General features: G+C 69.7%; 56 protein-coding genes (2 of these 56 cut by a window edge). 27 read left to right on the forward strand and 29 right to left on the reverse strand.

Translation table 11 applies throughout. The annotated features are described in order from the left end of the window. Together BLW81_RS02785 and BLW81_RS02790 are read left to right on the forward strand one after the other, a co-directional pair. Positions 1–519 carry the 3' portion of an N-acyl-D-amino-acid deacylase family protein gene (locus BLW81_RS02785; RefSeq protein ID WP_083405880.1) on the forward strand. Its footprint begins 1,206 nt before the window's first position, so only the last 519 of its 1,725 coding nucleotides appear in the window; the start codon falls outside the window, past its left edge; it ends in the stop codon at positions 517–519. Further along, positions 516–1,070 (forward strand): carboxymuconolactone decarboxylase family protein, encoded by a 555-nt coding sequence (locus BLW81_RS02790; RefSeq protein ID WP_083405881.1) that lies wholly within the window; start codon positions 516–518, stop codon positions 1,068–1,070. The genes BLW81_RS02785 and BLW81_RS02790 overlap by 4 nt, the downstream gene beginning before the upstream one ends. Here BLW81_RS02790 and BLW81_RS02795 read toward each other — a convergent pair. Further along, positions 1,059–1,883 (reverse strand): SDR family NAD(P)-dependent oxidoreductase, encoded by an 825-nt coding sequence (locus BLW81_RS02795; protein ID WP_083405882.1) that lies wholly within the window; start codon positions 1,881–1,883, stop codon positions 1,059–1,061. The genes BLW81_RS02790 and BLW81_RS02795 overlap by 12 nt on opposite strands. A gap of 97 nt (positions 1,884–1,980) precedes the next feature. After that, positions 1,981–3,264, reverse strand: a complete 1,284-nt coding sequence (locus BLW81_RS02800) for a hypothetical protein (RefSeq protein ID WP_083405883.1) — start codon at positions 3,262–3,264, stop codon at positions 1,981–1,983. 190 nt (positions 3,265–3,454) lie between these two features. Here BLW81_RS02800 and BLW81_RS02805 point away from each other — a divergent pair, with 190 nt between their 5' ends. Further along, positions 3,455–3,832, forward strand: a complete 378-nt coding sequence (locus BLW81_RS02805; RefSeq protein ID WP_083405884.1) for a hypothetical protein — start codon at positions 3,455–3,457, stop codon at positions 3,830–3,832. Here BLW81_RS02805 and BLW81_RS02810 read toward each other — a convergent pair whose 3' ends face one another. The 3 genes from BLW81_RS02810 to BLW81_RS02820 all read right to left on the reverse strand — a co-directional run bounded on the left by BLW81_RS02810 (position 3,833) and on the right by BLW81_RS02820 (position 6,792). Next, entirely contained in the window at positions 3,833–4,324 is a 492-nt protein-coding gene (locus BLW81_RS02810) for a DinB family protein (protein WP_157897554.1), read from the reverse strand. A gap of 109 nt (positions 4,325–4,433) precedes the next feature. Further along, positions 4,434–6,059, reverse strand: a complete 1,626-nt coding sequence (gene groL / locus BLW81_RS02815) for a chaperonin GroEL (RefSeq protein WP_083405885.1) — start codon at positions 6,057–6,059, stop codon at positions 4,434–4,436. A gap of 190 nt (positions 6,060–6,249) precedes the next feature. Continuing rightward, positions 6,250–6,792, reverse strand: coding sequence for a TetR/AcrR family transcriptional regulator (locus BLW81_RS02820; RefSeq protein WP_083405886.1), 543 nt, complete (start codon positions 6,790–6,792; stop codon positions 6,250–6,252). A 119-nt stretch (positions 6,793–6,911) separates the two neighbouring features. On the opposite strand from BLW81_RS02820, the gene BLW81_RS02825 reads away from it, so the two are divergent. Further along, the gene (locus BLW81_RS02825) at positions 6,912–7,844 is read left to right on the forward strand and encodes an SDR family NAD(P)-dependent oxidoreductase (protein ID WP_083405887.1); all 933 of its coding nucleotides are present in this window, start codon (positions 6,912–6,914) and stop codon (positions 7,842–7,844) included. Positions 7,845–7,864: 20 nt separating this feature from the next. Continuing rightward, complete coding sequence (locus BLW81_RS02830; protein ID WP_083405888.1) at positions 7,865–8,374, forward strand: cupin domain-containing protein; 510 nt, start codon at positions 7,865–7,867, stop codon at positions 8,372–8,374. On the opposite strand, the gene BLW81_RS02835 is transcribed toward BLW81_RS02830, so the two are convergent. Then, complete coding sequence (locus tag BLW81_RS02835; RefSeq protein WP_083405889.1) at positions 8,364–10,898, reverse strand: excinuclease ABC subunit UvrA; 2,535 nt, start codon at positions 10,896–10,898, stop codon at positions 8,364–8,366. The genes BLW81_RS02830 and BLW81_RS02835 overlap by 11 nt on opposite strands. 219 nt (positions 10,899–11,117) lie before the next feature. On the opposite strand from BLW81_RS02835, the gene BLW81_RS02840 reads away from it, so the two are divergent. Next, positions 11,118–12,845, forward strand: coding sequence for a DEAD/DEAH box helicase (locus BLW81_RS02840; protein WP_083405890.1), 1,728 nt, complete (start codon positions 11,118–11,120; stop codon positions 12,843–12,845). Between the two features lie 14 nt (positions 12,846–12,859). Here BLW81_RS02840 and BLW81_RS02845 read toward each other — a convergent pair whose 3' ends face one another. Genes BLW81_RS02845 through BLW81_RS02865 form a run of 5 tightly spaced genes read right to left on the reverse strand, consistent with a single transcriptional unit; the run spans position 12,860 to position 16,434 of the window. After that, entirely contained in the window at positions 12,860–13,357 is a 498-nt protein-coding gene (locus BLW81_RS02845) for an SRPBCC family protein (protein ID WP_083405891.1), read from the reverse strand. A gap of 36 nt (positions 13,358–13,393) precedes the next feature. Further along, positions 13,394–13,660 carry an addiction module protein gene (locus tag BLW81_RS02850; RefSeq protein WP_083405892.1) on the reverse strand — a complete coding sequence of 89 codons (267 nt, stop codon included), beginning with the start codon at positions 13,658–13,660 and terminating at the stop codon, positions 13,394–13,396. Between the two features lie 8 nt (positions 13,661–13,668). Beyond that, complete coding sequence (locus BLW81_RS02855; protein ID WP_083405893.1) at positions 13,669–14,484, reverse strand: HAD-IIA family hydrolase; 816 nt, start codon at positions 14,482–14,484, stop codon at positions 13,669–13,671. Between the two features lie 25 nt (positions 14,485–14,509). Next, positions 14,510–15,916 carry a PH domain-containing protein gene (locus BLW81_RS02860; RefSeq protein ID WP_083410283.1) on the reverse strand — a complete coding sequence of 469 codons (1,407 nt, stop codon included), beginning with the start codon at positions 15,914–15,916 and terminating at the stop codon, positions 14,510–14,512. 32 nt (positions 15,917–15,948) lie between these two features. After that, positions 15,949–16,434 carry a PH domain-containing protein gene (locus BLW81_RS02865; RefSeq protein WP_083405894.1) on the reverse strand — a complete coding sequence of 162 codons (486 nt, stop codon included), beginning with the start codon at positions 16,432–16,434 and terminating at the stop codon, positions 15,949–15,951. A gap of 56 nt (positions 16,435–16,490) precedes the next feature. On the opposite strand from BLW81_RS02865, the gene BLW81_RS02870 reads away from it, so the two are divergent. From BLW81_RS02870 to BLW81_RS02895, 6 genes are all read left to right on the forward strand, one after another. Then, positions 16,491–17,402 (forward strand): SDR family NAD(P)-dependent oxidoreductase, encoded by a 912-nt coding sequence (locus tag BLW81_RS02870; protein ID WP_083405895.1) that lies wholly within the window; start codon positions 16,491–16,493, stop codon positions 17,400–17,402. Continuing rightward, complete coding sequence (gene moeA / locus BLW81_RS02875) at positions 17,402–18,598, forward strand: molybdopterin molybdotransferase MoeA (RefSeq protein ID WP_083405896.1); 1,197 nt, start codon at positions 17,402–17,404, stop codon at positions 18,596–18,598. Before BLW81_RS02870 ends, moeA begins: the two co-directional genes overlap by 1 nt. A gap of 27 nt (positions 18,599–18,625) precedes the next feature. Beyond that, complete coding sequence (locus BLW81_RS02880; RefSeq protein ID WP_083405897.1) at positions 18,626–19,324, forward strand: phosphatidylserine decarboxylase; 699 nt, start codon at positions 18,626–18,628, stop codon at positions 19,322–19,324. After that, complete coding sequence (pssA, locus tag BLW81_RS02885; RefSeq protein ID WP_083405898.1) at positions 19,321–20,172, forward strand: CDP-diacylglycerol--serine O-phosphatidyltransferase; 852 nt, start codon at positions 19,321–19,323, stop codon at positions 20,170–20,172. The genes BLW81_RS02880 and pssA overlap by 4 nt, the downstream gene beginning before the upstream one ends. Before the next feature lies 1 nt (position 20,173). Then, entirely contained in the window at positions 20,174–22,393 is a 2,220-nt protein-coding gene (locus BLW81_RS02890; protein WP_083405899.1) for an AAA family ATPase, read from the forward strand. A 110-nt stretch (positions 22,394–22,503) separates the two neighbouring features. Next, positions 22,504–22,947 (forward strand): DUF1707 domain-containing protein, encoded by a 444-nt coding sequence (locus BLW81_RS02895; RefSeq protein ID WP_083405900.1) that lies wholly within the window; start codon positions 22,504–22,506, stop codon positions 22,945–22,947. Here the strand turns inward: BLW81_RS02895 and BLW81_RS02900 are convergent. Beyond that, positions 22,914–23,573 carry a response regulator gene (locus tag BLW81_RS02900; RefSeq protein ID WP_083410284.1) on the reverse strand — a complete coding sequence of 220 codons (660 nt, stop codon included), beginning with the start codon at positions 23,571–23,573 and terminating at the stop codon, positions 22,914–22,916. The two genes, BLW81_RS02895 and BLW81_RS02900, sit on opposite strands and share 34 nt — an antisense overlap. Further along, on the reverse strand, positions 23,570–24,541 hold the full coding sequence (locus BLW81_RS02905; RefSeq protein ID WP_083405901.1) for a sensor histidine kinase: 972 nt from the start codon (positions 24,539–24,541) through the stop codon (positions 23,570–23,572). The genes BLW81_RS02900 and BLW81_RS02905 overlap by 4 nt, the downstream gene beginning before the upstream one ends. Positions 24,542–24,654: 113 nt before the next feature. Here BLW81_RS02905 and BLW81_RS02910 point away from each other — a divergent pair, with 113 nt between their 5' ends. The 11 genes from BLW81_RS02910 (at position 24,655) to BLW81_RS02960 (ending at position 35,991) form a co-directional block, all read left to right on the forward strand. Further along, entirely contained in the window at positions 24,655–24,909 is a 255-nt protein-coding gene (locus BLW81_RS02910; protein ID WP_157897555.1) for a cation:proton antiporter regulatory subunit, read from the forward strand. Positions 24,910–24,953: 44 nt separating this feature from the next. Then, positions 24,954–25,412: a CBS domain-containing protein gene (locus tag BLW81_RS02915; RefSeq protein ID WP_083410285.1), complete on the forward strand. Its 459-nt coding sequence runs from the start codon at positions 24,954–24,956 to the stop codon at positions 25,410–25,412. A 12-nt stretch (positions 25,413–25,424) separates the two neighbouring features. Further along, entirely contained in the window at positions 25,425–26,711 is a 1,287-nt protein-coding gene (locus BLW81_RS02920) for an ArsB/NhaD family transporter (protein WP_083405903.1), read from the forward strand. Positions 26,712–26,740: 29 nt separating this feature from the next. After that, on the forward strand, positions 26,741–28,852 hold the full coding sequence (locus BLW81_RS02925) for an acyltransferase family protein (protein ID WP_083405904.1): 2,112 nt from the start codon (positions 26,741–26,743) through the stop codon (positions 28,850–28,852). A 144-nt stretch (positions 28,853–28,996) separates the two neighbouring features. Beyond that, the gene (locus BLW81_RS02930) at positions 28,997–31,885 is read left to right on the forward strand and encodes a Na+/H+ antiporter subunit A (protein WP_083405905.1); all 2,889 of its coding nucleotides are present in this window, start codon (positions 28,997–28,999) and stop codon (positions 31,883–31,885) included. After that, positions 31,882–32,352, forward strand: a complete 471-nt coding sequence (locus BLW81_RS02935; protein WP_083405906.1) for a Na(+)/H(+) antiporter subunit C — start codon at positions 31,882–31,884, stop codon at positions 32,350–32,352. Before BLW81_RS02930 ends, BLW81_RS02935 begins: the two co-directional genes overlap by 4 nt. Then, entirely contained in the window at positions 32,349–33,944 is a 1,596-nt protein-coding gene (locus BLW81_RS02940) for a Na+/H+ antiporter subunit D (protein WP_083405907.1), read from the forward strand. Before BLW81_RS02935 ends, BLW81_RS02940 begins: the two co-directional genes overlap by 4 nt. After that, complete coding sequence (locus BLW81_RS02945) at positions 33,941–34,471, forward strand: Na+/H+ antiporter subunit E (RefSeq protein WP_083405908.1); 531 nt, start codon at positions 33,941–33,943, stop codon at positions 34,469–34,471. The genes BLW81_RS02940 and BLW81_RS02945 overlap by 4 nt, the downstream gene beginning before the upstream one ends. Beyond that, complete coding sequence (locus BLW81_RS02950) at positions 34,468–34,746, forward strand: monovalent cation/H+ antiporter complex subunit F (protein WP_083405909.1); 279 nt, start codon at positions 34,468–34,470, stop codon at positions 34,744–34,746. The genes BLW81_RS02945 and BLW81_RS02950 overlap by 4 nt, the downstream gene beginning before the upstream one ends. Next, the gene (gene mnhG, locus BLW81_RS02955; RefSeq protein WP_083405910.1) at positions 34,743–35,105 is read left to right on the forward strand and encodes a monovalent cation/H(+) antiporter subunit G; all 363 of its coding nucleotides are present in this window, start codon (positions 34,743–34,745) and stop codon (positions 35,103–35,105) included. The genes BLW81_RS02950 and mnhG overlap by 4 nt, the downstream gene beginning before the upstream one ends. Then, positions 35,092–35,991, forward strand: a complete 900-nt coding sequence (locus tag BLW81_RS02960; RefSeq protein WP_083405911.1) for an SAM-dependent methyltransferase — start codon at positions 35,092–35,094, stop codon at positions 35,989–35,991. Before mnhG ends, BLW81_RS02960 begins: the two co-directional genes overlap by 14 nt. 1 nt (position 35,992) lies before the next feature. Here the strand turns inward: BLW81_RS02960 and BLW81_RS02965 are convergent, their stop codons facing one another. The 5 genes from BLW81_RS02965 to BLW81_RS02985 are packed head-to-tail and all read right to left on the reverse strand — an operon-like array spanning position 35,993 to position 39,294. Beyond that, positions 35,993–36,628: an LON peptidase substrate-binding domain-containing protein gene (locus tag BLW81_RS02965; protein WP_083405912.1), complete on the reverse strand. Its 636-nt coding sequence runs from the start codon at positions 36,626–36,628 to the stop codon at positions 35,993–35,995. A gap of 1 nt (position 36,629) precedes the next feature. Further along, on the reverse strand, positions 36,630–37,760 hold the full coding sequence (locus tag BLW81_RS02970) for a glutamate--cysteine ligase (RefSeq protein ID WP_157897556.1): 1,131 nt from the start codon (positions 37,758–37,760) through the stop codon (positions 36,630–36,632). Beyond that, entirely contained in the window at positions 37,741–38,466 is a 726-nt protein-coding gene (sodC, locus tag BLW81_RS02975) for a superoxide dismutase[Cu-Zn] (protein ID WP_083405914.1), read from the reverse strand. Before sodC ends, BLW81_RS02970 begins: the two co-directional genes overlap by 20 nt. A gap of 10 nt (positions 38,467–38,476) precedes the next feature. Further along, a complete protein-coding gene (locus tag BLW81_RS02980) occupies positions 38,477–38,941 on the reverse strand; it encodes a LytR C-terminal domain-containing protein (RefSeq protein ID WP_157897557.1) in 465 nt (154 codons plus the stop codon). A gap of 44 nt (positions 38,942–38,985) precedes the next feature. Then, positions 38,986–39,294 (reverse strand): nucleoid-associated protein NapA, encoded by a 309-nt coding sequence (locus BLW81_RS02985; protein ID WP_064351385.1) that lies wholly within the window; start codon positions 39,292–39,294, stop codon positions 38,986–38,988. A 136-nt stretch (positions 39,295–39,430) separates the two neighbouring features. Here BLW81_RS02985 and BLW81_RS02990 point away from each other — a divergent pair, with 136 nt between their 5' ends. Genes BLW81_RS02990 through BLW81_RS03005 form a run of 4 tightly spaced genes read left to right on the forward strand, consistent with a single transcriptional unit; the run spans position 39,431 to position 43,365 of the window. After that, positions 39,431–40,024, forward strand: coding sequence for a peptide deformylase (locus BLW81_RS02990; RefSeq protein ID WP_083405916.1), 594 nt, complete (start codon positions 39,431–39,433; stop codon positions 40,022–40,024). Further along, entirely contained in the window at positions 40,024–40,914 is an 891-nt protein-coding gene (locus tag BLW81_RS02995) for an N-acetylglutamate synthase, CG3035 family (protein ID WP_083405917.1), read from the forward strand. The genes BLW81_RS02990 and BLW81_RS02995 overlap by 1 nt, the downstream gene beginning before the upstream one ends. Before the next feature lie 3 nt (positions 40,915–40,917). Then, on the forward strand, positions 40,918–41,733 hold the full coding sequence (locus tag BLW81_RS03000; protein WP_083405918.1) for an exodeoxyribonuclease III: 816 nt from the start codon (positions 40,918–40,920) through the stop codon (positions 41,731–41,733). A gap of 36 nt (positions 41,734–41,769) precedes the next feature. Then, a complete protein-coding gene (locus tag BLW81_RS03005; protein ID WP_083405919.1) occupies positions 41,770–43,365 on the forward strand; it encodes an HNH endonuclease signature motif containing protein in 1,596 nt (531 codons plus the stop codon). Here the strand turns inward: BLW81_RS03005 and wecB are convergent. The 11 genes in view from wecB to BLW81_RS03060 are tightly spaced (at most 23 nt apart) and all read right to left on the reverse strand, a layout consistent with a single transcriptional unit that may run on beyond the window. Then, entirely contained in the window at positions 43,280–44,482 is a 1,203-nt protein-coding gene (gene wecB, locus BLW81_RS03010; RefSeq protein WP_083405920.1) for a non-hydrolyzing UDP-N-acetylglucosamine 2-epimerase, read from the reverse strand. The genes BLW81_RS03005 and wecB overlap by 86 nt on opposite strands. Before the next feature lie 10 nt (positions 44,483–44,492). Further along, positions 44,493–45,521, reverse strand: coding sequence for a glycoside hydrolase family 113 (locus BLW81_RS03015; protein WP_197680351.1), 1,029 nt, complete (start codon positions 45,519–45,521; stop codon positions 44,493–44,495). Beyond that, the gene (locus tag BLW81_RS03020) at positions 45,518–46,474 is read right to left on the reverse strand and encodes a glycosyltransferase family 2 protein (RefSeq protein ID WP_157897558.1); all 957 of its coding nucleotides are present in this window, start codon (positions 46,472–46,474) and stop codon (positions 45,518–45,520) included. Before BLW81_RS03020 ends, BLW81_RS03015 begins: the two co-directional genes overlap by 4 nt. After that, positions 46,471–47,865 (reverse strand): O-antigen ligase family protein, encoded by a 1,395-nt coding sequence (locus BLW81_RS03025; protein WP_083405922.1) that lies wholly within the window; start codon positions 47,863–47,865, stop codon positions 46,471–46,473. The genes BLW81_RS03020 and BLW81_RS03025 overlap by 4 nt, the downstream gene beginning before the upstream one ends. Continuing rightward, positions 47,862–49,295 carry an oligosaccharide flippase family protein gene (locus BLW81_RS03030; RefSeq protein ID WP_162277398.1) on the reverse strand — a complete coding sequence of 478 codons (1,434 nt, stop codon included), beginning with the start codon at positions 49,293–49,295 and terminating at the stop codon, positions 47,862–47,864. Before BLW81_RS03030 ends, BLW81_RS03025 begins: the two co-directional genes overlap by 4 nt. Continuing rightward, positions 49,292–50,023, reverse strand: a complete 732-nt coding sequence (locus BLW81_RS03035) for a WecB/TagA/CpsF family glycosyltransferase (protein ID WP_157897559.1) — start codon at positions 50,021–50,023, stop codon at positions 49,292–49,294. The genes BLW81_RS03030 and BLW81_RS03035 overlap by 4 nt, the downstream gene beginning before the upstream one ends. 23 nt (positions 50,024–50,046) lie before the next feature. Next, the gene (locus BLW81_RS03040) at positions 50,047–50,796 is read right to left on the reverse strand and encodes a YveK family protein (RefSeq protein WP_083405925.1); all 750 of its coding nucleotides are present in this window, start codon (positions 50,794–50,796) and stop codon (positions 50,047–50,049) included. Beyond that, on the reverse strand, positions 50,793–51,893 hold the full coding sequence (locus BLW81_RS03045) for a glycosyltransferase (RefSeq protein ID WP_083405926.1): 1,101 nt from the start codon (positions 51,891–51,893) through the stop codon (positions 50,793–50,795). The genes BLW81_RS03040 and BLW81_RS03045 overlap by 4 nt, the downstream gene beginning before the upstream one ends. Before the next feature lie 3 nt (positions 51,894–51,896). Continuing rightward, positions 51,897–53,012, reverse strand: a complete 1,116-nt coding sequence (locus BLW81_RS03050; protein ID WP_083405927.1) for a hypothetical protein — start codon at positions 53,010–53,012, stop codon at positions 51,897–51,899. Position 53,013: 1 nt separating this feature from the next. Then, on the reverse strand, positions 53,014–54,765 hold the full coding sequence (locus BLW81_RS03055; protein ID WP_083405928.1) for a hypothetical protein: 1,752 nt from the start codon (positions 54,763–54,765) through the stop codon (positions 53,014–53,016). Further along, positions 54,762–55,704, reverse strand: the 3' portion of a protein-coding gene (locus BLW81_RS03060) for an HTTM domain-containing protein (protein ID WP_157897560.1). 8 nt of this gene lie beyond the right edge of the window; 943 of the gene's 951 nt are visible here — the last part of the coding sequence; its start codon lies off the right edge, out of view — the gene reads right to left on this strand; it ends in the stop codon at positions 54,762–54,764. Before BLW81_RS03060 ends, BLW81_RS03055 begins: the two co-directional genes overlap by 4 nt.

Genomic DNA, 55,704 nt, shown 5'->3' on the forward strand with positions numbered 1-55,704 from the left:
GACCGGCTGCTCGACGACGACGGGCACGCCATCCTGCTCGTCACGTTGGCCAACTTCCGCGACGGCAGCCTCGACACCGTGGCCGAACTGATCCGTCGCGACGACGTGGTGCTCGGCCTCGGCGACGGCGGTGCGCACTACGGGATGATCTGTGACGCAAGCTTTCCGACCTACATGCTGGCGTATTGGGCCCGCGACCGCGCGGACGGGCGGCTGTCGGTGGCCGAGGCGGTGCGGGAGCTGACATCGGTACCCGCCCGGATCGCGGGCCTGGCCGACCGCGGCCGGATCGCGGTGGGCTACAAGGCCGATCTCAACGTGATCGACCACGACGCGGTTCATCTGCACCGGCCCGTCGTCACCCACGACCTGCCCGCGGGCGGCCGTCGACTCGACCAGGCCGCCGACGGCTACGTCGCGACGATCGTGGCCGGTGAGGTCATCGCCGAGAACGGGGTGCCGACCGAGGCGCGACCGGGCCGGTTGATCCGCGGCCGCCAACCGGCGCCCGCGGTATGACGCGCGTCGCGCCGCTGGCTCCGCCGTGGAGCGCAGAAGACGCCGCGGGCATCAACAGCTGGGGCCACCCGGACCGCACCTACGAGCCGCTGATGCTGGTGCGCTGCCTGCAGCGTCATCCGAATCTCGCTGCGCGGCTGCGTAAACTCGGTGAGTCGCTGTACGTCGACACCCGGCTGCCGCCCCGGTTGCGCACGATCGCGATCCTGCGGATCTGCGCGCTGCTCGGGTGCGAGTACGAGTGGGGTGGGCAGGCCGTGTTCTGGGGGCCGATCGCCGGGGTCGGCGATGACGAATGCGATGCGCTGGTCACCGGCGACCTGGATCGGTTCGACGCGTTCGAGCGGGTGTTGATCGCGGCGGTCGACGAGGTCGAGTCGGCGGGGACGTGGTCGGACCAAACGTGGAATGCGTTGGGCGACAAGCTTGATGACGAACAGCGCATGGAGTTGCTCGTCGCGGTCGGCTGGTACCGCACGATCTGCACGCTGTGCAACGGGTTGGCGCTGCCCGTCGAAGGGTGGATGCGGCGCTGGCCGTCAGGTGGTTGACCGGTCACGTCGCAGCCCCGGGTGCTGCGCGCGAAGCGTCTTGAGCAGCAGCGGCCGCGGAAGTGCCTGCACGAGCCGGGTGGCCACCCAGTTCCGCCTGCCGGCGATGACGTTACCGCGGTCGTGCTCGAGGGCGTCGATGCCGATCCTGGCGACCTCGCGGGCGGGCATCCAGAGGAATTTCGGGAACGCGGCGGCGAACTTCTTCTCGTCCATCCCGGCCGCCGCCAGGAACTCGGTGCGCACCGGACCGGGCGCCACCATCGCGACCGTCACTCCGCTGCCGGCCAGTTCGGCGCGCAGGCCTTCGGAGTAGGTGTGGACGAACGCCTTGGTCCCGGCGTAGCCGGCCTGCCCGGGAAACGGGTAGTAGCCGGCGGTGGATCCGACGTGAAGGATTGCGCCGCGCCCACGGGGCACCATCTGGTGCACCGCGCGGGTGGTCAGGTCGATCACCGCCTCGACGTTGACGCGGACCTGTGCAATCTCCTCGGCGACAGGGATTTTCGTCACCGCGCCGATGGTGCCGATCCCGGCGTTGTTGACCAGGACGTCGATCGTCAACCCCCGGTTGGCGAGCTCGTCGAACAAGGCGGCGCGGGCGGACGGGTCGGCGACGTCGCAGGCGATGGTCTCGGCGCGGACGGTCTCGCCGAGTTCGGCGGCCAACTCCCGCAGCCGATCCGACCGGCGGGCCACGAGCGTGACACCGTGCCCGCGCGCGGCCAGCTCGCGGGCGAACTCGGCGCCGATACCCGACGATGCGCCGGTGATGACGGCGGTGGAGCTCGGCGAAGGCGGTGGCAGCGACATGAGCCGAACCTACCGGTGGACGCCGGACCTTCACTGCGCGGACCTCACAGCGAGAAGGCCCGGCCCCTCGCGGGACCGGGCCTTCTTGGCGATCGGCTCAGGCGGCCTGTCCGGAGGCCTCGCCCGGATCGCTTGTACTGGTATCGGTTTCACCGGCGTCGGCGCCGGTCGGCGCTTCCTCCGCGGGTTCGGTCGGTTCGGCCACCGGGTCCGTCGCGGCCGGCGACTCGGTACCGTCCGGCGTGCTGAGCGTCTCGCCGGGCACGAACTTGTTGCCGGACTTGACCTTGCTGTTCGGCGTCAGGTCAGGGCCCGGGTCGGCGGCAGGCGCGCTGTCGTCGGCGGGCGGCGGCGAAGTCACCTCGTCGGCGCCGGGTTCGGGCGTCTCCTCGCCCTCGCTGTCGGCAGCGGCTTCCTCGGCGGCCATCGCACGCAAGCCGGGCTCGTCGCCGCTGATGGTCTCGTCGGCGGCGAATCCCTCGACATCCGCGGTGACTTGCGTCGGGAACGGCGTCGGCGCAACCGGCGGCGGCAACAGGCTCAACACCTCGGCGATCCCGTTGAAGAATGCGTTCACGACTTGCTGGCTGAAGTCCCCGATCGGCCCCGGAAGGGCGATGAACGGATGGGCGATCGGCTCGACAATGCCTCCGAGCAGACCGGTGTTGCTGAACAGCCCATACGCCAAATAGCTGAGCAGTCCCGGAATCTCGCTGGGATCTCGCAGCGCCGACTCGAACGTGGCCTCCAGGGTGGCCGGCAGATACCCGAGGAAGCTGACGACGTTGTAGGTCACGTACAGTGGCGCAACCGCCGCCAGGTTGGCGGCCCACACCGTACGGCCGACCGTCGTCTGCTCCCAGAAGAAGTCCGTCGCGGACACACCGGGCGCTGAATCGGGCAGGGTGTTGGCGAACGCGGCGCCGATGGCGTCGGCGAACTGGTTGAGCCCGGCGATGATCGCCCCGCCGATCGGCGGCGGGAACGTTCCGGCGATGAGCTCGATCGAGTCTTTGATGTCCCACGGATAGGTGTACGCGGGATAGGCGTCGGACGGATTCAGGTACCGCTGCACGAACCAGCTGAACAGGCTCGGCCCGAGCGACGGGTTCTCCAATGCGATCAAGGTGGCGGTGCTGATGTCGAACGGCAGCGAGGTCTGCGCGTCGGCGTAAGCCGTGTATGCGCCCATCGCTCCGGCCACGATGTCGCCGAAGTTGTAGAGCATGTCCGTGACGACGGATGCGTTGGCCACGTCGGCGGTGATCGCCGCGGGCGCGCGATGCTCCGGCACCTCGACGATCGCCGTCGAGGCGACGACGCCTGCCGTCAACACGGCGGCGGCGAGCTTGGTGGGCGACGGCCGAGCGAAAGCGTTCATCAGACTCCCCCTGTGAAGTGAACTCGCATCAGCATACGACAGTGATCTACGTCAACGTCAATATTTGAGCAAATTATTGCATGAGCAAGTGGGGCCGGATTGCGCACGGCAACGCGTGGACAAACAACTCGACTGCGACGACAGCAACCCCACTGGCGAGCGGTCCGGTCGTGGGGGCAGGATGACCGGTATGAGCGTGAAGGTGGACCTCGACCGGTTGGCCGATGTGCTCGGCGACTATGCGTTCGGATACCTCATCTCCGTCGGCGACGACTACCGCGCCCACACCGTCGCCGTCGACCCGGTCTTCGCCGACGGCCACCTCGACGTCGGCACGGTCGGTAGGCACACCCGCGAGAACACCGACCGGCACAGCGACGTCACGATCGTCTGGCCGCCGAGCGATCCCGGCGGCTACTCGCTGATCGTCGACGGGCGCGCGCAGATCTCGGACCGAGAGACGTTGACCGTCGCACCGACGCGGGCGGTGCTGCATCGCAAGGCCACCGCGCAGTCGCCGTCGACGAGCCCCGACTGCCTGCACGACTGTGTGCCGCTCAAGGAGTGATCACACTCCGGTGGCGCCGTCGACGCGTTCGCGGATCAGGTCCGCATGTCCGCAGTGCCGCGCGTATTCGCTGATCATGTGCAGGTAGATCCACCGCAGACTGACCTGCCCGCCCATGAACGGGCTGGTGTCGTCGAGGTCGCGGGCGGCGCAGGCGGCGCGCGCCGCGGCGATCTCGTTCTGCCAGATCGCTTGTGCCTCAGCGAATGTCGACTGTTCCGACAGCTCGAACCCGCCGTCGTGGCCGGTTTGATCGTCGCGAGGGCCGTAGATCGGCGACACCGCTTCGCCGGTCAGCACCCGGCGAAACCAGTTGCGCTCGACCTCGGCCAGGTGCTGCACGAGCCCGTGCAGGGTCAGCGGCGACGGGTCGATGCTGGCGGTGCTCAACTCGACGTCATCGAGTTCGGCGCATTTGATCGCCAGCGTGGCGCGGTAGAAGTCGAGCCACGCGTCGAGCAGCACGCGTTCGTCGCCGTCCAGTGGCGGCATGGGTCGTTCGATCCCTGACACAACCGCGAGGCTACCCACGAAAAAACCCGGGCCACGAAAAAACCCGGGGCGCCGAAGCGCACCCGGGCTCTTCCGTGGTTCGACGGACTTAGAAGTCCATACCGCCCATGCCACCGGTCGGGTCGGCCGGACCAGCGGCCGCCTTCTCCGGCTTGTCGGCGACGACGGCCTCGGTGGTCAGGAACAGCGCCGCGATGGACGCCGCGTTCTGCAGCGCCGAACGCGTCACCTTCACCGGGTCGGCGACGCCGGCCTTGAGCAGGTCCTCGTACTCACCGGTGGCGGCGTTGAGGCCGGTGCCGGCGGGCGAGTTGGTGACCTTCTCGGCGACAACGCCGGGCTCGAGCCCACCGTTGAAGGCGATCTGCTTCAGCGGAGCCGACAGCGCCACGCGGACGATGTTGGCACCGGTGGCCTCGTCGCCCTCGAGCTTGAGCTCCTCGAGCGCCGGGGAGGCCTGCAGCAGGGCGACGCCACCACCGGCGACGATGCCCTCCTCGACGGCCGCCTTGGCGTTGCGCACGGCGTCCTCGATGCGGTGCTTGCGCTCCTTGAGCTCGACCTCGGTGGCCGCGCCCGCCTTGATCACCGCAACACCGCCGGCCAGCTTGGCCAGGCGCTCCTGCAGCTTCTCGCGGTCGTAGTCGGAGTCGCTGTTCTCGATCTCGGCGCGGATCTGAGCCACCCGGCCGGCGATGGCGTCGGAGTCACCGGCGCCCTCGACGATGGTGGTCTCGTCCTTGGTCACGACGACCTTGCGGGCCTGGCCCAGCAGCGAGATGTCGGCGGTCTCGAGCGACAGGCCGACCTCTTCGCTGACGACCTGGCCACCGGTGAGGATCGCCATGTCCTGCAGCATCGCCTTGCGGCGGTCACCGAAGCCCGGGGCCTTGACGGCGACGGACTTGAAGGTGCCGCGGATCTTGTTGACCACCAGGGTCGACAGGGCCTCGCCCTCGACGTCCTCGGCGATGATCAGCAGCGGCTTGCCGGCCTGGATGACCTTCTCCAGCAGCGGCAGCAGATCCTTGACCGTCGACACCTTCGACGACACGAGCAGGATGTACGGATCCTCGAGGACCGCTTCCTGCCGCTCGGCGTCGGTGACGAAGTAGCCCGAAATGTAGCCCTTGTCGAAGCGCATGCCCTCGGTGAGCTCCAGCTGCAGACCGAAGGTGTTGGACTCCTCGACGGTGATGACACCCTCGTTGCCGACCTTGTCCATGGCCTCGGCGATCAGCTCGCCGATCTGGGTGTCGCCGGCCGAGATCGCGGCGGTGGCAGCGATCTGCTCCTTGGTCTCGACCTCCTTGGCCGACTTCAGCAGCGTCTCGGTGATCTTCTCGACGGCCTTCTCGATGCCGCGCTTGAGGCCGAGCGGGTTGGCGCCGGCGGCGACGTTGCGCAGACCCTCGCGCACGAGCGCCTGGGCGAGCACGGTGGCGGTGGTGGTGCCGTCACCCGCGACGTCGTCGGTCTTCTTGGCGACTTCCTTGACCAGCTCAGCGCCGATCTTCTCGTACGGGTCCTCCAGCTCGATCTCCTTGGCGATGGACACACCATCGTTGGTGATCGTGGGGGCGCCCCACTTCTTCTCCAGGACGACGTTGCGACCCTTCGGGCCCAACGTCACCTTTACCGCGTCGGCGAGGCTGTTGAGGCCCCGCTCGAGGCCGCGGCGGGCCTCTTCGTCATACGCAATTGTCTTGGCCATTGCGAAGTGTTCCTCCGGATTGGGGGTGGCACGTCTTTCGGTCGGGTTCAGTGCCCGCGACGGACGGCCCGGGTGTGCTCCGCGAGTGCGGCCCCTGCCTCACCGTCCCGACCTAGCACTCGCCGGTCGCGAGTGCCAACTGCATTCTTAGCACTCGACCAGGGAGAGTGCAAGGTTGGCGGGGGAGCAGTTAGCCCGTTCGCAGCCCGTCGAGCACCACCTCGGTCAGCCGCTCGGCGTCCTGCGGTTTGGCTTCCTGGATCGCGAAGCATCCGGCCAGAATCGCCTTCACGTCCGACACGTCGAGATCCCGGCGCGCGGTCCCCGCCTTCTGGGCCGCCTTCAACATGTCGCCGAGCAGTTGCAGGAAGGCCTCCTCGGTTTCGGGGATGAGCGACTCGACGTCGACGCCTTCCCCACCGAGCGCGCCCTTGAGCCCCCGGTCGGTCGCCCCCCACTGCAGGACCAGCGACCGCAGGAAGACGAACAGCGCTTCGCCCGCCGGCACCCCTTCGGTCAGCGCGCGGCCCTCCGCCACAAGGGACTGGATCCGGTTCTCCACGACCGCGCGGTACAGATCGGTCTTCGTCGGGAAGTGCCGGTACACCGTGCCGGCGCCGACACCCGCGCGGCGGGCGATCTCGTCGATCGGTACCGCCAGGCCGTCGGTGGCGAAGGCCTCGTAGGCGACCTCCAACACCCGCGCCCGGTTGCGCGCGGCATCAGCCCGCATCGGCCGGTCAGAAGTCACGTCATCACCTCGGGAATGAAATTAAGCGGGGCGCGCGTTCCGTATATTCGTCAGCAAACCGGGGCGCTCGCTCCGCTTAACATCGTACCGAGGAAGAAGCCATGTCAACATCACCCAGCTGGACCCCCTCTGACATTCCGGACCAGACCGGTCGCACCGCCGTCGTCACCGGCGCCAACACCGGGCTGGGTTACGAGACCGCGGCGGCCCTTGCCGCCAAGGGAGCACATGTCGTGCTCGCCGTGCGCAACCTCGACAAGGGCGCCGACGCCGCCCGGCGCATCGAGCAGTCCGCCCCGGGCGCCAGTGTCGCACTACAGAAACTCGACCTGAGCTCGCTGGCCTCCGTACGCGCCGCCGCCGACCAAATCCGCGCCCAGCACGACACCATCGACCTGCTCATCAACAACGCCGGGGTGATGTTCACCCCGAAGCAGACCACTGCCGACGGCTTCGAGTTGCAGTTCGGCACCAACCACCTCGGCCACTTCGCGTTCACCGGGCTGCTGCTCGACCGCGTGCTGGCCGCGCCCGGCTCGCGGGTCGTCACCGTCAGCAGCGTAGGACACCGCTTCGCCCGCAACGGCATTCGCTTCGACGACCTGCAGGGCGAGCGCGACTACAGCCGCGTCGGCGCCTACGGACAGTCCAAGCTGGCCAACCTCATGTTCACCTACGAGTTGCAGCGCCGGCTGCGTGGCACGGGCACGATCGCGGTCGCCGCCCATCCCGGCGGCTCCAACACCGAACTGGCGCGCAACTCCCCGCTGCTGCTGCGCGCACTGTTCGCGGTCGCCGTGCCGCTGCTGACCCAGGACGCCGCCGGCGGCGCACTGCCCAGCCTGCGCGCGGCGACAGACCCCGGCGTGCTCGGCGGCCAGTACTTCGGTCCCGACGGTTTCGCCGAACAGCGCGGCAATCCGGTGGTCGTGGCGTCGAGCCGGGCGTCGCACGACATCGACGCGCAGCGCCGGCTGTGGACGGTCTCCGAGGAGCTGACCGGAGTGCGCTATCCGGTGCCCGCGACGGTCTGATTGTGGAAGGGTGGGTAGGGATGTCGCTCGTCGACCCGCGGCAGGTGCCGCCCTACCCACCCGCTCGCTACACCGCGCCCGAGCCCGAGGCCAGCGCATGGCTGCGGCGGGCCGCCGAACCGGCGGACTTCGACTCGTTCGGCCTGGTGCAGTACCACTATCTGGCGAACCAGCAGGCCACCGGCGGCGACTACGGGCTATACCGCGTCGACATCGCCCCCAACGGCGGCGGGCCGGGGCCACACTTCCACCGCGCGATGTCGGAAGCGTTCTTCGTACTGTCCGGGACGCTGCGGCTCTATGACGGCACAGACTGGACCGACGGCCACACCGGCGACTTCCTCTATGTCCCGCCGGGCGGCATCCACGGTTTCCGCAACGAGGCCGACGAGCCGACGTCGATCCTGATGCTGTTCGCCCCGGGCGCCCCGCGCGAGCACTACTTCGAGGGCCTCGCCCAGCTCGGCGACCTGACCGACGAGGAACGCCGCGACTTCTTCATCGCCAACGACAACTTCTTCATCGAGTGAGCCGCGCCGCCAGATACGGTGCGGTACGGCTGTTCTCGGCCCGGCTCACGTCCCGCGGGGTGCCTGCCGCGACCACCCGGCCGCCGTTGTCGCCGGCGCCCGGGCCCAGGTCGATCACCCAGTCCGACCCGGCCACCATCCGCATGTCGTGTTCGGCCACCACCACCGTGTTGCCCGCGTCGACGAGCCGATGCAGCTGCGCGTCGAGCAGGTCGACGTCGGCGGGGTGCAGGCCGGTGGTGGGTTCGTCGAGCACGTAGAGCGTGTGGCCGCGGCGGGGTCGCTGCAACTCCGAGGCCAGCTTGATGCGTTGCGCCTCGCCGCCGGACAGTTCGGTCGCCGGCTGCCCCAGCCGCAGATAGCCCAGCCCGACCTCACGAAGCGTGGTCAGGCTGCGCGCGGTGCCCGCGATGTCGGCGAGGAACTCGGCGGCCTCGTCGACGGTCATGGCCAGCACGTCGGCGATGGTGCGGCCGCGGTAGCGCACCTTCAGCGTCGCTTCGTTGTAGCGCGCGCCGCCACACGTCGGGCAGGTCGCGTAAGTGCCGGGCAGAAACAGCAATTCGACCGCGACGAAGCCCTCACCCTGGCACGTTTCGCAGCGGCCCTCGGCGACGTTGAACGAGAACCGGCCTGCTGTCCATCCGCGCCGGCGCGCCGCGGGGGTGGCGGCGAACTCGCGTCGCACGGCGTCGAACAGCCCCGTATAGGTGGCCAGCGTCGAGCGCGGTGTCCGCCCGATCGGCCGCTGGTCGACGGCCACGAGCCGGTTGATCGCCTCGATCCCGTCGGCCGTCACCCCGATGCTGGCGTCGCGGTCGAGGTCCACGATCTCACCGTCAGAATCCTCTGCGTCGCTGTCGGTTTCGGCGACATTGACGGCGCGGCCCAGGTGGCGGTTGACGACGTCGGTGAGGACCTTGACCACGAGCGTCGACTTCCCCGAGCCGGAGACGCCGGTGACCGCGGTGTAGACGCCCAGCGGCAGGTCGACGTCCACGTCGCGCAGGTTGTGAAAACAGATGCCGCGCAGAGCAAGACGCGACGTCGGCGTCCGCGGGGTGCGGGGTGCGGCCGGTTCGGTGTCGAAGATGTAGCGGCGGGTGATCGAGTCGTCGACGTCGCGCAGGCCCGCGACCGGCCCGCTGTAGAGCACCCGCCCGCCGAGTTCACCCGCGCCCGGGCCCACGTCGACGATCCAGTCGGCGCGGCGCACCACGTCCATGTCGTGCTCGACGACGAACAACGAGTTACCGGCCCGGCGCAGCCGGTCGAGGACGTCGAGCAACGGTTCCGCGTCCGCCGGGTGCAGGCCCGCCGACGGCTCGTCGAGCACGTAGAGCACCCCGAACAGCCCGGCGCGCAGCTGCGTGGCCAGCCGCAGCCGCTGCAGTTCGCCGGGCGACACGGTCGGGGTGCGGCGATTCAGCGTGAGATAGCCCAACCCGAGGTCGATGAGCACCTCGATGCGCGCGACGAGGTCGGCGGCGATCATGGTCGCGACCTCGGTGTGCTCGCCGGACTCGGTCGACTCGTAGGCCGCCGCGGCGTCAATGCGCGCCGCCGTGGGGCGCAGCGCGTCGGCGAGTTCGGTCAGCGGCATCGCGACGTAGTCAGCGATGCTGCGCCCGGCGAAGGTCACCTTCAACGCCTCCGGCCGCAGCCCCGAGCCGTGGCACAGCCCGCAGTCGACGCTGTCGACGTACTGCAGGACCCGGCGGCGCATCATCGCGCTCTGCGAGTTGGCCAGCGTGTGCCGGACGTGGCGTTCGGCGCTGGAGAACGTCCCGTTGTAGTAGTAGTCGGCGGTCACCGGGTGCTGGGCCGGATCGATCTCCACGGTCGGCTGGTCGTCGGTGAACAGGATCCAATCCCGTTGCCGCTTGGGCAGTTTGCGCCACGGCTTGTCGATGTCGTAGCCGAGGGTGATGAGGATGTCGCGCAGGTTCTGGCCCTGCCAGGCGCCCGGCCACGCGGCGACGGCGCCCTCACGGATCGTCAGCGACGGGTCGGGCACCAGCGTCTGCTCGGTGACCTCGTGGATGCGGCCGAGTCCGTGGCATCGCGGGCAGGCGCCGACGGCGGTGTTCGGCGAGAACGCATCGGAGTCGAGGCGTTCGGCGCTCCCCCGCGGATAGGTGCCCGCCCGCGAGAACAACATCCGCAGCAGATTGGACAGCGTCGTGACGGTGCCCACCGTGGACCGGGAGGTGGCCGTGCCTCTGCGCTGCTGCAGCGCGACGGCCGGCGGCAGCCCGGTGATGTCGTCGACCTTGGGGGCGCCGACCGGCTGCAGCAGACGCCGGGCGTAGGGGGCGACGGACTCAAAGTACCGTCGCTGCGCCTCGGCGTAGATCGTGCCGAACGCCAGCGACGATTTGCCGGAACCGGAGATGCCGGTGAACGCCACCAGCGCGTCGCGCGGCGCCGCGACGTCGACACCCCGTAGGTTGTGTACGCGGGTACCGAAGACGCGCACGCACGGGTCGAACTCGTCGTCGCGCTGGGCAGGGGTGGGCGGCATGGTGGCCGGAGAGTACCCACACCGCGCCGGGACAAGCATCGTGTTTGCTGTGCGCATCTGCGGATGGGGCACGGCGCGTCGTCGTGTGCCTGGGTCGGCGGGCGACGAAGGCCGCGCCGGCCGCCCGCGACACACCGCCGGTCCGGCGACACGCCACGCAAGGATGCGCGGCCGTAATCCGTTGCGCTAGGCTGCTGTCCGATCAGTGAGGAGTCTTGGGTGCGGGCAGACACAGCGCCCGACACCCAGGCTTTGAGGGGCTGGCAGCGTCGGGCATTGGTGCGGTATCTTCGCGCCAAACCACGGGACTTTCTCGCCGTGGCCACCCCCGGCGCAGGTAAGACGACGTTTGCGCTCCGCGTCGCCGGTGAACTGATGGCCGACGGCACCGTCGAGCGGATCACCGTCGTCGTGCCGACCGAACACCTCAAGATCCAATGGGCGCTGGCCGCCGCCCGCCTCGGCATCTCCCTGGACCCGAAGTTCTCCAACAGCGCCTCGCACCACTCCTCGGAGTACCACGGCGTCGTCGTCACCTACGCGCAGGTTGCCAGCCATCCGGCCCGGCACCGGGTGCGCACCGAGAACTACCGCACGCTGGTCATCTTCGACGAGATCCACCACGGCGGGGACGCGAAGAGTTGGGGCGACGCGATGCGCGAGGCGTTCAGCGACGCCACCCGCCGGCTGTCGCTGACCGGTACCCCGTTCCGCAGCGACGACAGCCCGATCCCGTTCGTCACCTACGAACCGGACGGGGCCGGGGTGATGCGCTCACGGGCCGACCACGTCTACGGGTACTCCGATGCGCTGTCCGACGGCGTGGTGCGGCCGGTGGTGTTCATGGCCTACTCCGGGGAGGCCCGCTGGCGCACCAGCGCCGGCGAGGAGTACTCCGCGCGACTCGGCGAACCGCTCAACGCCGAGCAGACCGCGCGGGCCTGGCGCACGGTGCTCGACCCGAACGGCGAATGGATCCCGGCGGTGCTGCAGGCCGCCGACACCCGGCTGACCCAGCTGCGCAACGGCGGGGTGCCCGACGCCGGCGCGATGGTGATCGCCTCGGACCAGAAGGCCGCCCGCGCGTACGCCAAGGTGCTCACCCAGCTGACCGGTGAGGAGCCGACGGTCGTGCTGTCCGACGACCCCGGCTCCTCGGACCGCATCGCCCAGTACGCCGCGGGCACCGGCCGGTGGATGGTCGCGGTCCGGATGGTCTCCGAGGGTGTCGACGTGCCGCGCCTCGCGGTCGGTGTGTACGCGACCAGCGCGTCGACCCCGCTGTTCTTCGCCCAGGCGATCGGGCGCTACGTGCGGTCGCGCCGGCCCGGCGAGACCGCCAGCATCTTCCTGCCGTCGGTGCCCGCGCTGCTCAACCTGGCCGGCGAGATGGAGGCCCAGCGCGACCACGTGCTCGGCAAGCCGCACCGCGAGTCGCAGGACGAGTGGGACGACGCGGCGCTCGAGGACGCCAACAAGCAGAAGGACGAGGCCGACCAACTCGACAACGGCTTCGAGATGCTGGGCGCCGACGCCGAACTCGACCAGGTCATCTTCGACGGGTCGTCATTCGGCACCGCGACGCCCGCGGGCAGCGAGGAGGAGGCCGACTACCTCGGCATCCCCGGCCTGCTCGACGCCGACCAGATGCGAGACCTGTTGCGGCGCAGGCAGGAAGAACAACTCACCCGCCGCAGCCAGGTCAGCGGCGGCGTCGACGTCGGCCCCGCACCCGGCAGCGCGCAGCGGGCGTCCACGCACGGGCAGCTGCGGGAACTGCGCCGCGAACTCAACGCGCTCGTGTCGATCGCGCACCACCGCACCGGCAAGCCGCACGGCTGGATCCACAACGAGCTGCGCCGGATCTGCGGCGGCCCGCCGGTGCCCGCGGCGACGACGGATCAGCTGCGCGCCCGCATCGAAGCGGTGCGCACGCTGCAGGCCTGAGTCCTGCCCGGGCCTCAGCCGCGGGCTTCGGCGAGGGCCGCGAGGTTCTTCAGCGAGTTGTCCAGGTGCTGGGGTTCGAACGGCGGGAACTCGATGTCGACCAGGTCCGCCGGGACCGCCGACCAGTCGTAGGACAGTGTGACCGTGGTGCGGTTCGGCCCGTCGGAAGCCAGGTCGTAGCGCCAGATCCAGCCGCCGAACTCGAGTTCGGTGCTGTTCATCAGGTGGCCGCGCTGCTCGGGACCTTGACCCGGCTGCCACGCGATCGCGCGCGGCGGGTCCAGCACGTCGACCCGGTTGGCCATCTCGTAGTCCTTCTCCGGGTGGTTCTCGTGGTACATGGCCATCCGGAAGATCTGCCCGACGGCGGTGAGGGGTTCGGGGTCGAGGGGTGCGCGGACCCAACCGGTGCCGTCGATCGCCTCGTGCGACGACGGGTCGGCGAGCACGGCGAACACGGCCTCGATCGGGGCGTCGACGGTGGCGGTGGTGTGGATACGTTTCTCAGTCATGGAAGTACAGACCGCGGTGGCGGCGAAGACTCATCGCTAGAACAGACCGCAGCCGGACACCCCGCACACCAGCGCGCTGAGCAGCAGCAGCGGCCACAACGCGACGGTGAACACCAGCGCGGCGATGTTGGCGAAGATGGTGAAGTCACCGGACAGCGCGGCCTCCAACTGGCCGATCAGCTCGATGTGGAACAGCGCATAACCGACCCCGAACACCGTGTAGACCAACGCGATCCACAACGCGAGCTCGAGGTAGGTGTTGATCCCCCGGCGCAGCAACATCTGCTGCACGCGCTGCCACATGTCGTCTCCTACAGCCCCAGCAGCCCCGGCAGGTCCGCCACCGAGTCGATCACATGGTTGGGTTGCATCGCGAATTCGTCTGCGGCCCAACGGTCCAGCGTGTCCTGCCGGAACTTTCCGGTGCGTACCAGCACCCCGGTCATGCCAACCACCTGCGCCGCCAGCACGTCGTTGTTCAAGTCGTCGCCCACCATGTACATCTCGTCGGTCTCCACCCCGAGCCGGTTCGCCGCGGCCAGAAAGCCCTCCGGCGCCGGTTTTCCGACCGCGGTGGCCTTGCGGCCCGAGGTCTCCTCCATACCGATCAGGTACATGCCGGTGTCGATGCGCAGCCCGTCGGTCGTCGTCCACGCGGTGCTGCGGTGCATCGCCACCACCGGCACGCCCTGCGCCATCCAGTCGTACACCCACGACAACGTGAGGTGGCTGTACTCCGGGCCTGCGCCGCCGAGCAGCACCACGTCCGGGGGCTCCGGCGCGCGCGGGCCGGTGAAATCGGTGGACGACACGATGTCGATGCCGGTCATGTCCTCGGCGATCTGGCCGCTGTTGACCAGAAAACAGCGCGCGTCTGGGTAGGTGTCGCGCACGTACTGCGCGGTCAGCACCGCCGCGGTGATCACCTCGTCGGGACGCACCTGCATGCCCGCGTCGCTCAGCAATTCCGCGATCTGCACCCGCGTCTTGGTGGTCGTGTTCGTCAGATACGAGCAGGCAATCTGGTTGTCGATCAACGCCCGCACGGTTTCGGCGGCGCCCTCGATCGGCTTCCATGACGTCACCAACACGCCATCGATGTCGAACAACACTCCACCGATCGCCATGGCCCGACATTAAACGGCGCACCCGTCAGCGCAACTCGGACCCCGCCCACCGCGTGTCGGCCACCCATGGTGTCGTCTCGGCCGCGATGCGCCACGCCAACCCGGCAGGCACGTCGACCACGTGATAGCGCTTCAACCCGGCCGCGGTCGCCGCGACCAGCGTGGCCACTCCGGCGCGCCGCTGCATCCACGTCTGCCGCACGGTCCAGCCGATGATCCCCGACGCGGCGATGCAGTCGCGGCGCCGCTGCAGGGTGCCGGTGCGCGCGACCAGCCAGCCGTCGCCGACCCGGTGTCCCAGCGAGCGCGCGCGGTCGGCCGCCAGCAGCGCGCAGCACACGGTCACCACCGCCCACAACACCCATCCCCACGCCGGTGCGGGCACCACCGCCAACACAGCTGCCGCGGCGACCGGCACCACCAGCGCCCTGGTCCAGCGGCGCCGCGTGGCGACCGGCCCGTGTGGGCGCAGCGCGCCGCTCACCGCCTCGGGTCGTTCGATCAGATCCGTCAGCACCTCGCGCGCCGTCGGCGCCGGACACGGCGGCAGCAGCAGCGACGCCTGCCCCTCACCGCCGACGCCGGTCATCACCGCGTCGAGGTGTGCGCCGCCGAACATCCGCACCAGCAACGGCTCTCGCAGCGTGCCGCCCCGCAGCCGACGCATGTCGAAGGTGTGCTCACGCACCCGGACCAGACCGTGCTTGAGGTGCAGCACGTCAAAGTCCCTGCGCAGCTCCAGGTTTCCGTAGCTGAGCAGCGACTGCAGCACCGAGAGCACCACCGACGCGAGCAACACCACCAGCGCCAGCACCGCGACACTGGCCGCCACCCCGAACCGTTCGGCCGCATCGAGCCCCGACTGCGCGATGCGCGAATCGCGCACCATCCGACCCGCGCCCGCCTGATACACCAGACCGACCGCGGCGGCGATCATCGCGAGCCCGGTGAAACTCAGCGGGCTGTACCGCAACCAGGACGGTGTCCAGCGCGCCAGCACCCGCCCCGGTGCGGTCGGCTCGTCGGGGGTCAGCGAGTCGGCCAGCAGCAGCGCCCGCAGCGGAGCCACCTGCCCGGTCTGCACCGCATCGAGCGCGAACGCCGCGTCGCCGCGGGCCTCCTGACCGGTGCTGACCCGCAGCACCGTCAGGCCGAGCACGCGGTGCAGCAGCCGCGCGTCGGTGGACACCGAGCGAATCCTGTTGCGCGGCACCGACAACACCTTGCGCTGCAGCACACCGGTGCGCAGTTGCACCTCGGCGGCGCCGATCCGGTAGGTGGTGGTGAACCAGCGCGCCAGGCCGATCGCGATGGTCACCCCGAACACCACGATCGCCACCAGCGGGTTGCCGGTCGCGGTGCCCAGCACCAACGACCCGATGATGACCGGGATCTGGCGCAGCACCTCATGGACGGGATGCACCAGCAGCATCCGCGGGCTGAGGCGCTGCCAGTCGTCGGTGATCACGTCGCGTCCTGCTCCCCGATCGCGGCGATGTCGGTGAGCCGCGCGACGATCGCGTCGGCGACATCGGCGTCCAGCGCGACGATGCGCACCGCGCCCGCCGACGACGCCGTCGTGACCGTCACGTTGGACAGCCCGAACAGCCGGTCCAGCGGGCCGCGTTCGGTGTCGACGGTCTGCACCCGCGAGATCGGCGCAATGCGGCGCTCCTGGGTCAGCCAGCCGGTGCGGGTGTAGACCGCCTGCGCGTCGATGTCCCAGCGGTGCACCCGGTAGCGCCACCACGGCACGACGACGACCGACACCGCGATACCGATCGCCGTGACCGCGGCCGCCAAGGCGTGCACCCAGGGCATGCGCGGGTCGACGACCAACCACACCAGCTGCCCGAGCACCAGCGCGGCCCACGGAATCGCCGCGCCCAGCGCCCACACCAGCGGCGCCTTGCGGCTCGGTTTGTTGACGGGGTCGACGAGTGCGGTCATTTGGGGTCCAGCGTAGGGAACACCCCGGCGGCGGGCGCTGAGTATGTTTGAACGTCATGGGCAGCAAGTGGACCGCGGCCGATGTGCCGGACCAGTCCGGGCGGACGGCCATCGTCACCGGAGCCAACAGCGGCCTGGGCTATGACACCGCGGCCGTCCTCGCCGACAAGGGCGCCCACGTCGTGCTGGCGGTGCGCAACCTCGACAAGGGCGCCGAGGCCGTCGCACGGATCAAGAAGACGAGCCCTGACGCCGTCGTCACGCTCCAGCAGCTGGATCTGTCCTCGCTGGACAGCGTCCGCGCCGCCGCCGACGAGATCCGCGCCCAACACCCCCGCATCGACCTGCTCATCAACAACGCCGGCGTGATGTACGTGCCGAACCGCGAGACCACCGCCGAGGGTTTCGAGATGCAGTTCGGCACCAACCATCTCGGCCACTTCGCGTTGACCGGCCTGCTGCTCGACCGGCTGCTGCCGGTCGATGGGTCACGGATCGTGACGGTCAGCAGCGTGGGGCACCGCATCCTGGCCCGCATCCGCTTCGAGGATCCGCACTTCGAGAACGGCTACAACCGGGTGCGCGCCTACGGGCAGTCCAAACTGGCGAATCTGTTGTTCACCTACGAGCTGCAGCGCCGGCTGGCGGCCAAGGGAGCGTCGCCGATCGCGGCAGCCGCGCATCCGGGATTCTCCGACACCGAGCTGATGCGCTACATCCCGGTGTTCGTGCCGGACATCGTGTGGAAGATCTTCACCCAGCCCGCGGACCGCGGCGCACTGCCGACACTGCGCGCGGCCACCGACCCGAGCGTGAAGGGCGGGCAATACTACGGCCCCGACGGCGCCGGCGAGGTGAAGGGGTATCCGAAAGTCGTTGCCTCCAGCGCACAGTCGCACGACGAGGACATCCAGCGCCGGTTGTGGGCGATGTCGGAGGAATCGACCGGCGTCAGTTATCCGCTGTGATGCGCACCGTCGAGGAACACCAGCGGGTGGTCGCCGGGCTGATCGGCGCGCGCGCACCGATGCGGGTGCCGATCGCCGAGGCGCTCGGTCTCGTGCTCGCCGAGGACGTCGTCGCGCCGCTGTCGTTGCCCGGTTTCGACAACTCCGCGATGGACGGCTACGCCGTCGTCGCCGAGGACGTCGCGTCCGCATCGGCCGAGCACCCGGTGCTGCTGCCGGTCGCCGAGGACATCCCGGCCGGCCGCACCGATGCGTTGACGCTGAAACCCGGTACGGCACACCGAATCATGACCGGTGCGATGTTGCCCACCGGGGCGACGGCCGTCGTGCCGGTGGAGGCGACCAACGGTGCGACCGACACCGTCGAGATCCGCGCGAGCGCGCGCCCGACGCAGCACATCCGGCGCGCCGGTGAGGATGTCAGCGCGGGCACGACGGTGTTGCGCGCGGGCCAGGCGCTCACCCCCGCGGCGCTGGGACTGGCGGCCGCGCTCGGACTGGGCGAGCTGACCGTCGTCCCCCGGCAGCGCGTGCTGGTGATGTCGACCGGCACCGAACTCGTCGCGCCGGGCACGCCGCTGGCGCCGGGACAGATCTACGAGTCCAACGCGGTGATGCTGGCCGCGGCGCTGCGCGATGCGGGCGCCGAGGTGGTGGCGGCACCGATGACCGGCGACGACGTCGACTCGTTCCGCGCGGCGCTGGCCGAACACACCGGAGACGCCGACCTGATCATCACGACCGGCGGGGTGAGCGCGGGTGCGTACGAGGTGGTCAAGGATTCGCTGGGCGGGTCGGTGGACTTCGTGAAGGTCGCGATGCAGCCGGGCATGCCGCAGGGGGCGGGCCGGATTCCCGGCGGCCCGCCGATCATCACGCTGCCCGGCAACCCGGTGAGCGCGCTGGTGTCGTTCGAGGTGTTCATCCGCGCGCCGTTGCGGGCCGCGATGGGGCTGCCGCATCCGGACCGGCCGCGGCGCACCGCGGTGTTGACCGAGGACCTCACCTCGCCGCGCGGCAAGCGCCAGTTCCGCCGCGGCGTGCTCGACGCCGACGCGGGCACAGTCACCAGCTACGGGCCACCGGCCTCTCACCACCTGCGCTGGCTGGCTTCGGCGAACTGTCTGCTCGAAATCGACGAGGACGTCGACGCGCTGCCCGCGGGCTCGCAAGTGCGGGTGTGGGACCTGGGCTAACCCCCTCGCCCGTAGAATCGCGACACGATGGCCAGACGCCCCGACCTGAAATCCGGCCCCGCGCGGCTCATGGCGCTGGCCCGGACCACGATCCCCCCGATGCACCCGGCAGGCCTGCCGTTCGTCGGCGCCAGCCTCGCCGTCGCCGCGCTCGGCCATCGGAACCGGTGGCTGCGCGGCACCGCGCTGGCCGCAGCGGCCGCCAACGCCGCGTTCTTCCGGCATCCGCCGCGGGTGCCGCCGACGCGCCCCGGGCTGATCGTCGCCCCGGCCGACGGGCTGATCTGCCTGATCGAGGAGGCGACACCGCCGGCCGAACTCGGGCTGCCGGCAACCCCGTTGCCGCGCATCAGCATCTTCCTGTCGGTGTTCGACGCGCATGTGCAGCGCGCGCCGATCGGCGGTGAGGTGATCTCCGTCGAGCACCGTCCCGGCCTGTTCGGGTCCGCGGAACTGGAGGCGGCCAGCGAGGACAACGAGCGCAACAGCATGCTGATCCGCACCGAGGACGGCGTCGAGGTGATCGCGGTGCAAATCGCGGGTCTGGTGGCGCGGCGCATAGTGTGCGAGGCCAAGGTCGGCGACAAGCTCGAGATCGGCCAGACCTACGGCCTCATCCGCTACGGCTCGCGGCTGGACACCTACCTGCCCGCGGGCGCCAACATCCTGGTGACCGTCGGCCAGCGCGCCCTGGGCGGCGAGACGGTATTGGCAGAGTTGGCATGATCCGGCCGCGCATCAAGAAGAGCGTCGTCAGCCTGCGCATCCTGCCCAGCGCGATGACCGTCGCGGCGATCTGCCTCGGGCTGAGCGCGGTGAAGATGGCGCTGGACAACCGGCCCACCGAGGCGATGGCATTTTTGGCGATCGCCGCGATCCTCGACGCACTCGACGGCCGCATCGCCCGCGCGCTCGGCGCCACGTCGCGGATGGGAGAGGAGATCGACTCGCTGGCCGACGCGGTGAACTTCGGTGTCGCACCGGCTTTCATCGTTTACGGCACACTGCTGTCCCAGTCGCAGGTCGGCTGGATCGTGGTGCTGGTGTACGCGGTGTGCATCGTGCTGCGGCTGGCCCGGTTCAACGCGATGCTCGACGTCGACAAACCCGACTACGAGAAGAAGTACTTCGTCGGCATGCCCGCACCGGCGGGCGCGATCGGCGCGATCGGCCCGCTGGCCGCGAAAATGCAGTTCGGAGAAGGCTGGTGGACCTCCGAGATCGCGGTGGTGATCTGGATGGTCGGCGTCTCGCTGCTGGTCGTCAGCACCATCCCGATGCGCAAGATCCACACGTTCTCGGTGCCGCCGAACATGGTCGCCCCGCTGTTGGCACTGGTGGCGATCGGTGTCGCGGCGGCGATTCTCTACGGCTACATCGTGATCCTGGTCATCATCGCGGCGTACGTCGTGCACATCCCGTTCGCGATCCGCACCCGCCGCTTCCTGGCCGCGCATCCGGAGGTCTGGGACGACAAGCCGCGTCAGCAGCGGGCCGCGCGGCGCGCCATCCGCCGAGCCCAGCCGCACCGGCGGTCGATGATGCGACTCGGACTGCGCAGGCCCGGGTCCTGACGTGACCGAACTGCAGACCTCCGACGAGGTCCCCCGCCGGCACCTCACCCTCACCGCCCGGCTCAACACCTCGGCGCTGGACTCGCGGCGCGGAGTGGTCAGGCTGCACCCCGAGGCGATCGCCGCGCTGGGCATCCGCGAGTGGGATGCGGTGTCGCTGACCGGTTCCCGCACCACTGCGGCCGTCGCCGCCGAGGCGCCCGCGGGGATTCCGGCGGGCACCACGCTGCTCGACGACGTCACGCTGTCCAACGCCGGGTTGCGCGAGGACGCCACGGTGCTGGTGGCGCCGGTGATGGTGTACGGCGCGCGGACGGTGACGCTGTCGGGGTCGAGGCTGGCCAGCCAGTCGATCTCACCGGCCACGCTGCGGCAGGCGCTGTTGGGCAAGGTGATGACGGTCGGCGACACGGTGTCCCTGCTGCCCCGCGAGCTGGGTCCGGACATCCCGACCTCGCGGGCGACGGCCGCGCTGGCGTCGTCGGTGGGGATCACCTGGACCTCGGAACTGCTGACCGTGACCGGCACCGACCCCACGGGACCCGTGAGCGTGCAACCGAATTCGTCAGTCACCTGGGGCACCGGGTCGCCCGGCGCTGTCGCACCCGCCTCGCCGGGAGCGACCGGACAGGCGGTCGTCACCACCCAAACGTCGCCGCCGCTGAGTGTGGCCGACCTCAAGGGCGCCCAGGCGCAGGCCGAGCGGCTCACCGAATGGCTCAAGCTCGCCCTCGACCAGCCGGAGCTGCTGGAAACCCTCGGCGCCACAGCCAATCTCGGCGTGCTCGTGTCCGGGCCGGCGGGTGTCGGCAAGGCAGCGCTGGTGCGCGCGGTGTGCGCGGGGCGCAGGCTGGTCGAACTCGACGGACCCGAAGTCGGTTCGCTGCGGGCCGAGGACCGGCTCACCAGCGTGGCGTCGGCGGTGTCGACCGTGCGCGGCGGCGGTGGGGTGCTGCTGATCACCGATGTCGACGCGCTGCTGCCCGACACGGCGGACCGGCCCGCCGAACCGGTGGCCACGCTGATCCTGGCCGAGCTGCGCAATGCGGTCGCCACCCGCGGCGTCGCGTTCGTCGCGACCTCGCAGCAGCCCGACGGCATCGACCCGCGGCTGCGGGCGCCCGACCTGTGCGACCGCGAGCTCGGGCTCAGCCTGCCCGACGGCACGATCCGCGAGCAGCTGCTGGGTGTGCTGCTGCGCGACGTTCCGGCCGACGACCTCAACCTTGACGAAGTCGCCCAGCGCACACCGGGTTTCGTCGTCGCCGACCTGGCGGCGCTCGTGCGCGAAGCGGCATTGCGGGCGGCCGCGCGGGCCAGCGCCGACGGCGAGCCACCGCGACTGACCCAGGACGACCTGATGGGGGCGACGTCGGTGATCCGGCCGCTGTCGCGGTCGGCAACCGAGGAGGTGTCCGTCGGCTCGGTCACGCTCGAGGACGTCGGCGACATGGTCGCCACCAAACAGGCGCTCACCGAGGCGGTGCTGTGGCCGCTGCAGCACCCCGACACGTTCCAGCGACTCGGCGTCGCCCCGCCGCGCGGCGTGCTGCTGTATGGCCCGCCCGGGTGCGGCAAGACATTTGTGGTGCGGGCGCTGGCGAGTTCGGGGCGGCTGTCGGTGCACGCGGTCAAGGGCGCCGAGCTGATGGACAAGTGGGTCGGTTCGTCGGAAAAGGCTGTGCGCGAACTGTTTCGGCGAGCCCGCGACTCGGCGCCGTCACTGGTGTTCCTCGACGAGATCGACGCGCTGGCACCGCGGCGCGGTCAGAGCTTCGACTCCGGGGTGACCGACCGCGTGGTGGCCGCGCTGCTGACCGAACTCGACGGCATCGACCCGCTGCGCGACGTCGTCGTCCTCGGCGCGACCAACCGTCCTGACCTGATCGACCCCGCGCTGCTGCGGCCCGGCCGACTGGAGAAGCTGGTGTTCGTCGAGCCGCCCGACGCCGAGGCCCGCCGCGACATCCTGCGCACCGCGGGCAAGTCGATCCCGCTGGCCGACGACGTGGACCTCGACGCGCTGGCCGGCGAACTCGACGGGTACAGCGCCGCCGACTGCGTGGCGCTGCTGCGGGAGGCCGCGCTGACCGCGATGCGGCGCTCGATCGACGCCGCCGACGTGACTGCTGCCGACCTCGCGACCGCCCGCGAGAACGTGCGGCCGTCGCTGGACGCCGCGCAGGTGGAGTCGCTGCGGGCCTTCTCCGCCGCGCGCTAACCCCCTCCCTCGCCACGTTCGTGGCGGACCGGGGAGCGCATCTTGACAGTGGCTAGTTGGCGCGGCATAGTCGGTGAATAACTTGTCAGTGTCAAGATCGAGGAGGCCGCATGACCAGCGCACCCATCGCCCCTCCGTCGCGCGCCGGCGACGCCGACCGCGGACGCACCGCACACCTGCTGGGCCTGGCCCTCGCCCAGGGCTACCTCGAGATGCCCGAGTACGAGACGCGGCTGCAGACCGCATTCAGCGCGGGCACCCGCGCCGAACTGCGCGGGCTCACCGCCGACCTGCCCGTCGACCGGTTGCGCCGCGACGACCCCGCACGCCGCGAGGCCGTGCACCGCGCCGTCCGCCGCAGCGTGCGCTTCCACGTCGCGGGCTACCTCGCGGGCTCACTGCTGATGCTCGGCATCTGGCTGGTGGTCGGACTGACCGCCGGTTTGTGGTACTTCTGGCCCGTCTGGCCGATCATGGGCTGGGGTATCGGCGTTGTCAGCCATGCCATTCCGGCGCTGGCTCACGGCTCGATGAGCCCGGCCCGAATCGCGTAGCGCGTCAACGCAACCCGGTCCTGCAGACCGAGCTTGGCCAGCAGGTTGGTGCGGTGCCGGTCGACGGTCTTGGCGCTGATGCCCAACGTGTTGGCGATCTCGCGCGACGAGTAGCCCTCGGCGACCAGCTTGAGCACCTCCTCCTCGCGCGGGGTGAGGATCGTCTCGGGCAGCCCGTCGCCCTGCCGCGCCCGGTGCAGGTAGTCGCGGATCAGCGCCGTCACCGCCCCCGCGTACAGGAACGGCTCGCCGCGCAGCGTGGCCCGGCACGCCTCGAGCAGGTCGCGGTCGGCGACCGACTTGAGCACGTACCCCGACGCGCCCGCCTTGAGCGCCTCGAAGAAGTACTGCTCGTTGTCGTACATCGACAGGATCAGGATCCGCACGTGCGGGTGGAGCCGGTTCATCTCCCTGGCCGCCTGCAGGCCCGTCATCCGCGGCATCGCGATGTCGAGGATCGCCAGGTCCACCGGCGTCGTCGCCAACGCGGCCAGCGCCTCGTGCCCGTCGGCCGCCTCGGCCACCACCTGCAGGTCGGGTTCGGCGTCCAGGATCATCCGCAGCCCGCTGCGCACCAGCGCGTGATCGTCGGCGAGCAGGATCCGCGCCGCCTGCCCGGCGGTCACCGGCACCGTCCGGCGGGGATCGCCAGCCGCACCTCGGTCCCCTCACCGGCCGGCGAGACGATCGTCAGGTCGGCCCCCACCAGCAGCGCGCGTTCCCGCATCCCGTTGATCCCCGCGCCTTCCTCGACCACGCCACCGACCCCGTCGTCGGCGATCCGCATCGTCAGCCAGGCGTCGGTGACGTGCAGATCGAGCCACGCCTTGGTGGCGCCCGCGTGACGCGCGATGTTCGTCAGGCTCTCCTGGGCCACCCGGTAGCACACGAGTTCGACGTCCGGTTGCAACCGATCCGTCTGCAGCACAATGTGTTTGACGACGGGCAGGCCCGTGGCGTTGGTGAACTCGGTGCACAGCGCGTTCAGGGCGCTGTGCAGGCCCAGGTCCTCGAGCGCCTCCGGCCGCAACCGGCGCGCGATGCTGCGCACCTCGTCGAGGCTGGCGCGCACCGCGTCCTGGGTGTTGGCCAGTTCACCGCGGATCTCGGCAGGCGCCCGGTCCACCGCCCGTTTGAGGATCAGCAGCGCCACGGTCAGCGTCTGGCCGATCTCGTCGTGCAGTTCGCGGGCGATGCGCTGGCGTTCGTTCTCCTGGGCGGCCAGCGCCGACGCGCTCGCGGTGGTCCGCTCGGTCTCGAGCCGGTCCAGCATCGCGTTGAACGACGAGATCAGGTGCTGCAGGTCGCCGGTGCCGCGGTCGTCCACCCGGTCGCTGCGCCGGGGCGGATCGACTCGCCGCATCGACGCGGCGAGCCGATCCAGCGGGGCAAGACTCGATCGCAGCAGCAGCGCGTTGGCGGTCAGGATCACCGCGAGCCCGATCAGCAGCACCGGGATCTCGGTCACCTTGATCCGCGACGACACGGACGCGGGCGAGAGCGCCAGGACCAGCGTGCCCAACGTGAAGATCAGGCCGTTGATCAGGAACACCCGCCGAAACAGCGCGGTCGCCGGCGTGCGCGCCCGTTTCATGTCCCCAGCGTGAACCGTGACATCGGGATTTGTCCATACACGGCACCTCCCCCGGCCTATGGGGGTCACACCCGATGGTGCCGGCGCGGCCGGGCGCAGAAACTGACCTCACCATGCGCATCTCTCGACCCGCAGCGGGCACCGCCGTCACCACACAGGACGGCGAACGGGTGAGCGTGACCGTCGACGACGACGGCACCTGCCGCCTCTACACCGAGGACAGCTGCGGCTTCGACGCTCCGGCCTGGGAAGTGGTCCTCAACCCCGACGAGGCCGCCCGGCTGGCCGAGATGCTCCTCAGCGCCCGAGACCGCGCGCCGACACGGGGTCGAAGGCTCGACGCAACGATCGGAGAGCGAGCACTATGACACTCACCGCCGACACCGCCGGGACCGCCCGAGAAGGCACAGTCATGCAAGCACACGAAATCGCCGTGAACCCGCCCACGGTCCGGATGACCGATCCGGTGTCCAAGGCGGTGCAGTTGATGGTGGTCAACCGGTTGCCCGGCCTCGTCGTGGTCGACGACGACGGCCGCCCGGTCGCGGTGCTACCGGGCACCCAGGTGCTGCGGCTGACCATCCCGGAGTCCTACCGCGACGACCCCGCGCTGGTCCGCACCGTCGACGAGATCCACGCCGACCTGTTCTGGCATGGCCCCGGCCGGCTGACCGTCGGCGACTGCCTGCCCACCCCGGTGGCCAAGCCCGTGACGGTGGCCCCTGACGCCACGCTGCTCGAGATCGCCACCGTGATGGCCACCAAGCGCAGCCCGCTGATCGCCGTCGTCGGCGACGGCGGCAAACTCGTCGGCGCGGTGACCCTGGAGCGGCTGCTGACCAGCCTGGCCGTGGCCGGCCCCAACGACTGACCCTCCGGTTCCGTGCTGGCTCCACTTCTGGCGCTGGCGATTTTCGTTGTCGCCTTCTGGTTCCTGGCGACCGAGCGCGCGAACAAGGTCACCACCGTCCTGGTCGCCGCAGGGCTGATGACGCTGCTGGGGCTCGCCCCCGGCGAGAAGGTGTTCTACTCCGAGCACGAGGGCATCGACTGGAACGTCATCTTCCTGTTGCTCGGCATGATGGTCATCGTCGGCGTCGTGAAACAGACCGGCATCTTCGACTTCCTGGCGATCTGGGCCGCAAAACGCGCCCGCGGCAACCCTTTTCGGCTCATGGTCATGCTCATGGTGATCACCGCCGTCGCCTCGCCGGTGCTGGACAACGTCACGATCATCATGCTCGTGGCGCCGGTGACACTGGTCATCTGCGACCGCCTGGAGATCGCCGCGCAGCCGTTCCTCATCGCCGAGGTGCTGGCCTCCAACATCGGCGGCGCCGCCACCCTGATTGGTGACCCGCCCAACATCATCATCGGTAGCCGGGCGGGGTTGACGTTCAACGACTTCCTGGTCCACATGGCGCCGGTGGTGATCGTCATCTTCGCGCTGTTCGTGGTGTTCACCCGGGTGCTGTTCCGAAAAGATCTGCGCGCCAGCGAGATGCGCGTCGACAAGGTGATGGCGCTGCAGGAGCGTCGCGCGATCAAGGACACCCGCCTGCTGGTGCGCTCGATGGCCGTGCTCGCGCTCGTCATCATCGGGTTCGGCCTGCACTCGGTGCTGCACGTCGCGCCGTCGATCGTCGCGCTGCTGGGCGCGGGCACGATGCTGTTGGTCACCCAAGTCGACGTCGCCGAGGTGTTGCCCGAGGTCGAATGGCCGACGCTGGTGTTCTTCATGGGGCTGTTCGTCATGGTCGCGGGCCTCGTGCACACCGGCGTGATCGGCTGGCTCGGCGACGCGGCGGTCAACGTGTTCGGCGACAACTTCTTCCTCGCCGCAACCGGGTTGCTGTTCGGCTCGGCGGTGCTCGGCGCGTTCGTCGACAACATCCCCTACACCGCGACGATGGCGCCGGTGGTCGAGGACATGGCCGCCCAGGCGCCCAACGTGGACACCGGCCGGGCGCTGTGGTGGGCGTTCGCGCTGGGCGCCTGCTTCTCGGGCAACGGCACCGCGATCGCGGCGAGCGCGAACGTGGTGGCCATCGGCATCGCCCAGCGCGCCGGGCAGCGGATCAGCTTCTGGCAGTTCACCCGCTACGGCATCGTGGTCACCCTGCTCAGCACCCTGTTGGCCTGGGTGTACGTTTGGCTCCGCTATTTCTGACGGTTACGAGCGGCAGGATTTCGATCGCGATGAGCAGTCCCGTGTCCGTCGCGCCTGTCCGCCCGGTGACCCGCGTCGCGCAGATCCGCGGCGATCTGGACGGCCTGCGCGGTCTCGCGATCGCCCTGGTGGTCGTCTACCACGTGTGGTTCGGCCGGGTCTCCGGCGGCGTCGACGTGTTCCTGGTGCTGTCGGGCTTCTTCCTCGGCGGGCGCCTGCTGCGGCAGGCGGCAGGCGATCAACCCGACGAGTCGTGGCCGCGCGCGATCGTCCGCATCGTGCGCCGCCTGGTGCCCGCACTCGTGATCGTCCTCGCCGCCTCCGCGGTGCTGACCGTGCTGGTGCAACCGCAGACCCGCTGGGAGGAGTTCGCCGACCAGGGCTTGGCGAGCCTGTTCTACTGGCAGAACTGGTACCTGGCCGACACCGCCAACGACTATCTGCGCGCAGGCGAGGCCGTCAGCCCGCTGCAGCACATCTGGTCGATGTCGGTGCAGGGCCAGTTCTTCGTCGGGGTGCTGACCGTCGCGGCGGTGCTCGCCCTGGTGGTCCGCGTCGTCGGCGCAACCCGGCACCGCCGCACGGTGCTGATCGGCACGCTCGCCCTGGCCACCGTCCTGTCGTTCTGGTACGCAAACGTCGCGCACCAACTCGACCAGTCGCACGCCTACTACGACACGTTCGCGCGGGCGTGGGAACTGCTCGCGGGCATGCTCGCGGCCGCGGCGATCTCGGCGGTGCGGTGGCCCGGGTGGCTGCGCGCCACGGCGGCGATCACCGGACTGGTGGCGATCCTGGCCTGCGGCGTACTGCTCGACGGCGCCGACGAGTTCCCCGGCCCGTGGGCGCTGGTGCCGGTCGCCGCGACCGTCCTGCTGATCTTCAGCGGCGCCGGGCAGACCGACCGCATGCCCGCGCCGAACCGCCTGTTGGCCGCGGCACCGCTGGTCACCCTGGGGACGATCGCCTATTCGCTGTATCTGTGGCACTGGCCGCTGCTGATCTTCTGGCTGGCGCACACCGATCAGGATCGGGTCGGTCTGCGCGACGGCGTCGTCATCATCGCGCTGTCACTGGCGCTGGCCTACCTGACGGCGCGTCTGGTCGAGGATCCGCTGCGCGTGGGCGCCTCATCCAAAACGCGTGCCGCACACCGGCTTCCGACCCCGCCCGGATACGGCGTCCTCGCGCTCGGCGGGCTGGTCACCGTGCTGGCCGTCGCGCTCGTGGTGTCCTCGCTGGCCTGGCGCGGTCACGTCGAGGCGGTGCGCGCCAACGGAGTGGAGCTGCAAACCCTGTCGACCCGGGACTACCCAGGCGCGCAGGCGCTGCTGGAGAACACCCGGGTGGCCAAGCTGCCGATGCGGCCGACGGTGCTCGAAGCCGGCGACGACCTGCCTGCCACCACGCTGGACCAGTGCATCACCGACTTCGCCAGCGTCGAGGTGCTCCGCTGCGTCTACGGCGACACCACCGCATCGCGGACCATCGCGCTGGCCGGCGGTTCGCACTCCGAACACTGGATCACCGCGCTGGACCTGCTCGGCCGCACCCACGGCTTCCGCGTGGTGACGTACCTGAAGATGGGTTGTCCGCTGAGCACCGACGACGATCCGCGCATCGCCGGTTCCGAGGACCCGTACCCGTTGTGCAAGGTGTGGGTGCGCGCGGCGATGGACGCGCTGAAAGCCGACCGTCCCGACTACGTCTTCACCACCACCACGCGGCCACACCCGAACGGGCCGGGTGATCGGGTGCCCGACAGCTACGTCGGGATCTGGGACGAACTGAGCGCCAACGAGCTCGCGATCCTCGGCCTGCGGGACACCCCGTGGATGTTCCGCGACGGGATCCTGTTCTCCCCCGTCGACTGCCTGTCCGAGGGCGGGGACCCGGAGAGCTGCGGCCTGCCCCGCAGCGAGGCGCTGGCCGATCGCAACCCGACGCTCGAGCACGCCGACCGCTATCCGCTGATGTCGGTGCTCGACGTCAGCGACGCGGTGTGCCGCCCCGACGTGTGCCGCGCCGTCGAGGGCAACGTGCTGGTCTACCACGACGCGCACCACCTCTCGGCGACCTACGTGCGCACGCTCGCCGACGAACTGGGCCGCCAACTCTCCGACGCCACGGGCTGGTGGTGAGCCGGCTCTCCTCAACGACGCCGGACAGTAGCGCCGATCGCCCCACGTAGAATGGCCTCACCGAAGCCAAAACTCGGCTGACACCCCGACCATCTGTTCCCCGGTTGGCGGCCGCGCGCCGTCAGCCCAACCGATCGGAGTGCCCTGCTCGCCATCCTGGTTGCTCACGCGGTCGCCACCGCGCTGGCGCCCCTGCTTGTCTACAGGTGGGGACGGATGGCGTTCTATCCGCTGGCGCTGGTGCCGCTGGGCTCGCTGATCTGGGTCGTGCTGAACTGGCCCGGGGCGGGCCGCTCGACGCGGGTCGACATCGCGTGGGTGCCCGAACTGTCGATGGACATCAACCTGCGCTTCGATTCGCTCGCCGCGATCATGAGCGTGCTGGTGCTGGCGATCGGCGCGCTGGTGCTGTTCTACTGCGCCGACTACTTCCACCACCACGACGGCCGCAAGGAGAACCGGCTGCCCAGCTTCGCCGCCGAGCTGGTCGCGTTCTCCGGCGCCATGTTCGGCCTGGTGACCAGTGACAACACGTTGCTTCTCTACGTGTTCTGGGAGATCACCACGGTGCTGTCGTTCCTGCTCGTCGGCCATTACGCCGAACGCATCACCAGCCGGCGCGCGGCCACGCAGGCGCTGCTGGTCACGACGTTCGGCGGGCTGGCGATGCTGGTGGGCATCATCATCCTCGGCGAGACCGCCGACACCTACCTGCTCTCGGAGCTGGTCGCGTCGCCGCCGAGTGGCGTCGCGGTGTCGGTGGCCGTGGTGCTGGTGCTGATCGGGGCGCTGTCCAAATCGGCAATCGTGCCGCTGCACTTCTGGCTTCCAGGTGCGATGGCCGCGCCGACACCGGTCAGCGCCTATCTGCACGCCGCGGCGATGGTGAAGGCCGGCGTGTACCTGATCGCCCGGATGACGCCCGGCTTCGCCGACGTGGCGCCGTGGCGGCCGATGGTCGTCTCGCTCGGCCTGCTGACCATGCTGCTGGCGGGCTGGCGCGCGGTCCGCGAATACGACCTCAAGCTGATCCTGGCGTTCGGCACCGTCAGCCAGCTCGGGCTGATCACCGTGATGGTCGGCACCGGCGGCAGCGACATGATGCTCGCCGGGCTGGCCATGCTGGTCGCGCACGCCATGTTCAAGGCGGCGCTGTTCATGGTCGTCGGGATCATCGACCACATCACCGGCACCCGCGACATCCGCCGACTGGCCTGGCTCGGCGACCGGGCCCGCCCCCTGCTGGTGATCGCGATCGGCGCGACCGCGAGCATGGCCGCGCTGCCGCCGTTCTTCGGTTTCGTCGCCAAGGAGGCCGACCTCGAGACGGTCCTGCACAGCCCGTATCTGGGCACCGCGGCGCCGTTCGTGCTCGCCGGGATCGTGCTCGGCTCGGTGTTCACGACGATCTACAGTTTGCGGTTCCTGTTCGGCGCGTTCGGCCGCAAGGGCCGAACCGAGCCGAGCACCCGGGTCGCCGAGATGCACCGCCTGGAGATCCCGTTCATGATCGCGCCCGCGATCCTGTCCGCGGCCGGTCTGGCGTTCGGCATCTGGCCGGTGGGCATCGGCGACGTGCTCGACCGCTACGCCGACACCGTGCCCGGCGGCGACGACGGCTACTACCTGGCCCTCTGGCACGGGGTGAACCTGCCGCTGCTGCTGTCGGTGCTGGTGGTGGCGACCGGTATCGCCGCGTTCGCCGGCAGGCAGCGGCTGCGCACGATGCGCACGATGCGCGAACCGCTCGGCAACGCCGACCACGTCTACGAGGCCGTCGTGCGCTGGCTCGATCGCTGGTCGGTGGAGCTCACCGCCGTCACGCAGCGCGGTTCGATCCCGGCGACGCAGTCGGTGATCCTGTCGACGCTGGTGCTGGTACCGACGGTCGCGCTCGCACTGGGCGCACGCGACCGGCCGAACTTCGCGCTGTGGGGGTCACCACTGCAGGTGGTCGTCGGGCTCATCATCCTGTCCGCGGCGGTGGGCGCCCTGGTGATGCGCAACCGCCTGGCCGCCGTGCTGCTGGTCGGGGTGACCGGCTACGGCTGCGGCGCGATCTTCGCGCTGCACGGTGCGCCGGATCTGGCGCTGACGCAGTTCCTCGTCGAGACGCTCACCCTGGTGATCTTCGTGCTGGTGCTGCGCACGCTGCCCGCCGAGGCCGACCGCGGACACATCAAACGGCACCGCTGGCCGCGCGCGGTGCTGGCGCTGTCCGTCGGCGCCGTGGTGACGATGCTCGCGGCGTACGCCATGGCCGCGCGCACCGGCATCCCGATCGCCGCGCTGATCCCGGACGCGGCCTACGAACGCGGCCACGGCGCCAACGCGGTCAACGTGCTCCTCGTCGACATCCGCGCCTGGGACACCATGGGCGAGACCATGGTGCTGCTGGTCGCGGCGACGGGCGTGGCGTCAATGGTGTTCCGGCACAGGCGGTTCGGTGCACCCCCGCGGGTGTCCGATGCGGGCCAGCCCGACATCGGCCGGCTCCCGGCGGTGTTGAACACCAGCCCCGCGGTCGGCGACGTCACCTGGCTGCGCGGCAGCGAGCTGCGCGACCCGCGGCACCGCTCACTGATCCTGGAGGTCGCGACCCGGATCATCTTCCCGCTGATCATGGTGCTGTCGGCATACTTCTTCTTCGCCGGCCACAACACCCCCGGCGGCGGTTTCGCCGGCGGCCTGACCGCGGGCCTGGCGCTGGTGCTGCGCTATCTGGCCGGCGGCCGCTACGAGCTGGGCGAGACCCTGCCGCTGGACGCCGGCAAGATCCTCGGCGCCGGGCTCACACTGTCGGCGGGCACGGCGTTGGCCTCGATCCTGGTGGGTGCGCCCGCGTTGTCGTCGGCGCTGATCGAGGTCGACGTGCCGGTGCTCGGCCACGTCAAGTTCGTCACCGCACTGTTCTTCGACCTGGGCGTCTACCTGATCGTCGTCGGCCTGGTGCTCGACGTGCTGCGCAGCCTCGGCGCGCGGATCGACGTCGAACTCGGCGAACAACGGGAGACGGCGGTGGTGACCCGATGACCACCTCGTTCGTCCCCCTCGTCCTGCTCGGCGGTCTCACCGCGGCCGGGGTGTACCTGCTGCTCGAACGCAACCTGACCCGAATGCTGTTGGGCCTGTTGCTGATCAGCAACGCGATCAACCTGCTGATCCTGGTGGTCGGCGGCCGGTCCGGCAGCCCGCCGATCCGGGGGCGCAGCAGCAACAACAGCAGCATCATCGCGGATCCGTTGGCGCAGGCGATGATCCTGACCGCGATCGTCATCACGATGGGAGTCGCGGCGTTCATCCTTGCGATGAACTACCGGTCCTACCGGTTGACCACCGAAGAAGAAGTCAGTGACGACCCCGAGGACGCCAAGGTCTCCGAGCTGGCGGCCAAGGACAGCGCCGCAGTCGAGGAGGACGTCGCGCATCCCGACCCGGCGCGAGACACCGACGGCCCCGACGAGCTGGACGCGCTGCCCGGTTACGAGGGGTCCAAATGAGTATCACCGCGGCCCTGATCCCGCTGCCGGTGCTGGTCCCCACCATCAGCGCGGCGGCGACGCTGATCGCCGGCCGTCGCCCGCGACTGCAGCGCAGCATCACGCTGGCCGCGCTGTCGATCGTCGTCGCGGTGTGCTGCGCGCTGCTCTACCTCGCCGACCGGGACGGCACGCTCGTCCTCAACGTCGGCGGCTGGGGCCAGTCCATCCCGGGCATGGGTCCGCTCGGCATCACCTTGGTGGTGGACCGGCTGTCGGCGCTGATGCTCGTGGTGTCCTCGATCGTGCTGCTGGCGGTGGTCTTCTACGCCATCGGCCAGGGCATCCGCGACGGCGACGAACGCCAACCCGTGTCGATCTTCATGCCGACCTACCTGGTGTTGTCGGCGGGTGTGTGCATGGCGTTCCTCGCCGGCGACCTGTTCAACCTGTTCGTCGGGTTCGAGGTGCTGCTGTCGTCGAGCTATGTGCTGCTGACCATCGGTGCGAGCAAAGACCGTGTCCGCGCGGGCATCTCGTACGTGATGGTGTCGATGGTGTCGTCGCTGGTGTTCCTGTTCGGCATCGCCCTGGTCTACGCCGCCACCGGAACCCTCAACCTCGCCGAGATCGCGGTGCGCCTCGACGACGTGTCCAGCGGGACCCGATCGGCGATGTTCGCCGTGCTGCTGGTCGCGTTCGGCATCAAGGCCGCGGTGTTCCCGCTGTCGGCCTGGTTGCCGGACTCCTATCCCACCGCACCGGCACCGGTCACCGCTGTGTTCGCCGGCCTGCTCACCAAGGTCGGTGTGTACGCGATCATCCGCGCGCACTCGCTGCTGTTCCCGTCCGGCGGGCTGGATCCGGTGCTGCTGGTCGCGGCCCTGCTCACCATGCTGATCGGCATCCTCGGTGCGATCGCGCAGAGCGACATCAAGCGGCTGCTGTCGTTCACGCTGGTGAGCCACATCGGCTACATGGTGTTCGGGATCGCGTTGTCCAGCCAGCTCGGTATGTCGGGGGCGATCTACTACGTCGCGCACCACATCCTGGTGCAGACCACGCTGTTCCTCGTGGTGGGGTTGATCGAACGCCAGGCCGGGGCGTCGACCATGCAGCGGCTCGGCGGGCTGGCCGCCGCGAGCCCGCTGCTCGCGTTCGTGTTCGTCGTGCCCGCCCTCAATCTCGGTGGGATTCCGCCGTTCTCCGGGTTCATCGGCAAGGTGGCGCTGCTGGAGGCCGGCGCGCAGGACGGCTCGGTGCTGGCCTGGACGCTGGTCGGCGGCGGTGTGGTGACCAGCCTGCTGACGCTGTACGTGGTCGCCCGCGTGTGGACCAAGGCGTTCTGGCGGTCCCGCGAGGACGCGCCGGAAGGGCACCTGTCGGCCGCGTCGCCGTCGGCGCTGCTCGACGAACCCGAGGACATCGAGTTCGTCGACCGCGACCACGTGGGCCGGATGCCCGCCGGCATGGTCGCGCCGACCGGCGCGCTGATCGCCGTCGGCCTGGCGCTGACGATCTTCGCGGGACCGATCTTCGCCTACAGCGAGCGGGCGTCCGGTGAGGTGCTGGACCGCGGGCAGTACATCACGGCGGTGGTGGGAACCCGATGAGAAGTATCGTGTTGCGCGCCTGGGTGCTGTGCTGGCTGGTGCTGGTCTGGGTGCTGTTGTGGGGCAACCTGTCTGCGGCCAACGTGCTGTCGGGATTGGCGGTCGCGCTGCTGATCACGCTGCTGCTGCCGCTGCCCGCGGTGCCCGTCGAGGGCAAGGTGCACCCGCTATCGCTGCTGTGGCTCCTGCTCACCGTCGCCTACCGGCTGGTGCTGTCCTCGGTGCAGGTGGCGCTGCTCGCCGTCAAACCCAGTCCGCCGCTGTCGGCGGTGCTGCGTGCGCACCTGTCGGTGAAGTCCGATCTGGTGCTGGCGCTGGCGGTCAACATCTTCAACCTGATCCCCGGTTCGATCGTGCTGGAGATCGACCAGTCCCGTCGCATGCTCTACATGCACGTGATCGATGTCGGCTCCGACCGCGCGGTGAGCCGGTTCTACGCCCAGATCGCCGAGGTGGAGCGACTGCTGGTGCGGGCGTTCGAACGCGAAGAGGACTGGCGGCCCACGACGAACGGACGCGACGCATGACGGTCGTCTGGGTGATCGCCGCGGTCATGATCACCGCGGCCGCCGCGATCACGATGTTCCGCTTGCTGGCCGGGCCGAGCACCCTGGACCGGTTGGTCGCCGTCGACACCCTGATCGCGGTGGCCATGTGCGGGGTCGGCATCTGGGCGGCATACAGCCTGGACAGCACCGTGACCTACGGGTTGACCGCGCTGGCGTTGATCAGCTTCGTCGGGTCGGTGAGCGTCGCGCGCTTCCGCGTGCCCGACATCAAGGACGGGCGGGGGCCGCGGTGAACGTCTACGACATCGTCACCGCCGTGCTGGTGCTCGGCGGTTCCACGCTGGCGTTGACCGCCGCGATCGGGGTGGTCCGCTTCCCCGACACGTTGACCCGGATGCACGCCGCCTCCAAACCTCAGGTGCTCGGACTGCTGCTGGTGCTCGCGGGCGCGGCGATCCGGCTGCGGGGCAACGCCGACGTCGGGATGCTGCTGCTCGCGGGGCTCTTCACCGTGATCACCGCCCCGGTCGTCGCCAACCGGGTTGGCCAGCTCGCATACCGGGAACAGAACGTCCGAGACGATCTGTTGACGGCGGACGAGGCGAACGAGTTCGCCGAGCGGACGGAAAGCGGTGCCAATGACCAGGACTGACGGCGACACCTGGGACATCACCGAGAGCGTCGGCGCGACGGCGCTGGGCGTGGCGTGGTCGCGGGCGCAGGAGAAGGACACCGAGTGTCCGTTGTTCATCGATCCGTTCGCCCAACTGTTCATCGACGCCGCCCTCGAGCGCGGCTGGCGGCTGCCCCCGGCGCACATGCTGGACCGGATCCGGGCGATCGGCGGGTACGCGGCGTCGCGCACCAAGTGGTTCGACGAGTTCTTCGTCGCTGCGGGTGCCAACGGCATCGACCAGGTGGTGATCCTGGCTGCCGGGCTGGATGCGCGGGCGTGGCGGCTGCCGTGGGTCGACGGCACCGTCGTCTACGAGATCGACCAGCCCAGGGTGCTGGGGTTCAAGGCCGAGACACTGCGCAAGAACGACGTCTCGCCGGCGACGACGTACATGCCGGTGCCGATCGATCTGCGCGACGACTGGCCGCGGGCGCTGCGCGACGCCGGCTTCGACCCGACCGAGCCGACCGCGTGGGCCGCCGAGGGGCTGTTGCCGTATCTGCCTGCCGCCGGACAGGATCTGCTGTTCGAGCGGATCTCCGACCTCAGCGCGCGGGGCAGCCGGATCGCGGTCGAGGCGTTCGGCGCCGACTTCTTCGATCCGGAGTACCTGGCCAGCAGGCGCGAGAAGCTGCGCGCGTCCCAGCAGGACGGCGACGCCGACGACAGTGCGTTCGACGTGGCGGACATGTGGTTCATCGAGGACCGCACCGAGGTGGCCGACTGGCTGGCCGAGCACGGCTGGGACGTGGCGGCCGTCGAGGCCGCCGATCTCATGGGCCGCTACGGCCGTTGCGCGGCCGGCGAAGTCGACGACGCCACGCCGCGAACGGTTTTCGTCGAGGGCCAGCGCAGCTGCTGACCTACTCGCCGGACAGCTGGAATTCGACCATCGCGGTGACGGTCTCCACCGCGTCGGCAAGAGCCGCAAGCCGGTCGGCGGGGCTCGGCGCGGCCAGCACCGCGTACCGGTCGGCCTGCCCCATCGGCAGCCGGGATGCCAACGCGTACAACCACTTCCCGACATCCCCGGATGCGTCGGCGCCCGCCACCACCTCCCGGGCGTCGACCTGGGCGCCGCGCGCCGCGGCGATCCGCTCGAACAGCGCGACCATCCGGTCCTCCACGGCGCGGATCGCGTCGGTGTCGACGGGGCCGCCGGGCTGATCCGGCCACGGCTCGATCGCCGCCCGCGGATACGGGTCGTCGGGCTGCCATTCCAGCACCCGGATACGTTCGCCCATCACGCATTTCAGGCGGTAGCGACCGTCGCCGTGGTCGCCGACATCGGTGATGTGCGCCAGCGCGCCCACGTCGCTGCGGGTGTCCCCGCCACCGACTTCGCGGCCGGCGGCGATCAGCACCACCCCGAACGCCGGGTCGGACTGGGCCAGGCAGTCGCGGACCAGCGCGGTGTAGCGGGGCTCGAAGATGCGTAGCGGCAGTTCCTCGCCGGGCAGCATCGCGACCTGCAGCGGGAACATCGGCATCGCCGGCATGTCAGATGTCCAGTTCGCCGATCAGCGCGTCGACCACGGCGTGCAGGTCGCCGTCGTGTTCCTCGGCGACACGGCGCTGCCGTTGATAGGACCCGCCGGTGCGGTAGATGTCCTCGACGCGCGCGAGTTCATCGGCGCAGTGCAGCGACGCCGCCACCGGTTCGAGCCGGTTCAGCAGGTCCTCGAGGTCGTCGGTCACCAGCCGCTCGTTGCTGTCGGCGTCCTGGATGATGATCGCGTCCAGACCGTAACGTGCTGCGCGCCACTTGTTTTCCTGCACATGCCACGGCGGCATGGTCGGCAGCGGCTCCCCCGCGTCGAGCCGGCGATCGAGGTCGACGACCAGGCAGTGGGTCAACGCGACCAACGCGCTCAGCTCGCGCAGGTTCGACACCCCGTCGAAGATCCGGATCTCGACGGTGCCGATGTGCGGCGAAGGCCGGATGTCCCAACGGATTTCGTTCATGTGGTCGATGATGCCGGTCTTCTTCTGGTCGTGGACGAAGTGCTCCCATTCGGCCCACGTCTGGAAGTGGAACGGCAACCCGGCCGTCGGCAACTGCTGGAACATCATCGCTCGGTTCGACGCGTACCCGGTGTCCTCGCCGTCCCAGAACGGCGACGACGCCGACAGCGCCAGCAGGTGCGGATAGTGGTTGAGCAGTGAGGTGTTGATCGCCATCACCTTGTGCGCCGAGCGCACCCCGACGTGCACGTGTACACCCCAGATCAGCATCTGCCTGCCCCACCACTGGGTGCGCTTGATCAGTTCGGCGTAGCGCGGTGCGTCGGTCAGGCTGCCCGGCGACCACTGGGCGAACGGATGGGTGCCCGCGCAGAACAACTCCATGTCGCGGTCGCGGACGATCCGGCGCGCGCTGTGCAGCGTTGAGCGCAGGTCGTCCATCGCCTCGGGCACCGAATCGCAGATGCCCGTGACGATTTCGACGGTGTTCCGCAGCAGCTCCTTGTGCACGTGCGGGGTGTCACCGAGTTCCTCGATGACGGCGGTCGCCTCGTTGCTCAGATCACGGGTCTGCGCGTCGACGAGCGCGAACTCCCATTCGACGCCGACCGTGGGCTTCGGTGAGCCCGCGAAATCGATGCGGCTGCTAGCCGGCAGAGATGACACCGCAAGCCACCCGTGCGCCGGCATCACCGGTCGCCAGAGTGGCCGCATCAGGCGGCGGATCGCCGTTGACCTGCTGGTAGCGCTCCGGCGGAATGTTGGCGAAGTTGTCGGCCTTCTCGTGGATGATGATGGCCGTCCCCGCACCCGAGGTGAGCTCCTCGGCGGTGAACGCGTCGGTGGTCGTCACCAGCTTCGCCGACCCGTCCTCGCGGACCTGCAGCGACGACAGGTCGCCGCTGGCGGGGTGGCCGCTGTGGCCGGGCACCTGGAAATGCCCACCGGCGGAGTTGAAGTTGCCCGGCGCGCCGCCGGTCGGGGCGACCGAGTTCGCCTCACACTTGCCGACCTGGTGGATGTGCATGCCGTGGAAGCCCGGGGTCAGCTCGCCCGGGGTGGTGGTCTCCACCGTGACCGTCGCAAAGTCGCCGGTGAACGCGATGTTCGCGGTGGCGACCGGGGTGCCGTCGGCGAGTTTCAGTTCGGCGGTGAGGGTCTCGCCCTGTTCGGCGGCTTCACCCTCCCCGGCAGCCTGCCCACCACCGTGACCGCCGCCGCCTTCGGCGGGCGGCGCCGACGGTGACGGCGAGCCGGTCCAGATCGACGGGGTCGTGCCGGGAGTGTTGCTCGGGATCTCGGGCGCGGAGCATCCGCTGAGCGCGAGAGCGGGAATGCTGAACAAGGCAGCGGCGGCGACGGTCTTGAACATGTGCAAGAGCCTAACCGGTGACCACCACGACCACGCCCGGCGGTTGCTCGGCGAGTGCGGGCACCCGCGGTTCGACCGGTGCTTCGAGCAGTCTGCCCACCTCCTCGGCGGCCTCACGCTCGCCGGGGGCATCGGAGAAGTACACCGTCGTCGCGGTCACGTCCGGCAGTTCGAGGTTGCCGGTGTCGGTGACGTTCCAGCCGGCGTCGCGCAGCCGGTTGGCGGCGCCTTCGGCCGCGCCCTGCACGGTCGAGATGTTGAACACCCGCACCTCGGCCCGCTCCGGTTCGGCCTCCGCCGGGGCACTGGTCGGGGTGCTGGTGACCGTGGAGGTGGCGATCGGTGACTGCGCGTCGGCATCGTCGTCGTCGGAGCCCATCGCCTGGAAACCCACCAACAGGAACACCACGCCCAGAAACAGCAGCACCATGACCATGGCGCGCAGGGGCAGACCGGACGAGTCTCGCTGGTTCATTGCGCCCACCTTATCGACCGGGCCCGCAGGCCTGGCGGAGAACCTCAGGTGACGTCGAAGCCGAGGCGGCGCGCCGCCCGCGCCTTCTGCCTGCTGGCCCGGAGCCGACGCAACCGCTTGACCAGCATCGGATCGGCCGCGAGTGCCTCGGGCCGGTCGACGAGCGCGTTGAGCACCTGGTAGTAGCGGGTGGCCGACATCGAGAACAGCTCTTTGATGGCGTCTTCTTTGGAGCCGGCGTACTTCCACCACTGTCGCTCGAAGGCGAGAATGTCGTGCTCGCGCCGGGTCAGTCCGTCGGAGAGTTCAGAGTTGTCCCCGGATTGCTCAGTCCGCGCGATCGCGCCGTCCATCTGGCTCTTGGACCCTTCCGACAACTTGAATGACATCGCTGTGGTTCGGCGCTCATTCAACCACGGGTTGGGCTGATGAGCGGTCCGACATGCCCGCGAGTCGGGCAGCGGAGATTGCCGACTTAAGATTTTCCGCATGGCCGTCGTTCCGATCCGCATCGTAGGAGATCCCGTCCTGCACACCGCCACCGAGCCGGTGCCCGTCGGGGACGACGGTTCCCTGCCGCCCGACCTCGCGGACCTCATCACCGATCTCTACGACACGATGGACGCGGCGAACGGCGTCGGCCTGGCCGCCAACCAGATCGGGGTGGCCAAGCGGGTGTTCGTCTACGACTGCGCGGAGGTGCGCGGCCGGCTGACCCGTCGGCGCGGCGTGGTGGTCAACCCGGTGCTGGAGACCTCCGAGGTGCCCGAGACCATGCCCGTCCCCGATGACGACGACGAAGGTTGCCTGTCGGTGCCGGGCGAGTCGTTCCCGACGGGCCGCGCGACGTGGGCGAAGGTGACGGGCCTGGACGCCGACGGCACCCCGATCACGCTCGAGGGCACCGACCTGTTCGCGCGGATGCTGCAGCACGAGACCGGCCACCTCGACGGGTTCCTGTACCTGGACCGGTTGGTCGGCAGGCATGCGCGCAGCGCCAAGAAGGCGGTGAAGTCGCACGGGTGGGGTGTGCCGGGGTTGTCGTGGATGCCCGGCAAGGACCCCGACCCGTTCGGTCACTGATGCAGGTGCCGCCGGCCGGGACGCGGGTGATCATCCGGTACCGGTTGCCCGCCGGCTCCGAGCCGCCGCTGACCGATGTCATCGGCCACCTGCTCGCCGACTATCCGAAACTGCAGGTTCGCACCAAACACGGCGAGATCGTCGACGTCGATCCCGCCGATGTCGTCGTGCTCAAGGCGTTGCCCCCGAAAACGGTGCGCACCGCCGACATCCGCAAACTCGAGTACGCCGCCGCGCTCGCGTGGCCGGGCCTGGAGCGCCGGTGGGTCGACGGCTGGCTGCTACGGGCCGCCAACGGACACACCCACCGCGGCAACTCGGCGGTGCCGCTGGGTTTCGACGCCGACGCCTCGGCGATCCCGACGATCATCGACTTCTACGCCGAGCGCGGGCTCACCCCGTGGTTGTCGCTGCCCGACCGGTTGTTCCGTCCACCCGAACGCCCGCCGCACCTCGAAACCGTCGTGATGGCAATCGAATTGGACGGCCCGCCGGAGGCGAGCGGGGTGCTGCTCGCCGGCTCACCCGATGCCGAGTGGCTGCGTCTGCTGCAGCGTGAGTTGCCCGTCGAGGTGCTGACCGCGGTCGTCGACGGGGAGGTCGTGTTCGCGACGGTCCCGGGTGCCGGCGTCGGGCGCGCTGCGGTCACCACGGCGCCCGACGGTGGGCGCTGGGTGGGCCTGTCGTCGGTGCGGGTGGACGAGGCGGCCCGCGGCCGCGGCGTCGCCCGGCGGTTGTGTACGGCACTGCTGGCGTGGGGCGTCGAGAGCGGCGCGACCCGCGGGTACGTGCAGGTGCTGGCCGACAACGCGGTGGCGCTGCACCTGTACGAGTCGATGGGTTTCGTCCCGCAGCACCGCAGCCGCTATCTCGACGCTCGTAGCCTGTAGGCCATGCGCATCGCGACCTGGAACGTCAACTCGATCCGCGCCCGGGTCGAACGTGTCACCGACTGGCTGCAGCGCGCCGACGTCGACGTGTTGGCGATGCAGGAGACCAAGTGCTCCGACGAACAGTTCCCGGTCATGCCGTTCCTCGCGGCGGGCTACGAGGTGGCGCACTGCGGGTTCAACCAGTGGAACGGGGTGGCGATCGCGTCGCGGGTCGGCATCGACAATGTCGAGGTCGGCTTCGACGGTCAGCCGACGTGGAGCGACAAGCCCGAGGTGGAGGCGGCCGCGGAGGCCCGCGCACTGGGGGCCACCTGCAACGGCGTGCGGGTGTGGAGTCTCTACGTGCCCAACGGCCGCTTCGTCGGCTCCCCGCACTATGCGTACAAGTTGGAATGGCTTGCCGCGCTGCGTGATACCGCGCACAAGTGGGTGTCCGACGAGCCGTCCGCGCCGATCGCGCTCGTTGGCGACTGGAACATCGCACCCACCGACGAGGACGTGTGGAGCGTCGATTTCTACCAGAACAGCACGCATGTCACCGCACCGGAGCGCGCGGCGTTCGACGCGATCGTCGAGGCCGGATTCACCGACGTGGTGCGGCCGTTCACCCCCGGCCCCGCGGTGTTCACGTACTGGGATTACACGCAGCTGCGGTTCCCGAAGAACCGCGGCATGCGGATCGACTTCATCCTCGGCTCACCCGCATTCGCACAGCGCGTCGCGCACGGCGAGATCGTCCGCGACGAACGCAAGAGCGGCAAGGACCGCATCGGGTCGCCCAGCGACCACGCCCCTGTGCTGGTCGAACTGACGTAGCCCGGACATGTCGGACGGCCGTGGCATGATGAGGTCATGGTCGAACATACGTTCGAACCCGCCGATCCCGGGGTCAGCCTCGCCGTCATCGAAGAGACGCACCGCGAGGAGTCGAAACTGATGGCACGCCAGATGGTGGCAGTCGCCGACCTGCTGGCGATCCGGACCAGCGAGGCCGAGGGCATCGATCCCGACCCCGGTTGGTCGATGGTCACCGGCTTCACCCGGACCACCGCGGAGGTGGGCGCCGCGCTGAACCTGGCGCCCGTGGAGGCCAGCAAGCTGGTGGCGTGTGCCGAGGCGCTCGACGCCCGGCTGCCGAAGATCTTCGCGCTGCTGGCGGACGGCCGCATCGACTTTCCGAGCGTGCGCTGCATCGTCACCCGCACTGAGCTCGTCGACGACGGACTGATCGGTCAGGTCGACGAGGCGTTGGCGGAGCGCATCGGCCGCTGGCAGACATGGTCGCGCACGCGACTCGTCACCACCGTGGACAGCGTGGTGCACAAGGTCGACCCGGAAGCCGCCAAGGAGCGCCGTGCCCGCGCCGACGGGGACCGGTACGTCAGCACCACGGCTCAGCCCGACGGAACCGCACGACTCCGGGGACGAATCTCGGCCACCGCGGCCGCCGCCTTCGAGCAGCGGATATCTGCGATGGTTAATTTGTTGTGCCCCAACGACCCCCGCACGATGGATCAGCGCCGCGCCGACGCGTTCGCCGCGGTGATGGCGGGCCGCAACCTGGTGTGTGATTGCGGCAGCGACGAATGCCCGACGCGCACGGAGGATACCGAGCAGAGCCGTGGGGTGCTCGCGGTCATCAACGTGATCGCCACCGACACGACCGTCAGCGGTGAGAGCGAGCAGCCGGGGTATCTCGAGGGTTACGGGGTCATCGGCGCAGATGTGGTCCGCGAGATCGCCCAGGACGCCGCGATTCGGCCGTGCGAGCAGCCGACCGTGACCGAGGCTCAGGCGCACAGGTACCAGCCCACTGCGGCGACGGCGCGATGGGTGCGGCAGCGGGATCTGACGTGCCGGTTCCCCGGATGTGATCGCAAGGCGAGCATCTGCGACCTCGACCACACCACGCCGTTCAATCATGCGGATCCGGCGTCCGGCGGGTTGACGGTGCCCTGGGGGTTGGCCGCGTATTGCCGTGAGCACCATCGGCTGAAGACCTTCGTCAGCGGGTCCAACGGCTGGCGTGACGAGCAGCTCGCCGACGGCACGATCGTATGGACCTCGCCGACGGGTCGTGAGTACCGCACGACGCCGATCGGTGCAGAGTTGTTTCCGCAGATGCGCCCGGCATGCGGGGAGCCGACGCCGCGGAAGCGCAGTCGGCAGCGCGAGCGCAAAACGCGGGTGAAGTACCTGCGAAGGAAACTTGCTGTGCAGCGTCCCGTCAACGCCGCCCAGCGCAGGCTGGACTATGCCCGCAAGCGGGAGATCGAGCATCGCAAGTGGCGCAATCAATCTCGCCGATTTCTGATTCTCTTCAAGGGGAACGAGCCCAGCAAGAGCCCCTTCGCCACCTGGATCAACGAGCCGTTCGAGCCCGAGGAGCTGCCGCCGGACTGGCGACCACCACCACTGCCGCCGATACCGGATGATCCCCCGTTCTGACCGGGGTCAGCAGCTGTCTCACCGCGGCGGCGGCCCGCTTGCCCGCGTGCCCGTCGCCGAACGGGTTGCGCTGTTGTGGGACATCGACGCGGCGTTGCGCCAGGCGCCGTGCGGCCTCGCGGCGGATCGTCGCACGGTCGGTGCCGACCAGCACCGCACATCCGGCGTCGATGGCTTCCCGCCGCTCGGTGGTGTTGCGCAGCACCAGCACGGGGACGCCGAAGCTCGGCGCCTCCTCCTGGATCCCGCCGGAGTCGCTCAGCACAAGCGCTGAAAGCTCCAGTGTCCGAATCAGATCGGGATAGTCGAGTGGAGCGGTGATGTGCATGCGCGGCTCGTCGCCGAGCACAGCCTCCACCTCACCGCGCACCACCGGGTTGGGATGTGCCGGCAGGACCGCGACAAGATCGGGATGCGCGGCGAGCACATCGCGCACTGCGTGCAGCACCGAACGCAACGGTTCTCCCCACGACTCGCGGCGGTGGACGGTGACGAGCATCAGCCGGGCGCCGGCCGCGACCTGTTCTTCGACGACCCGCAGCACCGGCACACCGAACGGGCGCACCCGGCCCGCGATCGCGAGCACCGCGTCCACCACGGTGTTGCCGATGACGTGGATATGTTCTGCCGCAACACCTTCGGCGCGCAGGTTGGCCGCGGCGCGCGGCGTCGGCGCCAGGTGCAGCGCCGCGATCTGCGCGATCATCCGCCGGTTGGCTTCTTCGGGGAACGGCGCCTGCAGATCGTGTGACCGCAGCCCGGCTTCCAGGTGCACCACCGGCACCCCGTTCCAGAACGCGGTCAGCGCGCCCACCAGCGCGCTGGTGGTGTCGCCCTGGACGACGACCGCTGACGGCATCCGCTGTCGCATCACGTCGTCGAGCTTGTGCGTCAACTGCGAAACGAGTTCGGCCTGCGTTCCGGTGAGGCGCTCGGGTTCGAGCACCAGGCCCGGTGTCAGCCCGAACGCCGCCAGCGCCTGGTCGAACATCGTCGGGTGCTGGCCGGTGCCGACGACGACCGGTGCGGCCCAACTCTGGTCGAGGGCCAGCGCGAGCGGCGCGAGTTTGACCGCTTCGGGGCGGGTGCCGCCGATCAGCCAAACCTCCGGAACCATCACGGGTCGCCTACCCCGCCGCCCGCGCGCCGAGCGAGGACGCCCACCACTTCGCGACGACCTGCTGCGCCGGCTTCCCGGCGATCGACGTGTCCAGTGCGGTTCCGCCGCGACGCGGGGCGACGGCCCACGTCCAGAAGAACACACCGGCGCACCAGGCTTGACCGGTGAAGGTGGCCAGGAATGCTTCGTAACCGGCGGCCTGCTCATCCGGCGCGGGTCGGCGGCTGATCGTGCCGTCCCATGGCGCGGTGGCCGCACCATGCTGGCTCGGAAACCCGGTCTCGGTGAACAGGATTCGTCGGCCGGTCATTTCGGCGAAGGCCGCGAGTTCGGTTCGCCGGCTGTCGAGCGCGCGCCGGAGCTCCGGCACATCGGTGGTCGGTTCGGTGGTCAGCGACCAGTAGGCGTCGATGCCGACGAGGTCGACCGCGTCCCAGAACGCGACGCGGCGGTACTCGTCGTGGTTGGCCGCGTACACCAGCGGACCCGAGAATGCTTGCCGCACGCCCGCGATGACCGCCAGCCATGCGGGCCGGTCACCGCTGACGCCGCGTAACTCGGTGCCGACCGCCAACTGGTCGACCGAGAGTTCGGCCGCGAGTGCGGCGTAGTGCGTGATGAAGCCGCGGTATGCCGAGAACCAGGCTGTCCGGTCGGCAGGGTCGATCCGGTTGCGGTCCGAGCCGTCGGCCACGTCGACGTGCGGTTTGAGCAACACCTTCAGGCCGTGGCCCCTGGCCAGCGCCACCACCGCGCGAATGTCGTCGTCGGCGACGGTGCTGGACGCCGGACTGATCACCGACGCCGTGCGGGTGCCCTGATACCAGGTCGGCACGATCTGTACCCAGTTTGCGCCCGCCGCAGCCATTTTCGTGAGCGCTTCGCCGGTCGACGGGTCGGTGTATCCATGCTTGTCCCAGGTCGGCAGGACCATGCCGCGCTGTACCGGTGCGGTGGTGATCGTCGGCTCGGCCGGTGTCGGCGCTGGAGCGCATCCGGCCACCAGGGCGAGCACGACCACGAGTGCCCGGATCACCGGGACGACCATTCGGGGTCGAGCATGGCCTCGCGCAGGGCCTCGCAGTAGGTCAGGTCCCACACCACGCTCATCGCGGCCATGCCGGCGCGGTCGGCACGCACGCCGTGCAGCAGTCGGCCGGCCCGCATGGCGGCGCGCGCTGCGTGTTGTCGGCCACCGGCAGTGCGGATCAGCGACCGGACCAGCCGCAGCGCCCAGTGTTTGTCCCGTAATTCGGCTTGCACGGACGACAACCGGTCGGAATCGGCGTCGAGTCGGTCCATCAACACGTCGAAGCGCGCGCTCGCCGCGGGTATGCGTTGCCACGATTCGAGGGTCCGGTCGCTGTCGTGGAAGACGACGGCCTGCGCGTCGAAGACGAACCGGCAGCCGGCCCGACCGAGCCGGTAGCCGAGTTCCATGTCCTCCTGGCGGCGGAACCGCGCGTCGAAGCCGCCGACCGCGACGAAGTCCGCGCGGCGCAGCCCGACGTTGCCGGTGTAGAGGTGGTGCCAGGCAGCCGCGAGCGAGCCATCCGCCAGTCGCGCGTACTCGCGGGCCAGCCGGTCGGCGTCCCACTGGTTCCAGACCGCGAGCCGCTGACCCGGCGGCGACAGGATCGGGCCGAGGGACACCGACGACGAATGGCGTTGCAACGCAGCGCGATGTCGCTCGATGAGCTGCGGAACGGCCAGACAATCGTCGTCGATCAACACGATGTCGCATGCGCTGGACGCTTCGATCCCGCGGTTGCGGCTCGGTCCGGGACCGCGTGCAGTGTCGTTGCGCAGGAATCGGATGTCCAGGTTTGCAGAGATGTTCGGCGGTACGGCGCTCTCCGCGGGTGTCGATCCGCCGTCGTCGACGACGACGACGCCGAAATCCGTTGCGGTCTGGCGGGTCAGCGCCGTGAGCGTGGCGGCCAGCTGAGTGGGCCGGTCGCGAGTCGGGATGATCACGTCGAGCGTCATCGCGGCTCCCGCGAACAGCACACCGCAGCCAGGAAGCCCATCGCCGCGGTGATGCCGAGGACGTTGAACACCGGGAAGACGATGCAGATCACGAGCATCGCAACGAGCGACGCCTGGCTGCCGCGGCGCAGCGCGGCCCAGTCGGAGTCGTCGCGCACCCGGCGGCAGATCGCCGCCGCGATCAGCGCGACAACGAGGAGCGCGGCGGGTATGCCGATCTTCCAGGCCAGCCACAGATAACCGTTGTGCGCGAACGGGGTGGTCACGGTCGCGAACGTGTCGCGCTGCCCCCACGTCACCGTCGCCCCGAAACCCGAACCGGCGAACGGCCTTTGGATGATGGCGTCGATGACGGCGCGCGACTCGACCAGCCGCGCCGTCACCGAGGTGTCGGTGGTGACCTGTCGGATCGACAGCAGCCGCTCCACCGCGGTGCGAGCCTGCCCGGGCGCCACCGCCGCCGCGACCACCATCAGGGTCAACCCGCCGACCGCCCACGGGACGCTTCGCCGGCGTCCCGCCGGCCCGGACAGCAGCGCGACGAGGACGCAGCCGATGGCCGTCGCCCCCCAGAGGCTGCGCTCGAACGTCAGCACCAGGCACATCCCGTTCAGGAGCAGGATCGTCGTCACCAGCGCCTGGACACGCATGTCGCGGTGGCGACCCGACAGCACCACCGCCCAGGCGAGGATCACCGCCACGGGATAGGCGTACATTCCGCCCTGCAGTTGGCCGTGCCCCGAGGAGGTCAGGTCGACGCCCGGGCGGATACCGACGTCGCCGGAAGTGGTGTAGCCGACCGACAGGAACCACTGCGCCAATCCCCAGAGCGCCAGCGCCAGAGCGATTCCCAGCATGGAGCGCTCGAGACGCTTGCGGGCCGTGGCGTCGTCGACCAGCGGGAGCGCCAACAGGAACGTGCCGCAGCCGAGGATCACCCGGCGCATCTCGTGGCCGGCCTCGCTCACCGACGCGCCGAGCGCACACCCCCACAGCAGGGCGACGGTCATGATCACCGCCACGGCCAGACCGGCCAGGACGCGCCGGTCCAGCAGTTGCCGTCCGCGTAGGAGCAGTGCCGCCACCCGGATCAGACCGAGCAGCATCAGCACGTCAACGACCAACAGCCCCGGCCGATCTCGCCCGCCGAACACCGCGAACGAGTCCTGAACCTCGAACGGCACCAGCACGGTCACCGCCAGCAGCACCGTCAGCGACGCGACCGGCGCGGCGAACGCCAGCGGCACCAGGATGGATACGGCCGCCACCGTCCACGGCGCGACCGGCAGCGCGGCGCCGAAGACCAGGGCGGCGAGGCACGCGATGGTGACCAGCGGTGCGGTCGGCCTCGGCAGCGGCACTGCGGCGGGCGCGTCGCGCGTGGGAATCATCGCAGCAGACCCCGCAGGCCGAGCCGGTAGAGCACCGGAAGGCAACTGATCAGACCGATGATCGCGGCCCACGGGGCGGCGGCCGACGACGCCACCCCGGTCCCCGTCAGCATCAGCCACGCCGCGGTGCCGACGCCGACCTGGACGAGCAGCGCCGCGGCGACCGGACGCAGCTGTGCCGCGAGGGCACGGGGCGAGGTGCCCGCGCGTCGGGCACCGGCACCGACATACACCCCCGCGTACGCCAGGAACACGAGCAGCTGCGCGAACGCCGCGCCACGAATCCCATCGGCAGGTACCAGCACCAGCAGAAGGAGAAGTGTTGCTGCACAACGGATCATCATGACTTTCGCGCGGAACGCGATGTGACCGTTGCCGGACAGCGTCTCTCCGATGCAGTTCACGACGGCGTGGCCGACGCCCACGATGAGCAACACCTGGAACGGCACCACCATCGGTTCCCACTGGGCACCGAGAACCGCGGGCAGCACCATCGGTGCGGCCAGCACCGCGACGGGCAGCAGGGGGACGAACAGCATCGACATCAGCCGCACCGACAGCTCGGTGCGTTGACGGTTGTTGTCGGGTTGCAGGGCGGCCGCGGCGAACAGCACGCGGCCGACCTGCTCGGAGATGTGCGTCGACGGTGCCATCGCGATCGTGAACGCCAACGCGTACAGCCCGACGAGGTGAGCGTCGCTTGTGGCACCGATCGTCAGGAAGTCAAGGTTGGCGGTCACCATCAGTGCCACCCCGAACAGGAAGAACCACCGCTCGCCGCCGGGTGTGCGGTCGCGGCCCGGTGAGCAGACCGATGTGGGGTCACGGAGTTCGCGGCGACCCCACACAGGTGTGGCCGCGGCGAGCACCGCGAACAGCACGAGTTGGCGGGCCACCAGCGCCCACACACCGGCGCCGCCGGCCGCCAGCAGCACCGCGATCATCGCCGATCCGGTGTTGGCGGCGGCGTTGAGCCCGGCCAGCGTCCGGAATCGCATCGCCTTCTGCAGCAGGGCCGTCGGGACAACCGACAGTGCGTGCAGCGGCAGGCACAACGCCAGTGCGGCCACCGCGGCCGCGTCGCCGCCGCTTGCGAAGTGGGTGACGACGATACCGGCCGTCGTCGCCATGGCCGCGGCGAGCGCACAGGCAGTCAGCAGACACCGCCGAAACGCTCGCAGGAGGTCGGTGCGGGTGAGTGACTGCCGGACGATGAGCCCGCCCAGGGTGCCGTGGTCGACGAAAAGAACTGCCACATAGACGATTGCCGTGCCGACGGCGAGCGTGCCGAAACTGGTCGGGGTCAGCCAGCGGGCCAGCAGGATCAGCGATCCGTAGGCGAAGGTTTGCGCCAGCAGGTGACTGCCGGTCATCCACCCGGCGGCGCGCAGCACCGTCGAGCCGTCCGTCGGAGGTGCCGTGTGCGTCACGCTCTTCGCCACCGCTGACGCAGCGCCGAAGCCAGCAGGAGCGCAGCGGTCGGCATACCGTCGACGAAGTAGCGCCGCCACATCTCCGGTTGCTGGGTCAGCCGCCATGCCCATTCAAGACACAAGCGCTGCAACCACTTCGGGGGGCGCGACCGGTCCCCGTTGACCAGTTCGAAGGTCGACCCGACGCCGACGAACCACGTCCGGGGTAACGCGGCGCGCAGTTCGTCCATCAGGGTGACCTGCACGCGGAACGGCAACCCGATGAACACGACGTCCGGTTCGGCGGCGATGATCGTCGCGCGTAGGCGGGCGAGTTCCTCGGCTTCGGTGTCGGGCCGCACGAAACACGCGTGCGTCCGGGCGCGCAGTCCCGAGAATTCGGCACGCAGCCGCTCGGCGGCACGTTCGGCGTCGCCGTCGCGCCCGCCGGCCAGCAGCACCGAGAAGCCGACTTGGGCCGCCGCACCGGACAGCGCCCACAGCAGGTCGGTGCCGGTGATCTGTTCGGGCACGGGTGTGCGTTGCAGGCGCAGCGCGACCACCAGCGGCATGCCGTCGACGACCCGGAGGTCGGTGCGCTCGAACACCGACCGCAGCTCGGGCGTCGAACGGTACTGGCGCAGGATCTCGATGTTGGGTGTCAGGACGGTGCCGCCGCGGCCGTTGGCGATGCTGTCGGAAATCCGGTGCACCGCACCGTCCATCGTGACGGCGTCAATCGGCATGTCGATCAATGTGGGCATTTCCATCACCCCGCGGCGTCGGTGGTCAACACGGTGGGCGGCGCCGGCTCGTCCGGCGGGCGTGCGGGCGCGGCAACGGCCGGCGCGCGAGCGCGCAACCGCACAGCGACGAATGCGCAGAGCGTCCCGACCACGGCGCCGCCGAGCGCGGCGAGCGCGAGGATCACCACGGTTGGCAGCCTCGGCTCCTCGACGGCTGCCCCGGTCGCCACGATGCGCAGCGTCGGATCAGCGCCGGCCTGGCGGATCAAGGTCAGGGTCTGCAGCCGCGCGGACGCCTCACCGGAGTTCGGGTCGGCCGGGGTGGTCACCGAGAGGGCGGCGATTCGGGCGTCCAGCTCGGCCGCGATCGTGCGCCAGCGATCGGCGAGCACGTCATCGACGAAAGTCCGCGAAACCTGTTCAGCCTCATGCGGACTGGCTGACCGTGCGGTGACCTCGACGATGTTCGTGTCGGGGACGGCCGACACGGTGATCGCCCGGCCGACGGGCTCGGGAGAGTCCAGCAGTTCGGCGGTGGTGGCGGCGGTGCTGTGGGCGTCGCCGCTGTCGCGGACGAGGCTGGTACCGAGGAACGTCTCGTCCCACTGGGCCAGCGGCACCACCGCGAGGCGGGTGGCGGCGGTGTAGGACGGCGACTGGTGGCTGACCGACCAGTACGCGGCCGCCGCGGCGATCAAGGCGGGCAGGACGATCAACGGCCACCAGCGGATCAAGGCCCGGACGTCGAACCCGCGGGCCTGATGACGGGTCATGACCGCACCCCGTAGGCCGACAGGTGCACGGCGACGGCCTCGTCCAGGTCCCTCGGCGACGGCGCGGGGGGAGCACCGCCGCCGAGGGCTTTCTGGATGGCGCGGTTGAGATCGCCGGGGTCCCCGGCGGTGAACGTGTGCGATGCCAGTTCGCCCATGCCGCCGATGTCGGCGGCCACGGTCGGGGTCCGCAGCTGTCTGGCCACGGCGAGCACACCGCTCTGGCTCGCCTGCTCGGACGGCACGACCACGACATCGGCGGCCGCGATGGCGGCGGTGAACTCGGTCAGCTCAACGAATTCCAGGCGCGCGGCGATGTCGACGAGATGCGTCCGGGCCAGCGCGTCGCAGCGCGCCCAGCCCCCGCGATCGGGTCCGACGACCGCGAGACGCCGGTCCGGCGGCCAGGTGGCGGCGCTTTCGACGAGCACGTCGACCCGCTTCTCAGGCCGGATGAAGCCGGTGAAGAGTACAACGGTGTCGGAGTCGTGTGCGCCCCACTCGCGGCGCCAGATCCGCCGCTGCAGCGCGGTCGGTGGTGGCACCAGCTGGACGAGAGGTGAGACATGCGCAGCAACTCCGCTTTTGGCGAGAATTCGAGCGTCGGCATCGGAGTACACCACCATCGCGTGCGGACGGCGGTATCCGATCCGCAGCAGGAACTCGTCGAGCGCGCCGCGACGTGAGAACACGTCGTGCGGCGAATACACGACCCGCGAACCGGCGCGGCGCGCGGCGGCCAACAACAGCAGGTTCACCGCGCCGCTCGCGGATACACCCTGCACATGCAGCACCGCGCCGGAGCCCGCGTGGATCAAGTGGGGCACCGTGCGTGCCACGAGTCCAGCGGTGATCGCCGCTTTCCGCATCAGGACCTTCGGCCGCGAGGTGTCCCTCGGCATCGGCCACCAGACGCACGAACAGATCCGCACGCCGGCAAGGTCAACGGGTTCGTGCTCGTGGCCGGTGTGGAGGGTCACAGTCAGTCCGCGTTGACTCAACGCCTGGGCCAGTCGGCAGGTGTGCTGGAAGACCCCGGCATAGCCGGTCGGTTCGAACAGGTGAATGTCCGGCTGCGCAGACGGTTTCGCGGACATCGCTCACACCAGATACCGGAACGCTGAGTCGGGCGCCGGGTCGGCACTTTCGCTTCTCTCATGAAGACGCAACGCCTGCAGGGCGAACATCGCGCACCAGGTGTTGGCGATGTCCTGGTCATCGGCGAACAGCACGCCGCCGTCGGGCCGGACGAAGTCGGTCAACGCGTGCGCGAGCCCGTCGAGGCGGTCGGCCCACCGCCTGCCGGTGAGATGGCCGCGGCCCCGCAGGAGCAGACTGATGCGGAGGGCCTGCGCCAGCACGTCCGAGCGCACGCGGCCACCGTCGATCGTCTCGGTCAGGGTGCCGTCCGGCGCCTGCAGTTCCATCAGGCCGGTGAAGATGTAAGCCGCCTGGTCGATCCGGTCGCCGGTGCCGCTGTCGGCGATGAGCAGACCTTCTATCCCGTAGCACAGGGCGTGGAGTTCTCGGCACGGCCAGTCGCCGGTGATCATCACCGTGGCCCAGTGCACCATCGTCCGGTGGGCGATGGCCGTCAGCGACGGCGGCGCGTCGTCGAGACGGAGCACGGCCGCCGCAGCCTTCAGGTGGTGCGGTCCGGCCTGTGTCGACCACCGTTGCGGGAGAACGGTTTCGTCGACCGAGTAGTGCGACGCCATGATCGCCGCGCCGGTCGAGATGCGGTTCAACCATCCGGTGAGCCGGTCGATGGTCCGCGTGTCGGCCCACGCTGAGATGCGGGATACGTCGCTCAATCCGCGGGCCGCCATGGCGAGATCGAACGAGAACACGGCGTCGTTGCGCCAATCCGGTGGCGCATCGCAGAGGTAGCGCCGAGTCGGCGGCGCCGTGGAATTCGCCATGAGTTCGGCGATCCAGGCGGCTGCCCTGTCCGCGCGGCCGCGCGCAAGAGTCGCGTGCCGCACCGACGATGCCCCGCCGGATAGCAGCCATGCCAGCGTGGTCAGGTAGTAGCCGGCGATCTCGGGATAGACGAACTCGGCGCGGCCCTCGTGGTCGAGCCACCCGGCGATGGCTCCGGCGTCAGGGCCGTCGGTGAGTTGAATGTCGCTGTGCAACAACCAGTGTTCGATACGGTCGGCGGCGAGGTGCTGCTCCTCGAGCAGTACGCCGAGATCGGGATAACCCGTCGACATCTCAATTCCCCCTGACTGGTGACGGCGCCGGCACGCCGTCGCTGAACGGTGTGGGGCGCAACGCCGCGCCGCACCACCACCGGGGCGGCTGGCCGCCGGGATAACGTGCCTCGGTCTGCTGCCATGTCGTGTTGCCCCATACGCGTGCCCGAGCCAGCGTGCGCGGATCCGGAATGGCGTCGCGGCGGATCCATTCCCCGCTGCCGGGCACTCCGCTGTAGAGCAGGAGGTAATCCCGCGCGAAGCGGGGATCGCCGGCGAGGTCGAGGCGGTCCAGTTCGAACCACAGCGCGAACAGTTTGACGAACGTGGGCCGGACGTCGTCGAAGACGTGGTCCCGCAGGCCGGCCATGTCGTCGTCGTGCCAGTACCGGGCGATCCGCTGGTCCGCCAACCCGGAGAGGTCAACGAATCGCATCCGGGAGGTGAGCCCGGTCCCTCCACCGTCGACGGCCAGCAGGCTGGCGTCGCGCAGCCGGAAGATGTCGGCGTATCCGTTCAGCCGATAGCCGTGCGTCTGCGCCACATTGCAGACGCCGACCGTCGGATTCGCGAGGAACAGCCGCTGCCACATGGTGAACTGGTTGATCAGCGAGGCGCCCGCCACGACGATCACCACGACCGTTACGACGCATCCGCGCAACGACAAAGTTGACAACAAGCCGGTGGTGCACGCAACCACGGCCAGCGCCGCCAACGGCCAGATCGGCGTGGCGAACCGCAGCTGTTCCATCCAGTCGGGCCGCAGCACGACGAGCGCGGTGAAAGCCAGCCCGAGGGGGATTCCCAGCATCGCGACCGCGACGCGGTCGATAGCGCCACGCCACACCGCAGCGCCGACGATGGCAATGGCTATGAACGTCGCTGTCAGACCGAGATATTCGGCGACGTCCCAGGCCCGGGCAAGGTCGGACAGGCTTGGCATGCCCTGCTCTTTCGCGCGGGCCGTGTTCGGAAGGTAGTCGCCGAAGGTGAACCAGCGCCACAGCAGGTAGAGACCGGTCGGCGCGGCGAACGCGGCAAGCGCGGTCAGGCAGGATCGCGCGGCGGCGCGGATGCCATAACGGTTGGCGGTGACGGCGATCGCGATGGGAAACGCTGCGGCGTAGATGATGCCGTCCGGCCGGCTGAGCGCAGCGAGCGCGGCGAGACTTCCCACGATGAGCGCGGTTCGGGTATCGGCGAGTCGCTGGTGGACGGCGGCCCGGACCAGGACGGCGGCGATCCCGGTCACCGCCAAAGCGAACAGCGCGTTCTCCAGCCCGCTTGTCGTCCAGATGGTGAAGGACGGGATGGCGGCGGTCAGTGTGCCCGCCACCACGGTGACGAGGAGCGGACGACGGACGAAGACTTGTGCGGCGGCGAACATGGCGGTGAAGATGCCGAAGCAGCACACGAGAGCGACGGCCTTGGGGTACAAGACGACGTCGGAAAGCCCGAATAACGCCCCGCGGTCGAACAATCCGAGCAACCGGCCGATGGCCAGGATCGCGACCCATGCCGGGTTCGAGTAGCCCTCGACGGCTTCGCCGCCGGGCTGCAGGACCGGCCCGGCGCCGGTGGCCAGCGAGCGGGCATAGGCGAAGGACAGACCGGCGTCGTCGACGATCCACGAACCGTAATAGCTTGCATGCAGAGCGGTTGCCGCCGTGGGGATTCCCGCGGCGATGAGCCAGGCGCGGCGAGGCGGTGACGCCGACGGTGTGGTCGCGACGGTCGCGGTTTCTGGTACACGCTCGGCGATCGCGGTCACGTGCTCACCCGGTCAGTGATGTCGCTTCTGCTGGGCGTCTCCCGCTGATCGGTGGCGAAGCGCTGGTGGACAGCGCTTTTCACGGTTTCGGGTAGTCGGCGGATGGTTTCCGGGTCGATGAAGGCGAGGTAGAGCACGAACATCGCGGGTGTGAAGAAGCCGACCGCGACGGTCACCAAGATGATCGAATGCAGCGCGACGCCCGCGGTCAACACGTAGCGCCGGCACCGCCGGTTCCACACCAGGATGCCGATCACGAGTTCGAGGACAAGCGTTCCCCACGTGGCCAGGTTCATCAGTTCCGCGCTCGTGACAACCCAATGCGGCAACGGGATGATCAGCATGTCCTCGAGCCGGAACGCGTAGGACAGGGCGGTGCCCTCGGGCCATTTGTTGCCGGTCATCCGGACCTGGAACGTGGAGATGTAGATCAGTGACAGTTGGAACTGCAACAGTCGCAGCGCCCACGGGGCACGCATCTGCGCGGACCAGAACTTGCCGCCGGCTCGGCGTTGATCGAGAGACAGGGCGGCGCCGCAGGGCGACAAGGCGAGCAGCAGCGCTTCGATACGGAGCAGCGCGTCACCGGAATTGAAGACGAACGGGTTGCGAAACTCGAAGGACAGTACGAGCACAAACACCAGCAGCGCCGCCAATCGGCTGTGCCAGCCGACTGTCAACGCGATCGCTGAGATCAGGAGCAGCGCCCAGCCGATCATCAGCGCGCGATCACCGGCCCAGAACTCGAAGACGCCGTTCTCGTAGGTGCCGCCGCGGTGGGCGGGGACGACGCCGTACGTGCTGAAGAGGTCGTCGAGGTCACCGAGCAGTGAGAGCGTCCAGAGCACGACGATTGCGCCGAAGAGTATGCGGACCGCGCCGAGAGTGTAGGTAGGGGTGGGCCGGAACCAGAAGTGTCGCCAGGCGTTGATCGCTCTC

Source organism: Mycolicibacterium rutilum (assembly GCF_900108565.1).
GTDB classification, from domain to species: Bacteria; Actinomycetota; Actinomycetes; order Mycobacteriales; family Mycobacteriaceae; genus Mycobacterium; species Mycobacterium rutilum.

What these genes read in the sequence shown, in the direction of transcription:
- BLW81_RS02790 (WP_083405881.1), top strand. Translation starts at nt 516, where the DNA reads ATGACGCGCGTCGCGCCGCTGGCTCCGCCGTGGAGCGCAGAAGACGCC.
- BLW81_RS02795 (WP_083405882.1), bottom strand. Translation starts at nt 1,883, where the DNA reads ATGTCGCTGCCACCGCCTTCGCCGAGCTCCACCGCCGTCATCACCGGC.
- BLW81_RS02800 (WP_083405883.1), bottom strand. Translation starts at nt 3,264, where the DNA reads ATGAACGCTTTCGCTCGGCCGTCGCCCACCAAGCTCGCCGCCGCCGTG.
- BLW81_RS02805 (WP_083405884.1), top strand. Translation starts at nt 3,455, where the DNA reads ATGAGCGTGAAGGTGGACCTCGACCGGTTGGCCGATGTGCTCGGCGAC.
- BLW81_RS02810 (WP_157897554.1), bottom strand. Translation starts at nt 4,324, where the DNA reads ATGCCGCCACTGGACGGCGACGAACGCGTGCTGCTCGACGCGTGGCTC.
- groL (WP_083405885.1), bottom strand. Translation starts at nt 6,059, where the DNA reads ATGGCCAAGACAATTGCGTATGACGAAGAGGCCCGCCGCGGCCTCGAG.
- BLW81_RS02820 (WP_083405886.1), bottom strand. Translation starts at nt 6,792, where the DNA reads ATGCGGGCTGATGCCGCGCGCAACCGGGCGCGGGTGTTGGAGGTCGCC.
- BLW81_RS02825 (WP_083405887.1), top strand. Translation starts at nt 6,912, where the DNA reads ATGTCAACATCACCCAGCTGGACCCCCTCTGACATTCCGGACCAGACC.
- BLW81_RS02830 (WP_083405888.1), top strand. Translation starts at nt 7,865, where the DNA reads ATGTCGCTCGTCGACCCGCGGCAGGTGCCGCCCTACCCACCCGCTCGC.
- BLW81_RS02835 (WP_083405889.1), bottom strand. Translation starts at nt 10,898, where the DNA reads ATGCCGCCCACCCCTGCCCAGCGCGACGACGAGTTCGACCCGTGCGTG.
- BLW81_RS02845 (WP_083405891.1), bottom strand. Translation starts at nt 13,357, where the DNA reads ATGACTGAGAAACGTATCCACACCACCGCCACCGTCGACGCCCCGATC.
- BLW81_RS02850 (WP_083405892.1), bottom strand. Translation starts at nt 13,660, where the DNA reads ATGTGGCAGCGCGTGCAGCAGATGTTGCTGCGCCGGGGGATCAACACC.
- BLW81_RS02855 (WP_083405893.1), bottom strand. Translation starts at nt 14,484, where the DNA reads ATGGCGATCGGTGGAGTGTTGTTCGACATCGATGGCGTGTTGGTGACG.
- BLW81_RS02860 (WP_083410283.1), bottom strand. Translation starts at nt 15,916, where the DNA reads ATGCTGCTGGTGCATCCCGTCCATGAGGTGCTGCGCCAGATCCCGGTC.
- BLW81_RS02865 (WP_083405894.1), bottom strand. Translation starts at nt 16,434, where the DNA reads ATGACCGCACTCGTCGACCCCGTCAACAAACCGAGCCGCAAGGCGCCG.
- BLW81_RS02870 (WP_083405895.1), top strand. Translation starts at nt 16,491, where the DNA reads ATGGGCAGCAAGTGGACCGCGGCCGATGTGCCGGACCAGTCCGGGCGG.
- moeA (WP_083405896.1), top strand. Translation starts at nt 17,402, where the DNA reads ATGCGCACCGTCGAGGAACACCAGCGGGTGGTCGCCGGGCTGATCGGC.
- BLW81_RS02880 (WP_083405897.1), top strand. Translation starts at nt 18,626, where the DNA reads ATGGCCAGACGCCCCGACCTGAAATCCGGCCCCGCGCGGCTCATGGCG.
- pssA (WP_083405898.1), top strand. Translation starts at nt 19,321, where the DNA reads ATGATCCGGCCGCGCATCAAGAAGAGCGTCGTCAGCCTGCGCATCCTG.
- BLW81_RS02895 (WP_083405900.1), top strand. Translation starts at nt 22,504, where the DNA reads ATGACCAGCGCACCCATCGCCCCTCCGTCGCGCGCCGGCGACGCCGAC.
- BLW81_RS02905 (WP_083405901.1), bottom strand. Translation starts at nt 24,541, where the DNA reads ATGAAACGGGCGCGCACGCCGGCGACCGCGCTGTTTCGGCGGGTGTTC.
- BLW81_RS02910 (WP_157897555.1), top strand. Translation starts at nt 24,655, where the DNA reads ATGCGCATCTCTCGACCCGCAGCGGGCACCGCCGTCACCACACAGGAC.
- BLW81_RS02915 (WP_083410285.1), top strand. Translation starts at nt 24,954, where the DNA reads ATGCAAGCACACGAAATCGCCGTGAACCCGCCCACGGTCCGGATGACC.
- BLW81_RS02925 (WP_083405904.1), top strand. Translation starts at nt 26,741, where the DNA reads ATGAGCAGTCCCGTGTCCGTCGCGCCTGTCCGCCCGGTGACCCGCGTC.
- BLW81_RS02935 (WP_083405906.1), top strand. Translation starts at nt 31,882, where the DNA reads ATGACCACCTCGTTCGTCCCCCTCGTCCTGCTCGGCGGTCTCACCGCG.
- BLW81_RS02940 (WP_083405907.1), top strand. Translation starts at nt 32,349, where the DNA reads ATGAGTATCACCGCGGCCCTGATCCCGCTGCCGGTGCTGGTCCCCACC.
- BLW81_RS02945 (WP_083405908.1), top strand. Translation starts at nt 33,941, where the DNA reads ATGAGAAGTATCGTGTTGCGCGCCTGGGTGCTGTGCTGGCTGGTGCTG.
- BLW81_RS02950 (WP_083405909.1), top strand. Translation starts at nt 34,468, where the DNA reads ATGACGGTCGTCTGGGTGATCGCCGCGGTCATGATCACCGCGGCCGCC.
- BLW81_RS02960 (WP_083405911.1), top strand. Translation starts at nt 35,092, where the DNA reads ATGACCAGGACTGACGGCGACACCTGGGACATCACCGAGAGCGTCGGC.
- BLW81_RS02965 (WP_083405912.1), bottom strand. Translation starts at nt 36,628, where the DNA reads ATGCCGGCGATGCCGATGTTCCCGCTGCAGGTCGCGATGCTGCCCGGC.
- sodC (WP_083405914.1), bottom strand. Translation starts at nt 38,466, where the DNA reads ATGTTCAAGACCGTCGCCGCCGCTGCCTTGTTCAGCATTCCCGCTCTC.
- BLW81_RS02980 (WP_157897557.1), bottom strand. Translation starts at nt 38,941, where the DNA reads ATGAACCAGCGAGACTCGTCCGGTCTGCCCCTGCGCGCCATGGTCATG.
- BLW81_RS02985 (WP_064351385.1), bottom strand. Translation starts at nt 39,294, where the DNA reads ATGGACGGCGCGATCGCGCGGACTGAGCAATCCGGGGACAACTCTGAA.
- BLW81_RS02990 (WP_083405916.1), top strand. Translation starts at nt 39,431, where the DNA reads ATGGCCGTCGTTCCGATCCGCATCGTAGGAGATCCCGTCCTGCACACC.
- BLW81_RS02995 (WP_083405917.1), top strand. Translation starts at nt 40,024, where the DNA reads ATGCAGGTGCCGCCGGCCGGGACGCGGGTGATCATCCGGTACCGGTTG.
- BLW81_RS03000 (WP_083405918.1), top strand. Translation starts at nt 40,918, where the DNA reads ATGCGCATCGCGACCTGGAACGTCAACTCGATCCGCGCCCGGGTCGAA.
- BLW81_RS03005 (WP_083405919.1), top strand. Translation starts at nt 41,770, where the DNA reads ATGGTCGAACATACGTTCGAACCCGCCGATCCCGGGGTCAGCCTCGCC.
- wecB (WP_083405920.1), bottom strand. Translation starts at nt 44,482, where the DNA reads ATGGTTCCGGAGGTTTGGCTGATCGGCGGCACCCGCCCCGAAGCGGTC.
- BLW81_RS03020 (WP_157897558.1), bottom strand. Translation starts at nt 46,474, where the DNA reads ATGACGCTCGACGTGATCATCCCGACTCGCGACCGGCCCACTCAGCTG.
- BLW81_RS03025 (WP_083405922.1), bottom strand. Translation starts at nt 47,865, where the DNA reads ATGATTCCCACGCGCGACGCGCCCGCCGCAGTGCCGCTGCCGAGGCCG.
- BLW81_RS03035 (WP_157897559.1), bottom strand. Translation starts at nt 50,023, where the DNA reads ATGCCGATTGACGCCGTCACGATGGACGGTGCGGTGCACCGGATTTCC.
- BLW81_RS03040 (WP_083405925.1), bottom strand. Translation starts at nt 50,796, where the DNA reads ATGACCCGTCATCAGGCCCGCGGGTTCGACGTCCGGGCCTTGATCCGC.
- BLW81_RS03045 (WP_083405926.1), bottom strand. Translation starts at nt 51,893, where the DNA reads ATGTCCGCGAAACCGTCTGCGCAGCCGGACATTCACCTGTTCGAACCG.
- BLW81_RS03050 (WP_083405927.1), bottom strand. Translation starts at nt 53,012, where the DNA reads ATGTCGACGGGTTATCCCGATCTCGGCGTACTGCTCGAGGAGCAGCAC.